Source organism: Streptomyces sp. NPDC059008 (genome assembly GCF_042749045.1).
Lineage (GTDB): Bacteria > Actinomycetota > Actinomycetes > Streptomycetales > Streptomycetaceae > Streptomyces.
In genome coordinates, this window is record NZ_JBHYJC010000054.1 from 1 (window position 1) to 46,681 (window position 46,681).

41 protein-coding genes and 1 riboswitch are annotated in these 46,681 nt (G+C 72.2%); of the genes, 26 read left to right on the top strand and 15 right to left on the bottom strand.

Annotation, left to right across the window (positions count from 1 at the left end; all coding sequences use genetic code 11):
* The first annotated feature begins 152 nt into the window (after nt 1–152).
* Complete coding sequence (locus ACFWZH_RS34790) at nt 153–440, top strand: bacterioferritin-associated ferredoxin (RefSeq protein ID WP_384440748.1); 288 nt, start codon at nt 153–155, stop codon at nt 438–440.
* A gap of 40 nt (nt 441–480) precedes the next feature.
* Here the strand turns inward: ACFWZH_RS34790 and bfr are convergent, their stop codons facing one another.
* Complete coding sequence (gene bfr, locus ACFWZH_RS34795; RefSeq protein WP_384440751.1) at nt 481–957, bottom strand: bacterioferritin; 477 nt, start codon at nt 955–957, stop codon at nt 481–483.
* A gap of 155 nt (nt 958–1,112) precedes the next feature.
* Between bfr and ACFWZH_RS34800 the strand changes: the two genes are divergently transcribed.
* Nucleotides 1,113–1,736, top strand: a complete 624-nt coding sequence (locus tag ACFWZH_RS34800) for a sulfite oxidase-like oxidoreductase (protein WP_384440754.1) — start codon at nt 1,113–1,115, stop codon at nt 1,734–1,736.
* Nucleotides 1,737–1,758: 22 nt separating this feature from the next.
* Here ACFWZH_RS34800 and ACFWZH_RS34805 read toward each other — a convergent pair whose 3' ends face one another.
* The 5 genes from ACFWZH_RS34805 to thiO all read right to left on the bottom strand — a co-directional run bounded on the left by ACFWZH_RS34805 (nt 1,759) and on the right by thiO (nt 7,413).
* Nucleotides 1,759–2,658 (bottom strand): deoxyribonuclease IV, encoded by a 900-nt coding sequence (locus tag ACFWZH_RS34805; protein ID WP_384440757.1) that lies wholly within the window; start codon nt 2,656–2,658, stop codon nt 1,759–1,761.
* A gap of 51 nt (nt 2,659–2,709) precedes the next feature.
* Nucleotides 2,710–4,683, bottom strand: a complete 1,974-nt coding sequence (pknB, locus tag ACFWZH_RS34810) for a Stk1 family PASTA domain-containing Ser/Thr kinase (RefSeq protein ID WP_384440760.1) — start codon at nt 4,681–4,683, stop codon at nt 2,710–2,712.
* A gap of 427 nt (nt 4,684–5,110) precedes the next feature.
* Nucleotides 5,111–5,851, bottom strand: coding sequence for a thiazole synthase (locus ACFWZH_RS34815; protein ID WP_384440861.1), 741 nt, complete (start codon nt 5,849–5,851; stop codon nt 5,111–5,113).
* 111 nt (nt 5,852–5,962) lie between these two features.
* Nucleotides 5,963–6,178, bottom strand: a complete 216-nt coding sequence (gene thiS, locus ACFWZH_RS34820; protein ID WP_384440763.1) for a sulfur carrier protein ThiS — start codon at nt 6,176–6,178, stop codon at nt 5,963–5,965.
* The gene (gene thiO / locus ACFWZH_RS34825; protein WP_384440766.1) at nt 6,175–7,413 is read right to left on the bottom strand and encodes a glycine oxidase ThiO; all 1,239 of its coding nucleotides are present in this window, start codon (nt 7,411–7,413) and stop codon (nt 6,175–6,177) included. The genes thiS and thiO overlap by 4 nt, the downstream gene beginning before the upstream one ends.
* A riboswitch (TPP riboswitch) is annotated at nt 7,411–7,523 on the bottom strand. Its footprint overlaps the gene before it by 3 nt.
* A gap of 224 nt (nt 7,524–7,747) precedes the next feature.
* On the opposite strand from thiO, the gene ACFWZH_RS34830 reads away from it, so the two are divergent.
* The 5 genes from ACFWZH_RS34830 (at nt 7,748) to ACFWZH_RS34850 (ending at nt 12,634) form a co-directional block, all read left to right on the top strand.
* On the top strand, nt 7,748–8,989 hold the full coding sequence (locus tag ACFWZH_RS34830; protein WP_384440769.1) for an NAD(P)/FAD-dependent oxidoreductase: 1,242 nt from the start codon (nt 7,748–7,750) through the stop codon (nt 8,987–8,989).
* A 182-nt stretch (nt 8,990–9,171) separates the two neighbouring features.
* The gene (locus ACFWZH_RS34835; RefSeq protein ID WP_384440771.1) at nt 9,172–9,537 is read left to right on the top strand and encodes an Rv2175c family DNA-binding protein; all 366 of its coding nucleotides are present in this window, start codon (nt 9,172–9,174) and stop codon (nt 9,535–9,537) included.
* Between the two features lie 109 nt (nt 9,538–9,646).
* Nucleotides 9,647–10,294: a thiamine phosphate synthase gene (gene thiE / locus ACFWZH_RS34840; RefSeq protein ID WP_384440774.1), complete on the top strand. Its 648-nt coding sequence runs from the start codon at nt 9,647–9,649 to the stop codon at nt 10,292–10,294.
* A gap of 222 nt (nt 10,295–10,516) precedes the next feature.
* Complete coding sequence (gene metF / locus ACFWZH_RS34845) at nt 10,517–11,434, top strand: methylenetetrahydrofolate reductase [NAD(P)H] (RefSeq protein ID WP_384440777.1); 918 nt, start codon at nt 10,517–10,519, stop codon at nt 11,432–11,434.
* Nucleotides 11,435–11,470: 36 nt separating this feature from the next.
* A complete protein-coding gene (locus ACFWZH_RS34850) occupies nt 11,471–12,634 on the top strand; it encodes a hypothetical protein (RefSeq protein ID WP_384440780.1) in 1,164 nt (387 codons plus the stop codon).
* 140 nt (nt 12,635–12,774) lie between these two features.
* On the opposite strand, the gene ACFWZH_RS34855 is transcribed toward ACFWZH_RS34850, so the two are convergent.
* The 5 genes from ACFWZH_RS34855 to ACFWZH_RS34875 all read right to left on the bottom strand — a co-directional run bounded on the left by ACFWZH_RS34855 (nt 12,775) and on the right by ACFWZH_RS34875 (nt 19,122).
* A complete protein-coding gene (locus tag ACFWZH_RS34855; RefSeq protein ID WP_384440783.1) occupies nt 12,775–14,292 on the bottom strand; it encodes a phytoene desaturase family protein in 1,518 nt (505 codons plus the stop codon).
* Between the two features lie 76 nt (nt 14,293–14,368).
* Nucleotides 14,369–14,989 carry a DUF4126 domain-containing protein gene (locus tag ACFWZH_RS34860; protein ID WP_384440786.1) on the bottom strand — a complete coding sequence of 207 codons (621 nt, stop codon included), beginning with the start codon at nt 14,987–14,989 and terminating at the stop codon, nt 14,369–14,371.
* A gap of 416 nt (nt 14,990–15,405) precedes the next feature.
* Nucleotides 15,406–16,020 carry a TetR/AcrR family transcriptional regulator gene (locus ACFWZH_RS34865; RefSeq protein WP_384440789.1) on the bottom strand — a complete coding sequence of 205 codons (615 nt, stop codon included), beginning with the start codon at nt 16,018–16,020 and terminating at the stop codon, nt 15,406–15,408.
* Between the two features lie 107 nt (nt 16,021–16,127).
* On the bottom strand, nt 16,128–18,335 hold the full coding sequence (locus ACFWZH_RS34870) for a YhgE/Pip family protein (RefSeq protein WP_384440792.1): 2,208 nt from the start codon (nt 18,333–18,335) through the stop codon (nt 16,128–16,130).
* Nucleotides 18,307–19,122 (bottom strand): ATP-binding cassette domain-containing protein, encoded by an 816-nt coding sequence (locus ACFWZH_RS34875; RefSeq protein WP_384440795.1) that lies wholly within the window; start codon nt 19,120–19,122, stop codon nt 18,307–18,309. The genes ACFWZH_RS34870 and ACFWZH_RS34875 overlap by 29 nt, the downstream gene beginning before the upstream one ends.
* Before the next feature lie 431 nt (nt 19,123–19,553).
* On the opposite strand from ACFWZH_RS34875, the gene ACFWZH_RS34880 reads away from it, so the two are divergent.
* From ACFWZH_RS34880 to ACFWZH_RS34890, 3 genes are all read left to right on the top strand, one after another.
* On the top strand, nt 19,554–20,039 hold the full coding sequence (locus ACFWZH_RS34880; protein ID WP_384440798.1) for an SAV_6107 family HEPN domain-containing protein: 486 nt from the start codon (nt 19,554–19,556) through the stop codon (nt 20,037–20,039).
* A 502-nt stretch (nt 20,040–20,541) separates the two neighbouring features.
* The gene (locus ACFWZH_RS34885) at nt 20,542–21,297 is read left to right on the top strand and encodes a methyltransferase (RefSeq protein ID WP_384440801.1); all 756 of its coding nucleotides are present in this window, start codon (nt 20,542–20,544) and stop codon (nt 21,295–21,297) included.
* A gap of 259 nt (nt 21,298–21,556) precedes the next feature.
* The gene (locus ACFWZH_RS34890) at nt 21,557–21,970 is read left to right on the top strand and encodes a DUF3040 domain-containing protein (protein ID WP_384440804.1); all 414 of its coding nucleotides are present in this window, start codon (nt 21,557–21,559) and stop codon (nt 21,968–21,970) included.
* A gap of 301 nt (nt 21,971–22,271) precedes the next feature.
* Here the strand turns inward: ACFWZH_RS34890 and ACFWZH_RS34895 are convergent, their stop codons facing one another.
* The 4 genes from ACFWZH_RS34895 to ACFWZH_RS34910 all read right to left on the bottom strand — a co-directional run bounded on the left by ACFWZH_RS34895 (nt 22,272) and on the right by ACFWZH_RS34910 (nt 28,030).
* Entirely contained in the window at nt 22,272–24,713 is a 2,442-nt protein-coding gene (locus ACFWZH_RS34895; protein ID WP_384440807.1) for a transglutaminaseTgpA domain-containing protein, read from the bottom strand.
* Nucleotides 24,714–24,783: 70 nt separating this feature from the next.
* Entirely contained in the window at nt 24,784–26,181 is a 1,398-nt protein-coding gene (locus ACFWZH_RS34900) for a DUF58 domain-containing protein (protein ID WP_384440810.1), read from the bottom strand.
* Nucleotides 26,181–27,236, bottom strand: coding sequence for an AAA family ATPase (locus ACFWZH_RS34905; protein WP_384440813.1), 1,056 nt, complete (start codon nt 27,234–27,236; stop codon nt 26,181–26,183). Before ACFWZH_RS34905 ends, ACFWZH_RS34900 begins: the two co-directional genes overlap by 1 nt.
* Nucleotides 27,237–27,469: 233 nt before the next feature.
* Nucleotides 27,470–28,030, bottom strand: coding sequence for a beta-class carbonic anhydrase (locus tag ACFWZH_RS34910; protein WP_384440816.1), 561 nt, complete (start codon nt 28,028–28,030; stop codon nt 27,470–27,472).
* A gap of 424 nt (nt 28,031–28,454) precedes the next feature.
* On the opposite strand from ACFWZH_RS34910, the gene rsmH reads away from it, so the two are divergent.
* The 16 genes from rsmH to ACFWZH_RS34990 all read left to right on the top strand — a co-directional run bounded on the left by rsmH (nt 28,455) and on the right by ACFWZH_RS34990 (nt 46,627).
* Nucleotides 28,455–29,423, top strand: a complete 969-nt coding sequence (gene rsmH / locus ACFWZH_RS34915) for a 16S rRNA (cytosine(1402)-N(4))-methyltransferase RsmH (RefSeq protein WP_384440819.1) — start codon at nt 28,455–28,457, stop codon at nt 29,421–29,423.
* The gene (locus tag ACFWZH_RS34920; protein ID WP_384440822.1) at nt 29,420–30,154 is read left to right on the top strand and encodes a septum formation initiator family protein; all 735 of its coding nucleotides are present in this window, start codon (nt 29,420–29,422) and stop codon (nt 30,152–30,154) included. Before rsmH ends, ACFWZH_RS34920 begins: the two co-directional genes overlap by 4 nt.
* Before the next feature lie 7 nt (nt 30,155–30,161).
* Complete coding sequence (locus ACFWZH_RS34925) at nt 30,162–32,186, top strand: peptidoglycan D,D-transpeptidase FtsI family protein (RefSeq protein ID WP_384440825.1); 2,025 nt, start codon at nt 30,162–30,164, stop codon at nt 32,184–32,186.
* An 18-nt stretch (nt 32,187–32,204) separates the two neighbouring features.
* Nucleotides 32,205–33,965, top strand: a complete 1,761-nt coding sequence (locus ACFWZH_RS34930; protein ID WP_384440828.1) for a UDP-N-acetylmuramoyl-L-alanyl-D-glutamate--2,6-diaminopimelate ligase — start codon at nt 32,205–32,207, stop codon at nt 33,963–33,965.
* 62 nt (nt 33,966–34,027) lie between these two features.
* A complete protein-coding gene (gene murF / locus ACFWZH_RS34935) occupies nt 34,028–35,500 on the top strand; it encodes a UDP-N-acetylmuramoyl-tripeptide--D-alanyl-D-alanine ligase (RefSeq protein WP_384440831.1) in 1,473 nt (490 codons plus the stop codon).
* 5 nt (nt 35,501–35,505) lie between these two features.
* Nucleotides 35,506–36,570, top strand: a complete 1,065-nt coding sequence (mraY, locus tag ACFWZH_RS34940) for a phospho-N-acetylmuramoyl-pentapeptide-transferase (protein WP_384440864.1) — start codon at nt 35,506–35,508, stop codon at nt 36,568–36,570.
* Complete coding sequence (gene murD, locus ACFWZH_RS34945; protein WP_384440834.1) at nt 36,567–38,021, top strand: UDP-N-acetylmuramoyl-L-alanine--D-glutamate ligase; 1,455 nt, start codon at nt 36,567–36,569, stop codon at nt 38,019–38,021. The genes mraY and murD overlap by 4 nt, the downstream gene beginning before the upstream one ends.
* Before the next feature lie 58 nt (nt 38,022–38,079).
* Nucleotides 38,080–39,420: a putative lipid II flippase FtsW gene (gene ftsW, locus ACFWZH_RS34950; protein WP_384440837.1), complete on the top strand. Its 1,341-nt coding sequence runs from the start codon at nt 38,080–38,082 to the stop codon at nt 39,418–39,420.
* 6 nt (nt 39,421–39,426) lie between these two features.
* The gene (gene murG / locus ACFWZH_RS34955; RefSeq protein ID WP_384440840.1) at nt 39,427–40,518 is read left to right on the top strand and encodes an undecaprenyldiphospho-muramoylpentapeptide beta-N-acetylglucosaminyltransferase; all 1,092 of its coding nucleotides are present in this window, start codon (nt 39,427–39,429) and stop codon (nt 40,516–40,518) included.
* 22 nt (nt 40,519–40,540) lie between these two features.
* A complete protein-coding gene (locus ACFWZH_RS34960) occupies nt 40,541–41,356 on the top strand; it encodes a cell division protein FtsQ/DivIB (RefSeq protein WP_384440843.1) in 816 nt (271 codons plus the stop codon).
* Nucleotides 41,357–41,639: 283 nt separating this feature from the next.
* The gene (gene ftsZ, locus ACFWZH_RS34965) at nt 41,640–42,875 is read left to right on the top strand and encodes a cell division protein FtsZ (protein WP_384440846.1); all 1,236 of its coding nucleotides are present in this window, start codon (nt 41,640–41,642) and stop codon (nt 42,873–42,875) included.
* Between the two features lie 14 nt (nt 42,876–42,889).
* Nucleotides 42,890–43,654: a peptidoglycan editing factor PgeF gene (gene pgeF, locus ACFWZH_RS34970; RefSeq protein ID WP_384440849.1), complete on the top strand. Its 765-nt coding sequence runs from the start codon at nt 42,890–42,892 to the stop codon at nt 43,652–43,654.
* A complete protein-coding gene (locus ACFWZH_RS34975; RefSeq protein WP_384440852.1) occupies nt 43,651–44,373 on the top strand; it encodes a YggS family pyridoxal phosphate-dependent enzyme in 723 nt (240 codons plus the stop codon). Before pgeF ends, ACFWZH_RS34975 begins: the two co-directional genes overlap by 4 nt.
* Nucleotides 44,374–44,496: 123 nt before the next feature.
* Nucleotides 44,497–45,117, top strand: coding sequence for a cell division protein SepF (locus ACFWZH_RS34980; protein WP_384440855.1), 621 nt, complete (start codon nt 44,497–44,499; stop codon nt 45,115–45,117).
* Nucleotides 45,118–45,189: 72 nt separating this feature from the next.
* A complete protein-coding gene (locus ACFWZH_RS34985) occupies nt 45,190–45,483 on the top strand; it encodes a YggT family protein (protein WP_360941721.1) in 294 nt (97 codons plus the stop codon).
* 49 nt (nt 45,484–45,532) lie between these two features.
* Complete coding sequence (locus tag ACFWZH_RS34990; protein ID WP_384440858.1) at nt 45,533–46,627, top strand: DivIVA domain-containing protein; 1,095 nt, start codon at nt 45,533–45,535, stop codon at nt 46,625–46,627.
* Nucleotides 46,628–46,681 lie beyond the last annotated feature (54 nt).

Genomic DNA, 46,681 nt, shown 5'->3' on the forward strand with positions numbered 1-46,681 from the left:
GGATCCTGTGATCCGCGCCCCACTGCGTCGTTCGGGCCCGGGGGGCCGTTGTGAAGCCCCAAGGGGGCGGGTAAGGTAAGGGTAACCTCACTCAAGATCAGCTGATCTGGTCGGTGAGTCTTCCCCGAGAGCCCCAACGGAGGTGAACCCGCGTGTACGTCTGCTCCTGCTTCGGGATCACCGAGCAGCAGGTTCGCGAGCACGCGGACACGGGCGCCTGCACGCCCCGCCAGATCGCCTCCGCCTGCAAGGCCGGCACCGACTGCGGCAGCTGCGTACGGCGCATCCAGGCCCTGCTCGGCAGGGGCGACTGCCCGCGCCGGGAACTCATCGACAGCGGCGCATCCGACCCGCTCGCCCCGGAGGACCGCACGCCCGGGCCGCAGCGGGGCGCGGAGGTGGGCGCAGTGGTGCCCGTGGCGCTCTCGGAGGCCGCGTAGTCCCCAGGGCCGTCCGGGCTCCCGCCATCGCGCCGCCCGCTCAGCTCGGCTGCTCGATCACCTGGGCGATGTAGAGCGCCTCCCCGAGCTTCTCGACGAGTTCCAGCTGTGTGTCGAGATAGTCGATGTGGTGCTCCTCGTCCGCGAGGATCTCCTCGAAGATGTTCGCCGAGGTGATGTCGCCCTTGTTGCGCATCAGCTCGATACCGCGCTTGAGCCGGTCGATCGCCTCGACCTCGATCTGCCGGTCGGCCTGGAACATCTCGGTGACCGACTGGCCGACCCGGACATGGAACAGCCGCTGGTAATTCGGCAGACCGTCGAGGAACAGAATCCGGTCGGTCAGCACCTCCGCGTGCTTCATCTCGTCGAAGGACTCGGAGCGGGTGTACTTCGCGAGCTTCGTCCAGCCGAAGTTCTCCTGCATCTTGGCGTGCAGGAAGTACTGGTTGATCGCGGTCAGCTCGGCGGTCAGCTGCTCGTTGAGGAATTCGATGACCTCGGGGTCGCCCTGCATGGCTGCGGGCTCCTTCCACGCGGGAACTGGGCAGGTGCCGCGCATCCTCGCACCGCACGGAGAGGGCGTCCAGTAAGTTCACGCTTAGTACGAGTTGCCCGAATCCCTCCGTCCCTGGTCATCGGCACCCCTTCCGGTCTGACAACATGGAGGGCATGGGTCAGCCGGAAAGCCGCGAAGAGGAGCATGCACAGCTGCCTCCGGGGCAGCGGCTGCAGAGGGGCTGGCCGGTGACGCACTACGGACCGGTCCCGAAGTTCCGCCCCGAACGCTGGGAGTTCCGGGCTTTCGGTGCCACCGCGGACGGCGCGAAGCACTGCTGGTCGCACGAGGAATTCACGGCGCTGCCCTACGCCACGGTCGTGGCCGATATGCACTGCGTGACGAAATTCAGCATGCTGGGAGCCGAATGGGGCGGCGTGCTCACGAAGACCGTTCTGGACCTTGCGCCGCCCGCGCCGGATGTCACCCATGTGATGGTGTGGGCCGAGTACGGCTTCAGCTCGAATCTGCGGCTGGAGGATTTCGCCGCGGAGAAGTGCATCTTCGCCACACACCGCTCCGGTGAACTGCTCACCGCCGAGCACGGCTTTCCGGTCCGCCTGATCGTTCCGCACCTCTACGCCTGGAAAGGCCCCAAGTGGGTCCGCGGCATCGAATACATGCGGGCCGACCGCCGCGGCTTCTGGGAGGAGCGCGGCTACCACAACCTGGGCGACCCCTGGCGCGAGCAGCGCTACTCGTACCAGGAAGAGCCCGGGGACGGGCCCGAGCTCTGACGCCCGGCGCCCCGGGCGCTGCCTAGTACGGCCGCAGCCCCTTGAGGCGGGCCACATCGGCCGCGTGCCCCTCCTTGCCGCCCGGGGTCTCCACGACCAGCGGCACCCCGGCGGTCGAGGGATGGGTGAACAGCTCGGCGAACGGCTCCGCGCCGATGTGACCTGTGCCGATGTTCTCGTGCCGGTCCTTGTGCGCGCCCACCACGTCCTTGGAGTCATTGGCGTGGATCAGCTTCAGCCGGCCCTCGCCGGTGACCTCCACCAGCTCGTCCAGCAGCGCCTTCATCCCGCCCGGCGCCGCCATGTCGTGCCCGGCCGCGAAGGCATGGCAGGTGTCCAGGCAGACGCCCAGCTTCGGGTGCCGGTCCAGCGCGTCGAAGTACGGCCCGAGGTCCTCGGCCCGGGAGCACAGCGAGGCGCCCTGCCCCGCCGTGGGCTCCAACAGCAGCCACGGGTCGTCGGGGTGCGTCAGCTCGTCGAGCAACGGCCGCATCCGCTCCCTGACCTGCGCCATCGCCGCCTCGCGGGGCCGCCCGCCGGTCGCCGAGCCGGTGTGCACGACCACGCCCAGCGCGCCGATCTCCCGGCCGCGGCGCAGCGAATGGCGCAGCGACGCCACGGACCGCTCGACCGTCGCCTCGGTGTGCGAACCGAAGTTGATCAGATACGGCGCATGCACGTACACCGGCATCCCCTGCAGCGCGCAGGCCGCACGGAACGCCTCGTCCTGTTCGGGACTGCCGGGCAGCGTCGCCCAGCCGCGCGGATTGGCCACGAAGACCTGCACGACCTCGTCACCCATCTCACGGGCGTACGGAATGCCGGTCTTGGCCAGGCCGCCGGCCACCGGCACATGGCCGCCGACCGGATTACGGGCACGGGCGCGCTGCTCGGCGCCCTCGGGGGAGGGGGATTGGCTCACCCTCCCAGGGTGCCAGGTGCCCCGCGGCCGCCCGGCCGCGGATCCCCGCCGCTACAGCGCACCCTTCAGCTTGATGGTGATCGTGCCGCCCTTCGGAGCCTTCTCGCCGGGCTCGACGGACTGGGTGTCGACCTCGTCCTGCGGGAACAGGAACGGCTTCTTCACCTCGACCCGGAAGCCGTGTGAGGTCAGCTCCTTCTTGGCGTCCGCCTCGCTCATGCCGGTGACATCCGGGACGGCGATCATCTCGGGGCCCTTGGAGAGCGTGAGGGTGACCGTCTCGCCCTTGCCGAGCGGTTCGCCCGGATTCGGCGTCTGCCGGGCGACGGCCCCCTTGTCCTGCGGGGAGAACACCCGCTCCTCGGCGATGCGCACCCGCAGGCCCGCCGCGCGCAGCGTGGCCTCGGCCTCCGCGCGGTCGCTGCCGATCACACCGGGCACATCGACCTGGGCGCCCCGGCTGACGGTCAGCGCCACCGCCGTGTCGGGCCGCCGCTTGGTGCCCGCGGCCGGGTCCGTGCGGATCACCGACCCCGGGGCGACGTCCTTGTCGAAGTCACGGGTCACGGTGCTCGGGATCAGACCGAGGTCGCGCAGCTTGCGCTTGGCGTCCGCGACCGGGGTCCCCGACAGATCCGGGATCGTGACGATCTCCGGTCCGCGGGAGACGGTGATCGTGACCGTGCCCGTGCCGCGGATCTGCTTGCCGTTCGCCGGGTCCGTCTTCATGACATGGCCGCGCTCCACGTTGGAGCTGAAGCCGCGGACGACCTTGACCCCCAGCCCCGCGTCCCGCAGCGTCTCGACGGCCTTGTCCTGCGGCATGTCCAGCACCGCGGGGACGGTGGTGAACTGGCCCGAGTTGATGTACCAGACGCCGGTGCCGACCCCGAGGAGCAGCAGCACGGCCGCGATGACGGTGACGAGCCGCCGCCGCTGCATCAGCCCGCCGCCGGGCGCCGCAGGGGCGGCCGGCACCGGCCGCAGCCTGGTCGTCTGCTCCGCCGGCGGCACCTCCAGGCGGCTGGTGCGGTTCAACTGGGCCTGGTCCGTCCCGGGCGGCAGCTGCACACCGCCGGGCCGCGGCAGCACGTCCGTACGCTCCGTACCGTCGCCCGCCCCGGCGCCGCCCTCGGGCACCTCCTTGGCCTGCGGCGGAACGACGTCCAGCTGCTCGTCGGTCAGCCCCGCCCGGGTCTCCCGCGCCTGCGACAGCAGCGCCACCGCGTCCTGCGCCCGCTGCTGCGGATCGCGGGCGCAGGCCAGCGCGACCAGCTCGTCCAGCCGCGGGGCGAGCCCGGGGACCAGCTCGGACGGCGGCAGTACGTCCTCGTGCAGATGCTGGTAGAGCACCTGCGCCACCGAGCCGCCGGTGTGCGGCTTGCCGCCGGTCAGCATCTCGTAGAGCACCACGCCGCAGGCGTAGACGTCGACCCGGGCGTCCGCGGTGCCGTGCTCCAGCTGCTCGGGCGCCAGATACGACACGGTCCCCAGGAGCGACCCCGTCGAGGCGGTGGTGTTGGTGTCCACCGCCCGCACCAGACCGAAGTCGGCGACCTTGACCCGGCCGTCGTCGCCGATCAGGACGTTCTCCGGCTTCATGTCGCGGTGCACCAGCCCGGCGCGATGCGCGGCCCCCAGGGCGGCCAGCATGGGCTCCAGGATGTCCAGCGCGGCCCGCGGCTGCAGGGCGCCGCGCTCGCGCAGCACATCGCGCAGGGTGCAGCCGGCGACGTACTCCATGGCCAGATAGACGTACGTACCGTCGGTGCCCTGGTCGAAGACGCCCACCACATTCGGGTGCGACAGCCGGGCCACCGACTTCGCCTCACGGATGAAGCGCTCCACGAACGCTCCGTCGGCGGCGAGGCTCGGATGCATCACCTTCAGCGCGAGCACCCGGTCGAGGCGGGTGTCCACCGCCTTGTAGACCGTGGCCATACCGCCGGCGGCGATGCGTGCCTGGACGCGGTAGCGGCCGTCGAGCAGCTGGCCCACGAGCGGGTCTTGGAGCGTCGTATCCACGGCAGACGAGTCTACGGGTCCGCTGCGCTTGGCTTGCTTCCCACGTTGTCGGCTTTCCCGCCGTGGTGGTTTCGCTTGTTTTCGCCTGCGGCGGGCTGGGTGCCGCTGCGCGGGGCGTTTTCGGCAGCGGGTGCGGCCCTCCGGACTCCGTCCTGCGGTCCGCCCCCTCCCGTGGGTGGGGGAGAGGAGACCGGTGGGGGTCCCCGTATGCCCTCGTGTGCCGGTAGTCGACGGACGGGGCTCGCCCCCACCGACCGCTCTTTCCACCCACCCACGGGAGGGGACAGACCGTAGGACGGAGTCCGTAGGGCTGTCACCGCACCCGACACACAACCGCCCGCCGCAGGCGCAACGGCGAAAACCCCCACGGCGGGAAAGCCGACAACGTGGGAAGCCAGCCAAGCGCAGCGGACAGGCAGCGGAGGGGCTAAAACGCCGGTCGTTCCGGATCCAGTTCCGCCACGCCCCCCGTAGGGGAGGACGCCAGTGCGAAGTGCCGGCGCGGGATCCGGCCCGCCCTGTAGGCCAGCCGGCCCGAGGCCACCGCGTGGCGCATCGCCTCGGCCATCAGCTCCGGCTCCTGGGCGCGGGTCACCGCGGAGGCCAGCATCACCGCCGCGCAGCCCAGCTCCATGGCGAGGGCGGCATCCGAGGCGGTGCCCGCGCCGGCGTCAAGGATCACCGGGACGCCGGCGCGTTCGGTGATCAGCTGGAAGTTGTGCGGGTTGCGGATGCCCAGGCCGGAGCCGATCGGCGAGCCCAGCGGCATGATCGCGGCGCAGCCCACGTCCTCCAGTTTGCGGGCCAGGACCGGATCGTCGTTCGTATAGGGCAGCACGGTGAAACCGTCGTCCACCAGGGTCTCGGCGGCGTCCAGCAGCTCGATCGGGTCGGGCAGCAGGGTGCGCTCGTCGGCGACGACCTCCAGCTTGACCCAGTCGGTACCGAGCGCCTCCCGGGCGAGCCGGGCGGTGAGCACCGCCTCGCCCGCGGTGAAGCAGCCCGCCGTATTGGGCAGCACCCGGATCCGGTGCCGTTCCAGCACGGACAGCACCGAGCCCTGCACGGTCGGGTCCAGCCGCCGCATGGCGACCGTCGTCAGCTCTGTACCGGAGGCGAGCAGCGCGCGCTCCAGGACGTCGAGGCTGGGCACCCCGCCGGTCCCCATGATCAGGCGGGACCGGAAGGTGGTGCCGGCGATGGTGAGGGGGTCGGGGCCGGCGGCGGACGGGGCGGGGGCCGCCCCTCGGGACACCTCGGTATCGGTCATGTCTGCGGATCAGCCTCCCTGGACCGCGGTGAGCACCTCGACGCGGTCACCTTCGGCGAGCGGGGTGGTGGGCCACTGGGTGCGCGGCACCACGACTTCGTTGAGCGCCGCGGCCACCCCGGTGGGCGCCGCGGACAGGGTCGCGACGAGCCGGTCGAGGGTGAGTCCGCCGGGGATCTCGCGGGCCTCGCCGTTGACCGACACGGAAACACTGGCGCTGCTCATACGGGCTGCTCCTCCAGGAAGCGGGCGCGCGCGGCCCCCGGGGCGGCGGTGAGGGTCCCGCCACGGGAGAAGCGCGCGGGGGTGAAGGGAAGGGCCTCGTCGGGGACGTTCCCGGTGGCCAGCACCTCGGCCATCACGTCACCGGTGACCGGCGTCAGCAGGACCCCGTTGCGGAAGTGCCCGGTGGCCAGGTGGAGGCCGGGCAGAGCGGTCGGCCCGAGGAGCGGCGCGTTGTCGGGGGAGGTGGGGCGCAGCCCGGCGCTGGTCTCCACCAGCGGCAGCTCGGTGATGCCGGGGACCAGCTCGTGGGCGTCCCGCAGCAGCTCGTAGACCCCGCCCGCGGTGACGGTGGTGTCCCAGCCCAGCTCCTCCATGGTGGCGCCGACGACCAGCTCGCCGTTCTCCCGCGGCACCAGGTAGAGGGGGTTGCCGCGCACGACCGCCCGTACGGTGCGCGACAGGAAGGCCGGGGACCCGGCGGGCACGTCCGGCAGCCGCAGCCGCAGCACCTGTCCCTTGACCGGCCGGACGGGCGGCAGCACCTCGTCGGGGACGCCGGTCAGGCGACCGATGTGGCTGCCCGCCGCGAGCACGGTCTGCCCGGCCGACAGCCGTGTGCCGTCGGCGAGTTCGGCGCCCGAGGCGCGGCCGCCGTCGAAGGTCAGCCGCTCGACCCGGCTCCGGTGGAGGACCACCCCGGCCCGTTCGCAGGCCACCAGCAGGGCGCTCGCCAGCCGCCGCGGGTCGACCTGGTGGTCGCCGTCGACCCGCAGGCCGCCGCGTACGCCGGGGGCCAGCATCGGCTCCAGGCGGCGGCACTCGCGGCCCGTGAGCCACTGTGAGTCCAGGCCCGAGCGGATCTGCAGGGCGTGCAGTTCGCGCAGGTGGGCGCGGTCGTCGGCGTCCAGCGCGACGGCCAGGGTGCCGCACCGCCGGTAGCCGATCGACGTCCCGGCCGCCTCCTCCAGCTCCTCGGTGAACCGCGGGTAGCGCCGCGCCGAGTCGAGATTGAGGGCCAGCAGGGTCTGCTCGCCGTAGTGGAGCTCGGTGACCGCGGCCAGCATTCCGGCCGCGACGCGGGCCGCGCCGCCACCGGGCGCCGGGTCGGCCACCGTGACGGTCAGCCCGCGGCCGGCCGCCCGCCAGGCGGTGACCAGGCCGATGACGCCGCCCCCGATGACGAGCACATCAGGGTGCCCGGTGACTGGTTTCGATGGTGTGGCAGATGGATGCATGGGCGTCCAGCCCCTCCCTTCGCCGGCATGACCCGGATCAGGTTCGTACGGTCGGAGGCCGGCCAGCCTCCCTCTCAGCCCGGTGCGTCCGGGCTCCCGCGAGTGCGTGTAGCCGTCACCCTAATACGGGGCGCGAGCCGGGGTAAGGGAACGGTCGGCGTACACGGGGGCCGCGGCTGTCGGGGGAGCGGCACCGGTGGCGCGTGCGTGGCCGTGCCGTCCCCGGAGCCCGCGGGGCGGGGCACGGGCCCCTGGAGCGCGGTCATGACGCTGTGTCAGAGATCTCGTCGCGCGGTGCTGCGAGCGGCGTCGCACACCGTCCTAGAGTGATCGGGTGAGCGAGCAGAGCACATCCTCCCAGTCTCCCGGCCACCCGCCGCGCGTCGTGATCGTCGGCGCCGGAATCGCGGGCGTGCAGACCGCGGTCGCCCTGCGTGAACAGGGGTGGCGCGGCGCGATCACGCTGCTCGGTGACGAGCCCCACCAGCCCTACGACCGCCCCCCGCTGTCCAAGGCGGTGCTGCTGGGCAAGGCGGACGGCTCCGCCTTCGACGTGGACTTCGCCGCGCTCGACATCGAGCTCCACCTCGACCGCCGGGTCACCGCCCTGGTGCCGGACGCCCACCGGGTCGAGACGGTCCGGGGCCCGGTCTCCTACGACTACGCGGTGATCGCGACCGGCGCCGCCCCGATCACGCTGCCCGGGAGCGAGGGCCTGCCCGGCGTCCACCTGCTGCGCACCCTCGACGACGCCGAGCGGCTGCGCCCGGTGCTCGCCGCCCAGCACGAGATCGTGGTCGTCGGGGCGGGCTGGATCGGCGCCGAGTTCGCCACCGCGGCGCGCGAGGCGGGCTGCGCGGTCACCGTCGTCGAGGCCGCCGACCGCCCACTGGCCGGGGCACTGCCCGCCGAGGTCGCCGCCCATATGGCCGGCTGGTACGCGGACGCCGGCGCCGAGCTGCGTACCGGCGCCCGGGTCGCGGCCGTCACCGCCGGCCTGGTCACCCTCGAGGACGGCGCCACGCTGCCCGCCGACGCCGTGGTCGTCGGGATCGGGGCCCGGCCCGCCACCGCCTGGCTGGCCGGCTCGGGCGTCGAGGTGTCCTCCGAGGACGGCTCGGTGCTGGCCGACGACCGGCTGCGCACCTCCGTGCCCGATGTGTACGCGGTCGGCGACTGCGCCTCCTTCCCGTCCGCCCGTTACGGCAGCCGTCTGCTGATCCACCACTGGGACAACGCCCTCCAGGGCCCCCGTACGGTCGCCGAGAACATCGCCCGCGGGGAGGCGGAGGGGATGGTCTACGACCCCGTCCCGTACTTCTGGTCCGAGCAGTTCGGCCGGTTCGTGCAGTACGCGGGCCATCACGGGGACGCCGACGAGCTGGTCTGGCGCGGTGACCCGGCCCAGGCCGCCTGGTCGGTGATCTGGCTGCGGGGCGGACGGCTCGTCGCGTTGCTGGCCGTGGGGCGGCCGAGGGACCTCGCCCAGGGGCGCAAGCTCATCGAGCGGGGTGTGACCCTCGACCGGGACCGGGCCGCGAACGCCGCCGTGCCGCTGAAGGCCGCGGTGCAGTAGGGCGGACCCGGGTGCCGGACTGCCGGGCGGGCGCGGCGGGCGTGGAGGCGCGCCGGACCTGTCCGTCGGCAGGTGTGCCGACGGCCGTGTCGACAGGCGTGTCGTCACCCTCCGGTGTGCCGGAGGCCCCTGATGGCGATGCCCGGCTACCGACTGTCAGTGCGAGGTGGCAGGCTTGTCCTGTGACCGAGATTGACGCAAACATCGATGGACTCGTCCCCGCCTGGCTCACCCTCCCCGACATCGCCGAAAAGCTCGGCGTCGAGGTGACCCGTGTCCGGCAGCTGGTCAAGGAGGGCCAGCTGATCGCGGTGCGCCGCGGCGAGAACAGGGTGCTGCAGGTACCCGCCGATTTCATCAAGGACGACAAGGTGGTCAAGGGCCTCGTCGGCACGCTCACGCTCCTCAAGGACGACGGCTTCACCGACGAGGAGATGCTGGAGTGGCTGTTCACCGCGGATGAGACCCTCCCCGGAACCCCGGCGCAGGCGCTGCGCGAGAATCGCGGCACGGAGGTGAAGCGCCGGGCCCAGGCGCTCGCCGTCTGACGCGCCCGGCGCTCGTCAGCAACCGCACCAGCATCCGTAACCACAACTACGGGGTGTACGGTCCGGAAGGTCCGGCCCGTACACCCCCGACCTGGGGGGAAGCCGCCCGATGACCACCGCACGACAGGCCCTGTCCGACGCCCGGCTCTACCTCTGCACGGACGCCCGCAGGGCCCAGGGCGACCTCCCCCGGTTCCTGGACGCGGTGCTCGCCTCCGGCGTCGACATCGTCCAGCTGCGCGACAAGGGCATGGAGGCCGGCGAGGAGCTCCGCCATCTGGAGGTCTTCGCGGACGCCTGCCGCCGGCACGGAAAGCTGCTCGCGGTCAACGACCGCGCGGACGTCGCCCATGCGATCGGCAGCGATGTGCTGCATCTCGGGCAGGGCGATCTGCCGGTCCCGGCCGCCCGCGCCGTCCTCGGCGCGGACATCCTCATAGGCCGCTCCACCCATGCCGAGGCCGAGGTGGACGCCGCGATCGCCGAGCCCGGCGTGGACTACTTCTGCACGGGCCCGTGCTGGCCGACGCCCACGAAGCCGGGCCGCCACGCCCCCGGCCTCGACCTGGTCCGCTACACCGCGGCGCGCGCTCCGCAGCGCCCCTGGTTCGCGATCGGCGGGATCGACGCCGGCAATCTGGACGAGGTGCTCCGGGCGGGCGCCCGCCGGGTCGTGGTGGTCCGCGCCATCACGGAGGCCGACGACCCGGGCGCGGCGGCCGCAGCGCTGGCCAAGCGCGTCCGCGGCTGGGACTAGGCCTGTCCGACGGGTCATGGCGGGGTCCGACGGGTCGTCGTGGCCGGGCCCGGGAGACACCCCCGCTCGTGCTCCGGAGAGCCGGGGCGCGAGGGGCGACGGGGGCGGGAATCGGACGCCCAGGCGGCCGGAAAATGTCCAATCAGTGGACACGAAGCCGACCAACCAGGCAAAACGTCGATGACGGTTGGTGTGTGCCCGGCCCGTGGTTAACCTGCCGGTATGGCCCTAGGTACAGCTTCCACCAGGACTGATCGCGCACGCACCGTGCGCGAACTGCTGGCTTCCGGCAAGCAGTCATACTCGTTCGAGTTCGCCGCCCCGAAGACCGAGAAGGGTGAGCGGACCCTGTGGAACGCCATTCGTCGGATCGAGGCCGTCGCCCCGACGTTCGTCTCGGTGACATACGGCGCCGGCGGCACCTCCCGTGACGGAACGGTGCGCGCCACCGAGCGCATCGCCACCGACACCACCCTCACCCCGGTCGCCCATCTGACCGCGGTCAACCACTCGACGGCGGACCTCCGCAACATCATCGGCCAGTACGCCGACGCCGGGATCCGCAATATGCTCGCGCTGCGCGGCGACCCGCCCGGCGACCCGATGGGGGAGTGGGTCAGGCACCCCGACGGCCTCGCCTACGCCGCCGACCTGGTCCGGCTGATCAAGGAGTCCGGCGACTTCTGTGTCGGCGTCGCCGCCTTCCCCGAGATGCACCCGCGCTCGACGGACTGGGACACCGATGTCGCCCACTTCGTCGACAAGTGCCGGGCCGGCGCGGACTTCGCCATCACCCAGATGTTCTTCTACCCTGAGGACTACCTCCGGCTGCGCGACCGGGTCGCCGCGGCGGGTTGCTCGACGCCCATCATTCCGGAGATCATGCCGGTCACGAACGTCCGCCAGATCGAGCGGTTCGCCCAGCTCAGCAATGCCGCATTCCCGCCCGAGCTGGCCGAGCGCATCCTCGCCGTCAAGGACGACCCGGCGGCGGTACGCTCCATCGGGATCGAGTACGCGACGGATCTGTGTGCGCGCTTGATGGCCGAGGGCGTTCCCGGGTTGCACTTCATTACCCTGAACCACTCCACGGCGACCCTGGAAATCTACGAGAATCTGGGGCTGCACCAGCAGTCCTGATCACGGTGGCCGGCCAACGGCGGAAGTAGGGCGTATATGGGCTGGACGGTCCTCTATATCGCGTTCGGCCTGGTCGCCCTGTGGCTGCTGGGTGAGGTACTGCTCCAGTACAAGGCCCGGCTGCGCTGGCGGCTGCTCGCCTTCACCGGCTTCCTCGGCGTGGTCGTGGGCGTGATCATCCCCTCGGTGATCGTGATCGGGGTGGGCCTGGGCGCGTTCGCCGTCGGCCAGGTCAATGTGACGCTCTCCTTCAAGCGCGGCTTCACCACCGGCTGGGCGCTGGGCGGCAAGCCCGGCGCCAGCCGTCGCCGTCGGGGCCGTGCGGCGGGTGCCCCCGCCGCCGAACCGACCCTGCAGATCTCCGACTTGGAGGCCGCGACGCCCACCGACGGCCCCGGCGGGGGCGCCGACGGCGGCCCGGACACCTTCGAGAGCACCGGCGGATTCCGGAGCACGGGCGGCTTCCAGAGCCAGGACACCTACGCCGGGCAGGGCTCGTACGACTACCAGGCCGACGGCTACCCGGCCGACGGCGGCTACCGCGGCCAGGACCCCTACCAGGACCCGCAGGACCAGAGCGTCTTCGCCACGCAGGCCTTCCCCGCGCCGTCCTACGACGGCCCGTCCTACGGCGCCCAGCAGTACGACGGACAGGGCGACTACGCGCGGGCCGACGCCGGCACCGTCTACGCCCCGCAGCCGATGCCCGACGAGACCGGCCAGTACGGCATCTACAGCCCCGACGCCCGCACCCCGCAGCCCGGCTACAGCGGCTACGACGCCTACGGCACCACCGCCGACAGCGGGAACAACGACGGCAACGGCTATGCGTACGGCGGCGGTTACGGTCAGACCGCGGCCGGCCAGGACGCCTACGCCGACCCCTACGCGGCCTACGGAGACGGCTCGGGCCAGGGCCAGGCGCCCTACTCCGACCCCTACACCGGCGCCCAGCAGTACTCCGGCGGCTCCTACGACCCCTACGAGCAGCAGGACCCGTACGCCCAGCCGTCCTACGGCGCGCAGCAGTACGACGGGCAGGGCGGGCAGTCCGGCCAGAACGCGGACCAGGGCTACGGCGGAACGCCGCCCGGCGGGGCGTGGGTCCCGCAGCAGCGCGACAGCGAACTCCCGCCCGAGCAGCCGCCCTACCCGCCGTACCAGCAGCAGGGGTACGACGGGCAGCAGTACCGCTACTGAACCGCACGGGCCGCAACGGCCAGCAGTACCGCTGATCCGCACGGGGCGCGACGACAGCCCCTGCCGGCCACGGCCCGCCGCCGGGCTCGTACCCGGCCGCCGTCAGGCCCGCACCGTTCGCCTCGCCGCCGGCACCCCGCTCAGGTGGAGCCGTGCCAGTCGTCGCCGTTCACGATCAGGCCCGCGACCAGCGCGCCGGACATCCCGGAGTGCGCCAGCCCGCCGCCCGGGTGCGACCAGCCGCCAACCACGTAGAGCCCCGGTATCCGGGTGCGGTTGCCGGGCCGCAGAAAGCGCCCGTCCCGGCCGGCCAGCGCCGGGCCCGGCACCAGCGCGTCCGCCGCCGGCGGCAGCACCTCGCGCCACAGCACCCGCTCCCGCAGCCCCGGCACCGCCGCCTCGGCGACCTCCGTCAGCCGGTCCGCGGCCGCCTCGACGGCCGCCCCCTCAAGCCGGCCGTCCGGGCCGGGCGGCGCGACGGTCGCGGCCAGCGTCACGGCCTCATGGCCGTCGTCGGGCCGGGTGGCAGCATCGTCCGGGCGCAGCACGGTCACCGTCGGCCGCGCGCACGACGGCCGCGGACCGTCGCCGTCGCCGAACACACCCGCCAGCTCCGCCGCGCGGTCCACGGCGTGCACCACGGTCCGATGGACGGCACCCGCCTCGCGTGCTCCGCGCAGCGCCAGACAGACCGTGAGCCGCCCCGTCGCGCGGTCACCGGGGCCGGCCTGCGGCCGCACGTCGTCCGGCCCGTACGGCTCGCGCCCGTCGAGGAGCGCCGGCAGCCGGGCCGGATCGATGCCGGCGACCACGAACTCGGCCGGCGCGGTCTGCCCGTCGGCCAGCTCGACACCCGTCGCTCCGCCGTCCTTCTCGACGATCCGGGTCACCTCCGCGCCGAAGGCGAACTCCACCTTGCGCGCCAGGCAGCGTGCGTACAGCGCGTCGGCCAGCGCCCGCATGCCGCCGCGCGCGTACCAGCTCCCGAAGGTCTGCTCCATGTACGGCAGCACGGCGGCGCTCGCCGGGGCGCTGCGCGGGTCGAAACCGTAGGCCAGCGCATGGCTCTCCAGCAGCGCGATCAGCCGGGGGTCGGCCAGCTCGCGGCGGGCGACCTCGGCGAGCGTGGCCGTCGTGGGGCCCTTGCCGCGCCCGAACAGCCCGCGCCTGCGCACCGCCGGATACGGATCGCGGCCCAGCACCCGCCAGTCCTGCCACAGCGGCTCCTCCAGGAGCGGCCGCCGGGTGGCGTCCCAGGCCTCGCGGGCGCGGCCCACCAGCGCGCTCCAGCGCTCACCGGCGCCCGCGCCCAGCGCCTCGTCCAGAGCCGCCAGGACGCCGGCCCGCGAGGCGTTGGGCAGCGACACGGCCGTGCCGTCGGCGAAGACATGGCGGCTCGCGGGGTCGACCTGGGACAGCTCGACGCAGCTCTCCAGCGGCTCACGACCGGTCTTGAGGAACAGGTCGCGGTAGACGGCCGGCAGATGCAGCAGGCCCGGCCCCGTATCGAAGGAGAAGCCGTCCCGCTCCAGTCGCCGTACCGCGCCGCCGTGCGTCGCGCCGCGCTCGAACACCGCCACCTGGTGGCCCGCGACGGCCAGCCGGGCGGCGGCTGCCATCGCGCCCATCCCGGCGCCGATCACCGCAATCCGTGCCATGCCTGCGACTTTATCCGGCGCCACTGACAACGCCCGCGGCGCCGGTGCGCAGGCGGTCCGGCCCGGGGCGGGGCGCTCAGCCGGCCGGTGGCACCACCCCGCCCGCCGCGGCCAGGCGCTTCTCCTCGCGTCGGGCACGCCGGCGCCGCAGGAACCGGCGGATCCGCGACCAGAGCAGGACCACCATCGCGATGCCCGCGGCCAGCAGCACCGCCGCGATGACCGCCGCGGCCACCGGATAGAAGACCGCGAACGCGATGAGCCCGGCGACGCCGAGATCCTCCAGCAGGCTCAGCACGATGTTGCTGGCCGGCTCCGGCGAGGTGTTGACCGCGATCCGCGCGCCCGCCTTGACCAGATGGCTCAGCAGCGCCGTGGTGCCGCCCACCGCACCCGCCGCCAGCTCGGGCAGGGAACCGTCGTGCCCGGCCAGCAGGGCCGCCACCACGCCGCCGGAGATCGGCCGGATCACCGTGTGCACGGCGTCCCAGACCGAGTCCACGTACGGGACCTTGTCGGCGACGGCCTCGCACACGAAGAGCACCCCGGCCACGATCAGCACATCGGGGCGCTGCAGCGCCGCGGGCACCTCATCGGTGACGCCGGCCGTGCCGAGCAGGCCGAAGAGCAGGACGACGGCGTAGGCGTTGATCCCGCTCGCCCAGCCACTGGTGAAAACCAAGGGAAGTACGGACACGCCGGAGATCGTAGGCCCCCACTGGGGGCCGGTGCTCAGCTTTGAGTATCCGTACTCAGACGCCCAGATGAGTAGGTACGCGGATGGGCCGGAACCCGCCAAGACGGAAGAGTATGCGCCACGGAAGGGAAGCGGCGCCGCACCGCCGACACGGGGCGGCGGAGCGGCGCGGCTCCCGGACGTGACGGGGGACACGGGGGAAGTACGGGGGCACGGGGGCTCCACGGGGGAGCACGGGGGAAGCGCTGTCCTGGTCGGATCGGCGGGGGAACGATTCGTGCCAGGGCAGCGCACTCTTTTGCGCGGGCCCACGGGGGAGAAAGGGTGCGCGCCGTTCCTGACCACGACGGCGCGCACTTCTCACCCGGCGCCCGGGGGGGCGCCGACCACCCAGGGGCACGGCCTGCCGGCGGCCTCTACGTGGGAGGGCCGCTGACCCGCCCCTGGAGCAGCCGCGACAGCGCGGCGTGCACCTCGTCGATCGACCGGTCCGGCTGGTAGGACTGCCAGTCCAGGGCGGCCACCAGGACCATCCCGAACAACGCCGAGGCCGTCAGCGGGATGTCGATCTCCTCGCTCAGCTCCTCGTTGGCCACCGCCTCCCGCAGCACGTCCTCCACCACCGTGATGGCCCGTTCACGCACCACCATCAGCGTCGACTGCCACGCCCGGTTGGTGCGCCACAGCTCGGCGACGTAGAGCTGGGTGAGCGCCGGGTAGCGGGAGATGAAGTCCAGCCCGGCCCGGATCATCGCGTCCAGCGCGTCGATCCGGGTGCCGCCCCGGTCCGCCACCTCCTCGGCGGCCGCCTGCAGGGAGGTCGCCAGCAGCTCGATGCCGTGCCGCAGCAGCTCCTCGAAGAGAACGTTCTTGCTCGCGAAGTTGTAGTAGACCGTGCCCTTCGCGACGCCCGCCCGCTCGGCGATCTCGTCCACCGTGGTGGAGGAGAAGCCCTGTTCGGCGATGAGCGTGACCGCGGCCTCGAAGAGTTTGCGCCGAGTGGCGTCGCGGCGTGTAGTGGAGCTGTCCATGGAGGCGATTGTGCCGTTCCCCGGGAATTGCTGCCCGCCGCGGTGGGGGTACCCCCGGACGGAGCCCGGGGGAGGCTCCGGCAGCGCGGCGGGCGGCAGGTGGGAGCTCACAGGCTCAGCTCCGGGTGCAGGTCCTTCATCCGCACCACCTGGCGGCCGCGTGCCGTCAGGGACGTCAGCACCAGTGCCCCGGCGGTGAACGCCAGCAGCACCGCACTGCCCTGCCATACGGGCCCGAGATCACCGCCCGTGATCAGCCGGCGCAGGCCCTGCACGATGTAGCTCATCGGCAGATACGGGTGGAGGGCGCCGAAGAAGCCGGGGCTGGTCTGCACCGGGTACGTGCCGCCCGCCGAGGTCAGCTGGAGCATCAGCAGCGCCAGCACCAGGATCCGGCCGGCCGGCCCGAACTGCGCGTTGAGCCACTGCACGATCGCCGAGAAACAGGCCGTGACCAGCACCAGGAAGCCGATCGTGCCGGCCGCCCGCGCCATCTCCAGGCCCAGCGCGAAGTGCAGTACGGCCATCAGGGCCGCGGTCTGCAGCACCCCCACGCCGACCACCGGCAGCCAGCCGGAGACCGCCACCCGCCAGGAGGACGCGCCCATCGCCAGCGCCCGCCGGTTGAGCGGCTGGATCAGCATGTACGCCACCATGGCGCCCACCCACAGCGACAGCGGGATGAAGTACGGGGCGAACCCGGTGCCGTAGTTCGGCGCCTTGTGGGCGGAGTCCGAGGCGAGCTGCACCGGGTCGGACATGACCAGGGTGCGTGCGTCGCGGTCCTTCTTGCCGTAGTCGGGGATCTGCTTCACCCCGTCGTGCAGCCCGCCGGCCAGCTTCCGCGAGCCGTCGGAGAGCTTGAACAGCCCGCCGTCCAGGGTGTGCGCGCCGCTCTTCAGCCTGCCCACGCCCGCGTCCAGGTCGCCCATACCGGAGGCGGCCCGGCCCGTGCCGTCGTGCAGTTGGTGGGCCCCCTCGTCGAGCTTGCCCGCGCCGGCCGCCAGTCGGGCGTTCCCGGCGGCCAGCCGGTGGGCGCCCGTGGCCACCTTGTGCGCGCCGTCGTTCAGATCGTTGATCTTCTTGACCGCGGCGTCCATGTCGGCGCCGAGCGTCGGCCCGTGCTCGGCCAGCTCGCTCGCCAGATCGTGCAGGGCGGCCAGGTCCCGGTCCAGCCGGTCCAGGTTCTTCTGGTCGTGCACGTACCCGCTGATCTCCTCGGCCTTGTCCGCCGCGGCGGCCGCGTCGTCCCTGAGCTGCTTCAGCTCGTCGCAGGAGGTCTCCAGGGTGAGGCCGCTCTCACAGCGCGAGTGGTAGTACCTCGCCAGGTGGTCGGAGATCCCCCGGGAGAGCTTCGCCCCTGTGGAGGCCGCCGCCGGGAGCGCGCCCAGGTGGTCGCGGACCGCCTGCGAACCGTCCGCGACGAGCTGCGCCGCCTCGCCGATCTCCTTGCCGTGCGCCCGGACGAACGGCCCCACCTTGCGGTCGATGCGGTTGACGGTGTCGGCCAGCCGCTGGGTGCCGTCGGCCACCTGCCGGGAGCCGTCGGCCAGTTGGCGCGACCCGTCGGCCGCCGTACCGGCTCCCCGCGCCAGGTCGGAGCTGCCCTGGGAGAGCCGTCCGGCGCCCGCGTCGAGGTCGCCCAGGCCGGTGACGAGTCGGCCGCTGCCGTTCTTCGCGGTGCCCAGCCCGTCGGCCAGTTTGCCCGCGCCGTCCTTGGCCTGCCCGATGCCGTCCCGGAGGCGGCCGGCGCCGTTCGCGGCCTCCTGGGTCTTGTCGTGCAGGGTCGAGAACGAGACGAAGATCTTGTCGAAGAAGGTGCGCGACGCCTTCTTCGAGGCCGCCGCACGCACCTCGGAGAACACCGTCCGGGAGATCTGCCCGACGATGTAGTTGTTCGCGTCGTTCGTCCGCACCTTGAGGGCGCCGGTCTCCGGGTGGTCACCGGAACTGGAGGCGATCCGCCGGCTGAAGTCCTCCGGGATCGACAGCGACAGGTAGTACGTGCCGTCCTCGACGCCCTTGGCGGCCTCCTCGGCGTCCACCGGGCGCCAGTCGAAGGTGTGGCTGTCGGCCAGTCCGTCGACGATGCCGTCGCCGGCCGAGATCCGCTTCCCGCCGACGTCCGCGCCCTTGTCCGCGTTGACCAGCGCGACCGGTATCTTGTCCAGCCGCCCGTACGGGTCCCAGAAGGACCACAGGTACAGCGCGCCGTACAGGAGCGGCAGCAGCAGGAGCGCGGCCAGCGCGGCGCGCGGCAGCTTCCCCCTCCCGAACCGCTTCAGCTCAAGCGCGGCCAGCTTCGGCGAGCGCATCGGCCGCCCCCTCCTCGTCGTCGTGCTTGTCCTGTGCGGGGTGCTCGTCGTGGCCGTCCTCAGGGGCGGCCTGCTCCGGGCGGCCGCCCGTACCCACCAGCACCACACCCTCGCCGCCCTCGGGGGGCTCGCTGCACACCGCGAGGACCGTCGTGCCGGCCGCCGCCAGGCCGCGCAGCATCGTCCAGGCCGCCGCACGCTCCTCGTCGGACAGCTTCAGATCGGTGTCGTCGACGGCGAGCAGCCGCGGGCCGCCGATCAGCGCCAGCGCCACGGACAGCCGCAGCGCCTCCAGCCGCTCCAGGTCGCGCACGGAGGTACGGATCCCCTTGGGCAGCGTCTCCAGATCGAGGCCGGCCGCCTTGAGCGCACCGTCCACCAGCGCGCGGGCCTCGGCCCTGCGCTCCCGTCGGGGCCGCAGCAGCGCACGCAGCGAACCGCCGAACCGGCCCTGCAACAGGGCGCGTTCGCGCAGATGCTCGCCTACAGTGAGAGAGGGATCAAGCTCGGCGACGCCCGGCACATGGGCGAGCGCGGACACGGACCGGACCGCGGCCATCTTCTTCGGCAACGGCAGCCCGCCGACCTCGGCGGTGCCCGCGGCCGGCTTCATCCGCCCGGTGAGCGCGAGCAGCAGACACGTACGGCCCGAGCCCGAAGGGCCCTGCACGGCGATCAGCGAGCCGGGCCCGGCAGTGATGTCGATGTCCCTGAACGCCCAGCCGCGGGGGCCTTCGACCCCGAATCCCGCGGCCGTGACCGCCGCCCCGTGCGGGGTGCTGTCCACGATCCCTCCCTTGAACTGACCAGTCAGTTCAAAACACTATGCAGCATTCCACCCCCCGTTCCGCAAGGGGGTGTTGGGAATCCGCCGGTAATCCGTCGGGATTCCGGGGGATTCCACCGGGATGCGTCAACGTGCCCGGACGGACTTCCGGACGGACTTCCGGACGGACTTCTCGTGGCGAGTCGGACAGGGGGGTGATGGGCTGGGCATTCCGGTCGGGAGTCGTGCCGGGGTTCCGGGGTTCCGGGGTCCCGGACGTGCGTGTGCGCGGTGTGCGGCGTGCGGCGTGCGGCGTGCGGCGTGCGAAAACCTTCCCGTTTCCAACGAAAGGGCAGGTCAGGGGCGATTGTCAGTGGTGTACCTCACGATGGGGTCATACGGTCCGAATCAGCATTCGGTCCCAACCGGCATGCGACGACAGGAGGTTCGTCATGGCAGCTCGTCCCAACAGGGGCAGCTCCGCTGCGTACGGTCCCCCGAGCGATGTCCACCCCGTCCTGCGGCGGACCACCGCACCACCCGCCGCCCTCGACCTGCTCACCCAGGCCCAGCACGGCCTCGACGAAGCCCAGACCCTGGAAACTCCCAACGAGCGGTTCGCCACGGCCCATCTGGCCGCGCTGCGCACCGCGGCCGCGGTCCTCGCCGTCCGCGGGCGTCCGGAGACCACGGTACGGCGCAGGCAGCGTATCCGTAGCGCCTGGGAGGTGCTGCCCGAGGTCGCCCCCGAACTCGCGGAGTGGAGCGCCCTGTTCGCCGCCGGAGCCGCCCGCCGGGCCAAGGCCGAGGCCGGCATAGCCGGCGCGGCCAGCCGCCGCGACGCCGACGATCTCCTGCGCGATGCCGCGATGTTCCTGCGCCTGGTGGAGCGCATGCTGCTCCTCCAGCCGTCCCTGCCGCCCCAGCGGGCGGGGTAAGGGGGAGGGAGGGGAGGCAGAGCAGGACAGGACCGGGGAGCTGAGATCTCCGGGAGAGGCGGGGAGGGGTGGGGCGGGGCGGGGGGAGGGGCCCCGGGGGAGAGGGGGGAAAGGGAACGTGGGCCGCCATCCTGCCCACACCCTCTGCGGCCCCCTGCGCGCCCCCCCCGCGGCACCCTCGGGGCAGCTCCCCGAGGCGTCCCCGCGCCACCCGCGGCGCCGACCATCCCCATGCGACGGCGCCCCCGTGGCGGTGCCGTACCTCCCCCCCCATGCGACGGCGCCCCCCCCGTGGCGGTGCCGTGCCTCCCACCACGCGACGCCGTCTCCCCCCGATCCCCCTGTGCGATCGTCCCCGCGTGGCCGCCCCATCAGCGGTCACGCCCCGCACAACGATCACGCCGCGCGCAATCCGTTCGGCTCTGCAATCGGCGGATGGCGTGGGACGGAATAGGGTGGTGGACGCCTAGATGTTCATGCCCCCGCCGAGGAGCCACCCGCCGTGTCTGACCCGCTGCGCCCGCGCGCATCCCTTCGTACCGCCGTGGTCTGGGACGTCCTCAAGGACGCCCTGGAGCGCCGGGTCAAGGCCGCCGGGCGCGACGCCCTGGACGTCCTCGACACCGGTGGCGGCTCCGGCAACTTCGCCGTGCCGGTCGCCCGCCTCGGCCACCGCGTCACCGTCGTCGACCCCAGCCCCAACGCCCTCTTCGCCCTGGAGCGCCGCGCCGCGGAGGCGGGCGTGGCGGACCGGGTACGCGCCGTACAGGGCGACGCCCACGGCCTGTTCGACGTCGTCGAGCGCGGCGGCTACGACGCCGTGCTCTGCCACGGCGTCCTGGAGTACGTCGACGACCCGGTCGAGGGCATCCGCAACGTCGTCGACGCGCTGCGCCCGGCCGGCACCCTCAGCCTGCTCGCGGCCGGTCTGGGCGGCGCCGTCCTCGCCCGCGCCCTCGCCGGCCACTTCACCGAAGCCCACCAGGCCCTCACCGACCCCGCCGGCCGCTGGGGCGAGGGCGACCCGATGCCCCGCCGGTTCACCGCCGACCAGCTCACCGAACTGATCGCCGCCACGGGCCTGGAGGTCGGCGCGGTGCACGGCGTGCGGGTCTTCGCCGACCTGGTCCCCGGGGTGCTGGTCGACACCGAGCCGGGCGCCATGGACGCGTTGCTGAAGCTGGAGGCGGCCGCCGCCGAGCAGCCCGCGTTCCACTCCGTGGCCACGCAGCTGCACGTCCTCGCGGAACGCGACTGACCCGCACGCTACGGCCGGCTACCGCGTGCAGTCGGCCACAGGCCACCCGATCAGCCCCTTCGCCCCGTATGATCGGGGTACGACGTTCCGGCATGACGGACAGGCGGGTGGGGAATGCAGGCAGCATCACCACCGGCCGCTGCGGCGGCCCGGACAGTGAATTGGCGTCGAGGGGCGGGTTTCACGGGGGCGAATCCCTGCCTATCCTGAAAGGGTCGCACCCCGGTCGCCCCCCGCGACCGACGAGTAGGAGGACTCCGTGCCGCTCTCGGAGCACGAGCAGCGCATGCTCGAGCAAATGGAGCGAGCGCTGTACGCCGAAGATCCCAAGTTCGCGACAGCGCTTGAGGGAAGCGGGCTGCGTACGTACACCCGGCGACGGGTCTACCAAGCGGTCGCGGGCTTCCTGGTGGGTATCGCCCTGCTCATGGCCGGCATGGTCGCGCAGCAGATCTGGATCAGCGTGGTGGGCTTCCTCGTCATGCTCGGCTGTGCGGTGCTGGCGGTCACCGGATGGCGCAAGGCTCCCAAGCCCGGTGAGCAGCAGGCCGGTGCGGGTGCCGGTGGCGGCGCAGGTGCAGCGGCACGCCGTCAGTCCAGGCAGCGGCGCTCGATGATGAACCGCATCGAGGACCGCTGGCAGCGGCGCCGGGACGAGCAACAAGGTCACTGACGCCCCGAGGTCCGGCAGCCCGACCGGCCTGGATCTCGCCTTCTTCGTAGCGCTGTTTTTCTTTGTGGTGCTGTGGTTCTTCCGTTCTTCCTGATGCTGTGGCCGCCCGGCGGGACCGGGCGGCCACAGCGCTTTGTGTGTTGCTCAAGCCCCCTGAACTCGGCCTCACCTGTCTGAGCGGCCTCGTCTGCCTGAGTCGCCTTCCCTGCCCGAGTGGCCTCGTCCGCCTGTGCGGCTTTCCCTGCCTGCGTGGCCTCGTCTGTCTGGGCGCGCCCTTCTGATCACGCTCGCCGCTCCTGTGTCACGCCCGCCGCCGGCGTCCCGGTCGTAGGGCGGCCAGCGCGCGCCGCGTCGAGGTGACCGGGCGGCTGGTGCGGCACCGGAGCATCAGGGACGCCCAGCGGGCGGCGCAGGCCCACCGGAGACGGGCCGCGGAGCGCGGGGCGAGCCGGGCGCGCAGCCGTATGCCACGCGTCGCGCCGGCCTGCAACCCGGCCCGCACCTGTTGTACGTCCGAGGCGAGGCCGGATGCCGGCTGGGGTCGCGGGGCGTACAGGACCTGCTCGACGGCGGCCGCGACGCGATGTGCGGCCGCGGCAGGCTCCGGTTGCAGTTCCCCGACGCGAATGATCCGCGCGGCGGCCTTGCGCGGCGTCAGCGACTCGTCCGGCAGGATGCCGAAGTCCCAGGCGGTGTCGAGCAGCTCCTGCCAGGCGGCGAGAACGCTCGCCGTACCGTCCCGGCCGGGGGCGCCGCCCGCCAGCCGCCCGGAGCGGATCCGTAGCCGCCACAGCAGCGGGATCGCGGGCAGCACCAGGACGAGCAGCACGGCCAGCGCGATGCCGGCCACCGCCCAGAGGGAGAGGCCGTCGTCGGACGGGCGGGCGCCGGACTCCGCGGGCAGTGCCGCGCATCCCGATCCCGCACCGGACGGCTGCTCGCCGGGGCCGCAGGAGGGCTCCGCCGACGGGGTGTCAGGGGAGGCCTCGGGCCTGGAGGGCGCGGGCGCCGGGTTGGCGGGGTCGGCCGTGCCCGGGGTGTCGGGGTAGGCGTAGTCCGGGATGGTGCCCCGGCTCGGTGTCGGCTCGAAGCGGGTCCAGCCGATGCCCTGGAAGTACAGCTCGGGCCAGGCGTGCGCGTCCTTGAGGCTGACCGATGTCGTGCCGTCGGGCTGTTTGGTGCCCGGGGTGAATCCGACCGCGACCCGGGAGGGGATGCCCAGCGTGCGGGCCATCGCCGCCATCGAGAACGAGAAGTGGACGCAGAAGCCTTCCTTGTCCCGCAGGAAGCGCGCTATGGCCTGGGAGCCGCTGCCGGCCCGGACGTCGGTGTTGTAGCTGAACCCGCCGTAGAGCGCGAACCAGTCCTGGAGCTTGACGGCCCTGGCGTACGCGGTCGGTGCGCCCTTGGTGACCTGACGGGCGGTGGTCCGTACGACCTCGGGGAGGGAGTCCGGGATCTTGGTGTACTCGCGCAGCAGGTCCGCGGGCGGCGCCGGGGCGCCGGCCAGCTGACGGGACGTGGGCCGCACCTGAAGGCTCTCGACCTGGTACTGCAGGCCGCGGGTGTTCTGCCCGCGGTCCCCGACGAGCGTGCGGCCCTGGGGTTCGTAGCGCCAGCGGCCGGAGATGTCCACCTTGGAGGCGGGGAAGGGGAGCGGTAGCCAGTTCTGGGCGTACCACTGCGCGGTGGAGATGGAGGTGTTGATCCGGTTCAGGTCGACGGCGGGGCTGAGGCCGGTCGGCTGCGGGAGCCGCTCGGGGACGTCGGTGACCGTCCGCTCGGACGGTTTCCAGGTCGTGCCGTCGAACTGGTCGAGGGCGACGATCCGCAGATACAGATCGCGGGTGTCGGCCGCGGTGGTGCGGTAGTTGAGGACCTCTTTGTCCTCGGGTTGGTTGAGGCTGTCCTGCAGCGACACCAGTGGGTTCACCGCGGAGATCGTGCCGCCACCGCCGCCGGGGCCGGCGCCGCTGCCGGTACGGTCGAGCAGCCCGCCGCCGAGGGAGGGCAGCACGGCGGGCACCACCAGCGCGATGCCCAGTACCAGGGCGCCGATCCGGTGGCCCGTACGGACCGGGGCCAGGACGGACCGGCCCACCCCCGCGGCGAAGCCCCGGCCGCCCGGCCGGTCCGCTCCGGCAGCCGGGCCGCCGAACACCCGGCCCCACTGGGAGAGCCGGTCGCGGCCCTCGGCCAGCAGGAGCAGCAGATAGCCGGCCGCCGCGAGCAGGAACCACAGCCAGCCCGCGCCGCCCTGGGTCAGCCCGGCCGCGACCGAGTACAGCGCGAGCAGCGGCAGCCCGGCGGGTGCGGCGCTGCGGTAGGTGACCGCCAGCGCGTCGACGATCAGGCCGATCACCAGGACACCGGCGATCAGCAGCAGCCGGATGCCGGGGGTGACGGGGGCGGGGATGGCGTACCGGCCGACGTCCTGGACGCCGTTGCGCAGCAGCCGGCCGAACTCCGCGAGCGCGTCCGGGCCCGGCAGCAGCCCGAGGATCGCCTCGCTCGGGGCGAAGAGGAAGGTCAGCAGCAGGACGGTCACCAGGGCCTGGAGGCCGATGGTCAGCGGCCTGGCGAGGGGGACCCGGCGGGCCGCCGCCCCTGTGCCGATGACGAACGCCAGCAGCAACGCCGCCTGGAACATCCAGCCGACCGGTTCGACCAGTGGCAGCAGCGCGCAGGCGGCGCACAGGGTGGCTACCGCCGCGGTCAGCGCCAGCCGCGCCCGGCCGCTCATGCCCGCACCCCGCATCGTCCGGGGCGGCCTTCGTGCGCCCCGCGGTCGTGCGCCAACGCCCAGCTCCCCCTCATGTCCGTCCCCCCGCCACCGTCGCCGAGCCGTGGCCCGTCTCTCCGCCCACGTCAGCCGCCCGTTCGGACATCGTCCCCGCACGGTCCGCCGCCGCCCGCCACAGATCGGGCAGGGAGTCGCCGGGCGTCACCGGCAGCGCCGTCCAGCCCGCCCGCCGCAGCAGCCGCAGCCGCTCGGCCATCGGGACCTGACCGGTGGAGAACCTGATGCCGCCGGGGCCCCGGGTCCAGGCGTCACCGTCCAGGACGAAGGCGATCGCGGCGCCGCTGCGCCGGCGCATCTGCCCGGCGACCGCGGCCTGTTCGTCGTCCAGATCGCCGAAGAAGGCGACCAGCAGTCCTTCGCTGCCGCCGCGCAGCACCTCGTACGCCGCCGAGAGCCCCTCCTGCTCGGAGTGCTCCACGACGGCGAGGGAGTCCAGCAGCAGGCCCGCGGCGTCGGCGGACGCCGTGCCGCCCGCGAAGCCGCCGTGGCCGTCGGGGCCGGGCACGGACGTTCCGGTGTCCGTCAGCAGCCGGACCGAGAAGCCGCGCTCCAGCAGATGCACCGCGGTCGACGCGGCCGCCGTCACCGCCCACTCGAAGGCCGAGTCGGGGCCGCCTCCCGGATGGGCGAGCTCGCGGGTGTCGAGCAGGACCGTGCAGCGCGCCTTCTGCGGCTGCTCCTCCCTGCGCACCATCAGCTCGCCGCGGCGCGCCGTGGACCGCCAGTGGATCCGGCGCCGGTCGTCGCCGTGCCGATAGTCGCGCGGAATGATGTCGTCGTCGCCGGCCAGCGCCAGCGAGCGCTGCAGTCCCTCGCCGTACCCGGCCACCTCGCCGGCCAGCCGGACCGCGGGCAGCGGCTCGGTCCGGGGGACCACCGTCAGCGTGTCGGAGGCGCTGAAGGAGCGGGTCAGCTCGCACATGCCGAACGGGTCGGACAGGCGCAGCTGCAGCGGTCCCAGCGGATAGCGGCCGCGCAGGTCGGAGCGGACGCGGTAGGAGACCTCGCGGCGGCCGCCGGCCTCGACGCGGTCCAGGATGAAGCGCGGCCGGGGCCCGAGGACGTAGGGCACCCGGTCCTGGAGCATCAGTACGCCCGTGGGCAGCCGGGAGATGTTCTCCATCCGCAGCCGGACCCGGGATTCGGAGGCCGCGGGCACCCGGGCGGGGGAGAGCGTGCGGTTGCCGGCGACGCGGTAGCGGGTGCGGTGCAGCACCAGGACGCAGACCAGCGGCAGGGCCGCGAGCAGCAGCCCGACGCGCAGCAGATCCGCCTGCCCCAGGAGGTAGGAGCACACCGCGGCGGCGACCCCGGCGGCCAGGAACGACCTGCCTCGTGTCGTCAGCCCCCCGAGGGCCGTCCGCAGCCCGCCCCGCTCGGGCGTCCCCTCGATCCCCCCCTCTGCCATCACAAGCCCCGTACGCCGGGCGGCTGCCGGCCGTGGCTCCGCCACGGCTGCGCGGAGGGGTCGGGGACCGGGACGCGCTGCAGGATCTCCAGGACGAGCTGTTCGGCCGAGCGGCGGTTCAACTGGGCCTGGGCGGTGGGCAGCAGGCGATGGGCGAGTACCGGCACCGCCAGGGACTGCACATCGTCCGGCAGGGCGTAGTCCCGCCCCTGGAGCGCGGCGGAGGCCTTGGCGGCGCGCACCAGATGCAGTGTGGCCCGGGGCGAGGCGCCGAGCCGGAGCTCGGGGTGGCTGCGGGTGGCCACCACCAGGTCCACGGCGTATCGGCGGACGGTCTCGGCGACGTGGATCTCGCGCACCGTGTCGATCAGCTTCAGGATCTCGTGGGCGTGCGCCACCGGCTGGAGGTCGTCGAGCGGGGAGGCGCCGCCGTGCACGTCGAGCATCCGCAGCTCGGCCGACGGGCTGGGATAGCCGATCGACACCCGCGCCATGAAGCGGTCCCGCTGCGCCTCGGGGAGCGGGTAGGTGCCTTCCATCTCCACCGGGTTCTGGGTGGCGACGACCATGAACGGGCTGGGCAGTTCGTAGGTCTGCCCGTCCATCGTGACCTGGCGCTCCTCCATGGACTCCAGAAGCGCGGACTGCGTCTTGGGAGAGGCGCGGTTGATCTCGTCGCCGATCACGATCTGGGAGAAGATCGCGCCGGGCTTGAACTCGAAGTCGCGGTGCTGCTGGTCGAAGATGCTGACGCCCGTGATGTCGGAGGGCAGCAGGTCGGGCGTGAACTGGATGCGCCGCACCGAGCAGTCGATGGAGCGGGCCAGGGCCTTGGCGAGCATGGTCTTGCCGACGCCGGGAACGTCCTCGATCAGCAGATGGCCCTCGGCGAGAAGCACGGTCAGCGCGAGCCGTACGACCTCCGGCTTGCCTTCGATGACGCTCTCCACCGACCGGTGAACGCGCTCCGCGGTGGCGGTCAGATCTCCCCCGGCGCTCGGCTTCCCCCGCACGGGCGGACCCTCAAGGCTCGCTCGTTCGTCATACGTCGTCACTCGGCCCTCCTCGGCCCTGTACTGCGGGCCGACGCCCCCTCTGCGGACCCGGCCCCTCCCCGAACACGCGCGTCCCGACCGGCCACCGCCGGCGCGACGTCACCTACGCATTCTTGCTGCCCGCGCGGCTCCGCGTCATGGCCTGTGGATAACTCACCACGCGATATCGGTACCTTCCCGGCGAACCGGGCCTTCCGGCTCGTTCCGCGGGTCCGCCGGGAAGGTCGCGCAGGTCAGGCGCGCGGCTCGATTTCCCGCAGCAGACCCGTTGTCACGTCGAACACAAAGCCGCGGACGTCGTCGGTGTGCGGGAGGAAGGGGGAGGTGCGCACCCGCTCCATGGACTGCCGGACGTCTTCGTCGAGGTCCTTGAACGCCTCGACGGCCCAGGTGGGGCGCTGCCCGACCTCGTCCGCCAGCTCATGGCGGAAGTCCTCGGTCAGGCTGAGCAGACCGCAGCCGGTGTGGTGGATGAGGACGACGGAGCGGGTGCCGAGGGCCCGCTGGCTGATCGTCAGGGAGCGGATGATGTCGTCGGTCACCACACCGCCCGCGTTGCGGATGGTGTGGCAGTCGCCGAGTTCGAGGCCGAGGGCGGCGTGCAGGTCGAGACGGGCGTCCATGCAGGCCACCACGGCGACCTTGAGGACCGGCCGGGCGTCCATTCCGGGGTCGGTGAAGGCGGCGGCATAGCGCTGGTTGGCCTCGACGAGACGGTCGGTGACCGTGCCACCGCTACGGGCGGTGGCGTCGTCGGCGGACTGGGGCAGCGGCTTCGACGCAGGTATGGGCATGGATTCACGGTAATGGCCACAGGCCGTTCCGGCTGCATGAGAGGCCGGGCATAGCGGGCAACGTCACTCCTTGTGAGGTATGGCACAGGTCCGCCCGCGCGCCCGCCATCCGGGTGAGAGGCCGTCGCGAGGCCCGCGGAAAGCCGTCGCGGGACGCGCGGAACCGGTTGATTGACCGGGACAGCCGGTGGACTAAAGTGGCGCGAAGTGGGAGGCGTGACGCTCTCCTTGGATACCGAATTCCTCGCGTGCGCGAATCGTACGTACGGCTCGGCCTCCTCCCGCTCCCATGGTCTTCCGACGTCACTTCCCCGTCGCCGGAGGGCCACTTCCCCTTCAGAGCGGGCGGGGACCAAGCGGTACGTGCGGCATCCCCCAGCCAGCGGCCGGGGGACCCACCTGCCGCCCGGCCATCGGAAGGCGCATGAGCAGCAATACTCGCCACGTACCCGTCATGCTCCAGCGTTGCCTGGACATGCTCGCCCCCGCGCTCGCCGAGCCCGGTGCGGTCGTCGTCGACTGCACGCTCGGCCTCGGAGGGCACAGCGAGGCGCTGCTCACCGCCTTCCCGGCGGCCCGCCTCATCGCCCTCGACCGCGACCCGGCCGCCCTGAAGCTCGCCGGTGAGCGGCTGGCCCCCTACGGCGAGCGCGCCACCCTGGTGCACGCCGTCTACGACGAGCTCCCCGAGGTCCTCGACCGGCTCGGGACCCCGCGCGTCCAGGGCGTGCTGTTCGACCTCGGTGTCTCCTCCATGCAGCTCGACGAGGCCGACCGCGGCTTCGCGTACGCGCAGGACGCCCCGCTGGACATGCGGATGGACCAGACGACCGGCATCAGCGCCGCCGAGGTCCTCAACACCTACGCCCCCGGTGAGCTGGTGCGGATCCTGCGCACCTACGGAGAGGAGAAGCAGGCCAAGCGGATCGTCGCGGCCGTCGTGCGCGAGCGCGAGAAGGAGCCGTTCACCAACAGCGCGCGGCTGGTCGAGCTGATCCGCGACGCGCTGCCGCAGGCCGCCAAGCGCACCGGCGGCAACCCCGCCAAGCGCACGTTCCAGGCGCTGCGCATCGAGGTCAACGGGGAGCTGGCGAGTGTGGAGCGGGCCGTCCCGGCCGCGGTGAAGGCGCTCGCGGTCGGCGGCCGGATCGCCGTCCTGTCGTACCACTCGCTGGAGGACCGGCTGGTCAAGCACGTCTTCGCCGCCGGTGCGAGCAGCACCGCGCCGCCCGGACTGCCGGTCGTCCCCGAGCGCTACCAGCCCCGCCTGAAGCTGCTGACCCGCGGCGCCGAGCTTCCCACGGAGGAGGAGATCGCCGAGAACCGCCGCGCCGCCCCCGCCCGGCTGCGCGGCGCGGAGCGGATCCGCGAGAACGTCGAGGACACCGCGTGAGAGGCCAGGGGCGGCCGCGGAGACAGAAACGGCTCTCCGCGCTGTTCCCCTCCTCCGCCGCCCCGCGCGGCACCGCGGCACGCACGCCCTTCGTACTCCTGATCGTCGTCCTGCTCGGCTCCGGACTGATCACGCTGCTGCTGCTGAACTCCGCGCTCAACCAAGGGTCGTTCGAGCTCGACAAGCTGGAGCGCGAGACCGGTGAACTGACCGACGAGCAGCAGGCGCTGCAGCAGGAGGTGGACGCCTCCTCCGCCCCGGACGCGCTGGAGCGCCGCGCCCGAGAGCTGGGGATGGTGCCCGGCGGCTCCCCGGTGTTCCTGCTCCCGGACGGCAGGGTGCTCGGCAGACCGCACCCGGCCACGTCCCAGGGGGCACCGCTGAGCAGTTCCGCCAAGCCCTCGGCGGCCGCGCTCCTGAGAGCGGCCGCACTGACCGCCCCGTCCGCCTCGTCCGCCCCCTCCGCCCTGTCCGCCCCGGCGGCGCCGCCGGTCGCGGCGCCCTCGGTCGAGCCGCCGGTCCCGGTCGGCTCCGTCACGCTGGCCCCGGAGAGCACCCCACCGGCGGCGGGCGCCCACGCCACCCCGGCCTCCGCAGCACCCCCGGCCCCCGAGGCCGCCCCCGCATCCCCGGCCTCCGCCACCCCTCGCATCCCGTTCGGCATCGGCGCCCCCACCGCCCCCGTATGGGGGTCGGCGCCCGCCCCCTCCCCGACGACCTCCGGCAGGTGAACGCGGCATGACCGAGCCCAGGGAACCCCGCCGGGTACCGCGCCCGGCCCAGCGCGGCGGTCAGGCCGGGAACCGCGCCGGCCGCCCGCCCGCCGCCGGGCGCCCACGCCCCAAGCCCGGCGCGCCCCGGCAGAGCACCCCCAGGGCCGGCGCCGGCCGCCCCGCCACCCGGCCGGCGCGTCCCCGCTCCGGACCGCCGCCGCTGCGGCTGGCCAGCCCGCGCCCCCGACTGCGGCTGGTCGCCCTCGGCCTGACGCTGATCATGCTGGTCTTCGTCGTACGGCTCTTCCAGGTGCAGGCCGTGGACGCCGGGGCGTACGCCGCCAAGGCCAACGAGAACCGCTATGTGCCGGTCAAGCTGGCCGCCGAGCGCGGGGCGATCACCGACCGCAACGGCGTGAACCTGGCCACCACCGTGGACGCGTACGACATCACCGCCGACCCGAGCCTGCTGGCGTCCGACAAGACCAAGATCGACGACGCCCCGCGGCGGGCCGCCGCGCTGCTGGCACCGCTCCTGGGCGAGGACGAGGCCACCCTCACCCGCAAGCTCGACCAGCCCAAGGTCCGCTACGTCCTGCTCGCCCGGCAGCGGACCCCGCAGGTCTGGAAGCGGATCAAGGACCTCCGCAAGGACCTCGACGCCAAGGCGGCCGCCGCCCCCAAGCGCGCGCCCCGTCCCAACGTGCTCGTCGGGATCTTCGCCGACAAGCACTCCAAGCGCCTCTACCCCAACAAGGACCTCGCCTCCGGCGTCCTCGGCTTCGTCAACAGCGCGGGCAAGGGCGGCGGCGGCCTGGAGGCGCGCCTGGACCAGCAGCTGGCGGGCAAGGACGGCAAGTTCGTCTACGCCCAGTCCGGCGGCCGCCGGGTGCCCACCGCCGACACCCACGAGATCCCCGCCGTCCCGGGTACCGACGTCGAGCTGACCTTGGACCGCGACATCCAGTGGGCGGCCCAGAAGGCCATCGCCAAGCAGGTCGCCAGGTCCGGGGCCGACCGGGGCTACGTCGTCGTCCAGGACACCCGCACCGGCGAGATCCTGGCGCTGGCCAATTCCCCCGCGTTCGACCCCAACGACATCTCCCGGGCCGACCCGGAGGCGCTGGGCAACGCCGCGCTCTCCGACGCGTTCGAACCGGGGTCCACCAGCAAGCTGATGTCGATGGCCGCCGTACTGGAGGAGGGCGTCGCCACCCCCTCCACCCGGGTCACCGTGCCCAACCGGCTGCACCGCGGCGACCGGCTCTTCGCCGACGACGTCGACCACAAGACCTGGCATCTGACGCTCAACGGCGTGCTCGCCAAGTCCAGCAACATCGGCACGATCCTGGCGACCGGCCAGCTCGGGAGGAACCAGCCCGAGGCCAACCGGGTCCTCTACTCGTACCTGCGCAAATTCGGCATCGGCAAGCCGACCGGGCTGGGCTTCCCCGGGGAGACCGCCGGCATCCTGGCCAAGCCGCAGGACTGGAACACCTCCCAGCAGTACACGATCCCCTTCGGCCAGGGACTGTCGCTCAACGCCCTGCAGGCCGCCTCCGTCTACTCCACGATCGCCAACGGCGGCGAGCGCATCGCCCCCACGCTTGTCCGCGGCAGCACCGGACCCGACGGCCACTACGTCCGGGCGCCCCAGCCCGCCAAGAACCGCGTGGTCAGCAAGGAGACGGCGCGCACGCTGGCCACCATGCTGGAGTCGGTGGTGGACGACGAGGAAGGCACCGGCTCGAAGGCGAAGATCGACGGCTACCGGGTCGGCGGCAAGACCGGCACGTCCAACCGGGTGGACCCCAAGACGGGCCGGTACCACGGCTACACCGCCTCCTTCGCCGGCTTCGCGCCTGCCGACAAGCCCCGGATCACGGTCTACTGCGCCGTGCAGAACCCCACCAGAGGCAGCTATTTCGGCGGCCAGGTCTGTGGTCCGATCTACCAGCAGGTCATGGCGTTCGCGCTGAAAACCCTCCAGGTCCCGCCGACCGGCGCCAAGCCCCCGCGGCTGCCGGTCACCTTCACGCCAGGCCAATGAAATCGAGGCAATTCCGCCGTGACGACCATCACCCCCGCCGGGTCCCCCGAACCCCGAAGCCGCACCTCCACACAACCCTCACTTCGCCCCGGGCCCGATCGGCCCGGTACGCTCACCGCCGTGTCACACGCTGATCAGTCCCCGAAAGCCCCGCACGCCGAGAAGGGCGGCCCCGGCACATATCCGGGAGCACCGCGCCCTGAACAGGTCCGCCCCACCCCCCTGGCGGACCTCGCCGAGCAGCTGGGCACCCCGGTCTCCGCCGCGGGCCACGCCGGTGCCGACGCCGCGCAGTCCGTCGCCGTCACCGGGATCACCCACGACTCCCGGGCGGTCCGCCCCGGTGACGTCTACGCCGCGCTGCCCGGCGCCCGGCTGCACGGTGCCGACTTCGTCGCCCAGGCCGCCGACCTCGGAGCCGCGGCGATCCTGACCGACCCGACGGGCGCCGAGCGCGCCGCCGCGACCGGCCTGCCGGTCCTGGTCGTCGACAACCCGCGCGCGCGGATGGGTGCCCTGGCCGTCTCGATCTACGGGGCGCCGGGCGAGGACCTGCTCCAGATCGGCATCACCGGCACCTCCGGCAAGACCACCACCGCCTACCTCATCGAGGGCGGGCTGCGGGCCGCGGCCGCCGGGCGCCCCGACGGGGGCCTGACGGGCCTGATCGGCACGGTGGAGACCCGTATCGGCGACGAGCGCATCAAGTCCGAGCGCACCACGCCCGAGGCCACCGACCTGCAGGCGCTGTTCGCGGTCATGCGCGAGCGCGGCGTCCGCGCCCTGGCCATGGAGGTCTCCAGCCACGCGCTGGTCCTGGGGCGGGTCGACGGCTGCGTCTTCGACGTCGCGATCTTCAACAACCTCAGCCCGGAGCACATGGAGTTCCACTCCGGCATGGAGGACTACTTCCAGGCCAAGGCCCAGCTGTTCACCAAGGCCCGCAGCCGCGCCGGGGTCGTGAACCTCGACGACGAGTACGGCAGGCGGCTGGCCGAGGGCGAGTCCGAGGTCCCGGTCACCACCTTCTCCGCCGAGGGCCACCCGGACGCGGACTGGCGGGCCTCCGACGTCGAGGTCGGCGCGCTCGGCTCGACCTTCACGGTGCACGGCCCCGATGGGCAGACGGTGCGGGCCGCGTCCCCGATCGCCGGCCCGTTCAACGTCGCCAACGCGCTCGCTGCGATCGTCTCGCTGGTCGTCGCCGGCATCGACCCGCAGACCGCGGCCGACGGCGTCGCGGCGGTGCCCGGCGTCCCCGGCCGCCTGGAGCGCGTCGACGCCGGCCAGTCGTATCTGGCGGTGGTCGACTACGCGCACAAGACCGACGCCGTCGAATCGGTCCTGCGCGCGCTGCGCAAGGTCACCGACGGCAAGCTGCACGCCGTGCTCGGCTGCGGCGGCGACCGTGACCCGCACAAGCGCGCCCCCATGGGCGCCGCGGTGGCCCGCCTCGCCGACACGGCCATCCTGACCTCCGACAACCCCCGCAACGAGGACCCGCTCGCGATCCTCGCCACCATGCTCGCGGGCGCCGCCGAGGTGCCGGTCCACGAACGCGGCACGGTGCTGGTCGAGGAGGAGCGGGCCGCCGCCATCGCCGCCGCCGTCGCCCGCGCCGAGCCCGGCGACACCGTGATCGTCGCGGGCAAGGGCCATGAGCAGGGCCAGGACATCGCCGGAGTGGTCCGCTCCTTCGACGACCGTCAGGTGCTGCGCCAGGCCATCGAGGCAGCACTGAAGTCGCAGCAGTCACCGCAGCCGAACCACCGGGGATGACACACCGCCATGCGCGCACAACCCTTCCGCCGTCACCGCCCGCCCCGCACCGGGGGTGACCTGTGATCTCCTTGTCGCTCGCCGAGATCGCGAGCATCGTCGGCGGACAGCAGCACGACATACCGGACCCCGGCCTCCAGGTCACCGGGCCCGTCGTCACCGACTCCCGCGCGGTACGCCCCGGCGGTCTGTTCGTGGCCTTCGCCGGAGAGCGCGTCGACGGCCATGACTTCGCGCAGGGCGCCGTCGAGGCGGGCGCGGTGGCCGTCCTGGCCGCCCGCCCCGTCGGCGTCCCCGCGATCGTCGTCGACGACGTGGTCGCCGCGCTCGGCGCGCTCGCCCGCGCCGTCGTCGACCGGCTGGGCACCACCGTCGTCGGCCTCACCGGCTCGGCCGGCAAGACCAGCACCAAGGACCTGATCGCCCAGCTGCTGCAGCGGCACGGCCCGACGGTGTGGCCCGAGGGCAACCTCAACAACGAGATCGGGCTGCCGCTGACCGCGCTGCGCGCCGATGCCACCACCCGGCACCTCGTCCTGGAGATGGGCGCCCGCGGTGTCGGCCACATCCGCTACCTCGCCGAGCTGACCCCGCCGAGGATCGGTGTGGTGCTCAACGTCGGCAGCGCGCACATCGGCGAGTTCGGCGGCCGCGAGAAGATCGCCGAGGCGAAGGGCGAACTCGTCGAGGCGCTGCCGGCGGCCGGTGCGGGGACCGAAGGGGCACAGGCCGGCGGGATCGCGGTGCTCAACGCCGACGATCCGTACGTCCGCGCCATGGCCGCGCGTACGAAGGCCCGTACGGTCCTGTTCGGTGAGGCCGAGGACGCCGACGTACGTGCCGAGAATGTCCGGCTCACGGAGCTCGGACAGCCCGCCTTCACGCTTCACACACCCTCCGGGTGCAGTGATGTGACCATGCGGCTGTACGGTGAGCACCACGTGTCGAACGCGCTCGCCGCGGCCGCCGTCGCCCATGAGTTGGGCATGCCCGTAGACGAGATCGCCACCGCGCTCTCCGAAGCCGGCACGCTCTCCCGCTGGCGTATGGAGGTCACCGAGCGCGCGGACGGCGTGACGGTCGTCAACGACGCCTACAACGCGAACCCGGAGTCCATGCGAGCGGCGCTGCGAGCGCTGGTCGCGATGGGCGCAGCCGCAAAGGCGAAGGGGGGTCGTACGTGGGCGGTGCTCGGTGAGATGGCCGAGCTCGGTGAGGAGTCACTCGCCGAACACGACGCGGTCGGGCGGCTGGTCGTCCGGCTCAACGTCAGCAAGCTCGTGGCAGTCGGCGGCAGGGAAGCGGCCTGGCTCGACATGGGCGCCAAGAACGAGGGTTCGTGGGGTGAGGAGTCGGTGCACGTGTCCGACGCGCGGGCGGCGGTCGACCTGTTGCGCAGCGAGCTGCGGCCGGGAGACGTCGTGCTGGTGAAGGCGTCCAGGTCGGTGGGGCTGGAGCGGGTCGCCGCAGCTTTGCTGGACGACCAGGGCATGGTGGGCGCCGCGGGCGCTGAGGGTGGAGCCGCGACCCGATGAACTCGATGAAGCAGATCCTCTTCTCCGGAATGATCGGGCTCTTCCTGACCCTGATCGGCACCCCGCTGCTGATCAAGCTGCTGGCGAAGAAGGGGTACGGGCAGTTCATCCGCGATGACGGCCCCCGCACCCACGGCAGCAAGAAGGGCACGCCCACCATGGGCGGTATCTCCTTCATCCTGGCCACGATCATCGCCTACGCCCTGACGAAGGTGATCACCTCCAGCGATCCGACGTTCTCGGGTGTGCTGGTGCTCTTCCTCTTCGCGGGCATGGGCCTGGTCGGCTTCCTGGACGACTACATCAAGATCGTCAAGCAGCGTTCGCTGGGCCTGCGGGCCAAGGCGAAGATGGCCGGCCAGCTGATCGTCGGTATCGCCTTCGCGGTGCTCTCCCTGCAGTTCGCCGACATGCGCGGGCAGACCCCGGCCTCCGACCGGCTGTCCTTCACCCAGGACTTCGGCTGGCAGATCGGCCCGGTGATCTTCGTGATCTGGGCGCTGTTCATGATCCTGGCGATGTCCAACGGCGTGAACCTCACCGACGGCCTCGACGGCCTGGCCACCGGCGCCTCGGTGATGGTCTTCGGCGCGTACACCTTCATCGGCATCTGGCAGCACCAGGAGTCCTGCGCCAACCAGATCACCGCCGGACCGGGCTGCTACGAGGTGCGTGACCCCCTCGACCTCGCGGTCGTCGCGTCCGCGCTGATGGGCGCGTGCTTCGGCTTCCTGTGGTGGAACACCTCACCCGCCAAGATCTTCATGGGCGACACCGGCTCGCTGGCCCTGGGCGGCGCGCTGGCCGGCCTGGCGATCTGCTCCCGCACGGAGCTGCTGCTCGCCCTCCTCGGCGGTCTCTTCGTCCTGATCACGATGTCCGTGGTCATCCAGGTCGGCTCCTTCAAGCTGACCGGCAAGCGGGTCTTCCGGATGGCGCCACTGCAGCACCACTTCGAACTCAAGGGGTGGTCCGAAGTCCTTGTGGTGGTCAGGTTCTGGATCATCCAGGGCATGTGCGTCATCGTGGGACTCGGCATCTTCTACGGCGGCTGGCAGGCGGCGAAGTGACCACGCACGGTCCGACCGACCACCCCGCGGGGTTCTCCGGTCTGCACATCACCGTCGCCGGCCTGGGCGTGAGCGGCGTTCCCGCCGCCCGCGCGCTGGCCGGCCTCGGCGCCCGCGTCACCGTCGTCAACAGCAGCGACGGCGACCGTGAGCGCGCGCAGGCCGCCGAACTCCAGGAGCTGGGGGTCACCGTCCGCCTCGGCGACGGCGACACCCTCCCCGAGGGCACGGAACTGATCGTCACCACCCCGGGCTGGAAGCCGACCAGCCCGCTCTTCCTCGCGGCCGAGAAGGCCGGCATCGAGGTGTGGGGCGATGTCGAGCTCGCCTGGCGGCTGCGCGGCCCGGACGCCGCCCCGTGGCTGGCCGTCACCGGCACCAACGGCAAGACCACCACCGTCCAGATGCTGGCCTCGATCCTGGAGGCGGCCGGTCTGCGGACCGCCGCCGTCGGCAACATCGGGGTCCCGCTCGTCGACGTGGTGCTCGGCGAGGGAGCGCAGGAGGGCACGTCGTACGACGTGCTCGCCGTCGAGCTCTCCAGCTACCAGCTGCACTGGGCCCCCTCGGTACGGGCGCACTCCGCGGTCGTCCTCAACCTCGCCCCCGACCATCTGGACTGGCACGGCTCCATGGAGGCCTACGCCGCCGACAAGGGCCGGATCTACGAGGGCAACACCGTCGCCTGCGTCTACAACGTCGCCGACCCGGCGACCGAGGACCTGGTCCGGGCGGCCGACGTCGAGGAGGGCTGCCGTGCGATCGGCTTCACCCTCGGCACCCCCGGCCCCTCCCAACTCGGCGTCGTCGAGGGCATCCTCGTCGACCGCGCCTTCGTCGAGAACCGGCACAAGCAGGCCCAGGAGCTCGCCGAGGTCGCCGACGTCCGGCCCGCGGCGCCGCACAACATCGCCAACGCCCTCGCCGCGGCGGCGCTGGCCAGGGCCTTCGGCGTCGCCCCCGCCGCCGTACGCGACGGACTGCGCGCCTTTCACCCGGACGCGCACCGCATCGAGCACATCGCGGACGTCGACGGCGTCGCCTACATCGACGACTCCAAGGCCACCAACACCCACGCCGCCGAGGCGTCGTTGGCGGCGTACGAGCACATCGTGTGGATCGCCGGCGGGCTCGCCAAGGGCGCGACCTTCGACGAGCTGGTCCAGAAGTCCGCGGCCCGGCTGCGCGGGGTGGTGCTGATCGGCGCCGATCGGGCGCTGATTCGCGAAGCCCTGGCGCGACACGCCCCCGATGTCCCGGTGGTCGACCTCGACCGGACCGACACTGGGGCGATGCCTCAGGCGGTCCGGGAAGCGACCCGTCTGGCCGCGCCCGGCGACACCGTCCTGCTGGCTCCGGCCTGTGCCTCGATGGACATGTTCGTCAACTACAACAAGCGGGGCGAGGCCTTCGCCGAAGCGGTCCGCGAGCTGACCGCAGGGGACCGGTAGACCCTTTCTCCCCGCTGCCGCCGGTCCGGCGGCGAGCGCACCCGTGGAGGGGACGAGGATGACGGCCCGATCGGCGAAGGCGGCAGCGGCGCGCCGGCCCCGCCGGACCACGCCGGTGCGCCCGCCGCGGGGCGGCCGTCCGCCGGGCGGTCCGCGGGGGCTCCACACCCGGCTGAGACGGGCCTGGGACCGTCCGCTGACCGCGTACTACCTCATCCTCGGCGGCAGCCTGCTGATCACCGTCCTGGGACTGGTGATGGTCTACTCGGCGTCCCAGATCAAGGCGCTGCAGTCCGGCCTGGCCCCGACCTTCTTCTTCCGCAAACAACTGCTCGCGGCCGTCCTCGGCAGCGGGCTGCTGGTGCTCGCCGCCCGGCTCTCGGTACGGGTGCACCGCATGCTGGCCTATCCGCTGCTCGCCGGCTCGGTGTTCCTGATGTGCCTGGTGCAGATTCCGGACATAGGGGTCGCGGTCAACGGCAACCAGAACTGGATCAGCCTCGGCGGGCCTTTCCAGATGCAACCGAGCGAGTTCGGCAAGCTCGCGCTGGTCCTGTGGGGCGCCGATCTGCTCGCCCGCAAACAGGACCGGAGGCTGCTGACGCAGTGGAAGCACCTGCTGGTGCCGCTGATCCCGGTGACCTTCCTGGTGCTCGGGCTGATCATGCTCGGCGGCGACATGGGCACCGCGATCATTCTCACGGCGATCCTCTTCGGGCTGCTGTGGCTGGCCGGGGCGCCGACCCGGCTGTTCGTGGGGGTGCTGGGCGGCGCCGCGGTGATCGGTGCGCTGCTGATCATGACGAGCGCCAACCGGATGTCCCGGCTGGCCTGCATCGGAGCGACCGATCCGGGGCCCGGTGATCAGTGCTGGCAGGCCGTGCACGGGATCTACGCCCTCGCATCCGGCGGATTCTTCGGTTCCGGGCTCGGTGCGAGTATGGAAAAATGGGGTGAACTCCCTGAACCGCACACCGACTTCATCTTCGCCATCACCGGGGAGGAACTGGGTCTGGCGGGGACGCTGTCGGTGCTCGCCCTCTTCGCGGCTCTAGGCTATGCGGGTATCCGCGTGGCCGGACGCACGGAGGACCCCTTCGTACGGTACGCCGCGGGAGGCGTGACCACCTGGATCACGGCCCAGGCCGTGATCAACGTCGGTGCGGTGCTCGGCCTGCTGCCGATCGCCGGTGTCCCGCTCCCGCTGTTCTCCTACGGAGGCTCCGCCCTGCTGCCCACGATGTTCGCCATCGGGCTGCTGATCGCCTTCGCGCGTGACGAGCCCGCTGCACGGGCGGCGCTGGCCATGCGGCAGCCGGTCTTCGGCAGGAGACCGGCTGGGGTGAGATGGAAGACGATGAGACGGCGCGTCAAGAAGCGGCCGTCCGGAGAGCGGTGAATTTCGGTGCATGTCGTACTCGCCGGTGGGGGGACCGCCGGCCACATCGAGCCCGCGCTCGCCCTCGCGGACGCACTGCGGAGGCAGGACCCCACCGTGGGGATCACGGCACTCGGCACGGAGAAGGGGCTGGAGACCCGGCTCGTCCCGGAGCGCGGCTACGAGCTGGGCCTCATCCCGGCCGTACCGCTGCCGCGCAAACCCACCCCTGAGCTGATCACCGTCCCCGGGCGGCTGCGCGGCACGATCAAGGCCGCCGAGCAGATCCTGGAGCGCACGAAGGCGGACTGCGTGGTCGGCTTCGGCGGCTACGTGGCGCTGCCCGGCTATCTGGCCGCCAAGCGGCTCGGTGTGCCGATCATCGTCCACGAGGCCAACGCCCGCCCCGGCCTGGCCAACAAGATCGGCTCGCGGTACGCCAAGTTCGTCGCCGTCAGCACCCCGGACAGCAAGCTGCGCGGTGCCCGCTATGTCGGCATTCCGCTCCGCCGCACCATCGCCACCCTGGACCGCGCCGCGGTCCGCCCCGAGGCGCGGGCCGCCTTCGGCCTCGACCCCAACCTGCCGACGCTGCTGGTGTCGGGCGGATCCCAGGGCGCCCGCCGGCTGAACGAGGTCATCCAGGCCACCGTTCCGGCCCTGCAGCGCGCCGGTATCCAGGTCCTGCACGCGGTCGGCCCGAAGAACGAATTGCCGCATGTGGACAACATGCCCGGGATGCCGCCCTATGTCCCGGTACCGTACGTGGACCGGATGGATCTCGCGTACGCCGCGGCCGACATGATGCTCTGCCGCGCCGGCGCGATGACCGTCGCCGAGTTGTCCGCCGTCGGGCTCCCGGCCGCGTTCGTCCCGCTGCCCATCGGCAACGGCGAGCAGCGGCTCAACGCCCAGCCGCTGGTCAACGCCGGCGGGGGCCTGCTGGTCGACGACGCCCAGCTGACCCCGGACTGGGTGCAGAGCAGCGTGCTCCCGGTTCTGGCCGATCCGCACCGGCTGTACGAGATGTCCCGCGCGGCCTCCGAGTTCGGCCGCCGGGACGCCGACGAGCTGCTGGTCGGCATGGTCTACGAGGCGATCGCGCAGCACAACAAGTAGTGCACTAGGGAAGGCAGGGAGCGTGGCCGGACCGACAACCGCCCGGCGCGGCGAGAAGAAGTCACCGTCCGGCCCGCCCTCCGCCCCGGAGGCGCACGGACGCAGATTCCGTTGGGTGCGCGTCCCGTTTCGCGCGCCGGGGCGCCGCGGTCTGATCATCATCACGGTTCTCGCGGTGCTGCTCGGCGCGTTCGGCGTCTGGGCGCTCTACGCCTCGAGCTGGCTGCGGGTGGAGCGCGTGCGGGCCGCCGGCACCGCGGTCCTGACCCCGCGTGAGGTCGTCGCCGCGGCCCGCACTCCGATGAACACACCGCTGATTTCGGTGGATACGGACGCAATCGCCCGTCGACTGCGCGCACGGCTGCCGCGCATCAAGACGGTTGACGTCGAACGGTCCTGGCCGCACACGATCGGTCTGAAGGTGACGGAAAGGACGCCGGAACTGCTGATGCCGACGGGCGGAAAGTTTGCTGAAGTGGACGCCGAGGGCGTCCGGTTCGCCACCGTCGGCACGGCCCCCAAGGGCGTTCCGCTTCTGGAAATGGCCGCTTCCGACTCCCCGAGCCTGCGCCAGTTCGGAATCGACCGGTTGCGCCGTGCCGCGGTCGAGGTCGCTCAGGATCTGCCCCCGGCCGCGCGCAAGAACCTCCGCAAGGTTCGCGTACGGTCCTATGACGCCATCACCCTCCAACTCTCCGGTGACCGCACGGTCGCCTGGGGCAGCCGCGAACAGGGCGCCGAAAAGGCGAAGGTGCTGACCGCGCTGCTGAAAGCGGCACGTGACGCGCGCCACTTCGACGTCTCGGTTCCCAGCGCCCCTGCGGTATCGGGGAGTTGACGTACTCAGCCGCAGGCCAGCACCCTGGATGGCTACGACTATGGGTGATCACATAGGGTGAAAAGAAAAACGGGAGGTTCGGCGTGTTCGTTGAACGGGCGCGCCTTGTCGACTTAGTGTCTCGTTCCAAAGGGACTATGGAACCAAGGAACACAGGCACAGGTAACCCTAAACTTCAACGTTAGGGTTCGGGTCGGCGATACGAACCGCCCCAATCGGCATCAGTCGGCGTCCACACGCACGTGCGGCGACGACACGTAACTCGAGGCGAGAGGCCTTCGACGTGGCAGCACCGCAGAACTACCTCGCAGTCATCAAGGTCGTCGGCATCGGCGGCGGTGGCGTGAACGCCATCAACCGGATGATCGAGGTCGGGCTCAAGGGCGTCGAGTTCATCGCGATCAACACCGATGCGCAGGCGCTGCTGATGAGCGACGCCGACGTCAAGCTCGACGTCGGCCGCGAAATGACCCGCGGCCTCGGCGCCGGCGCCAACCCGGATGTGGGGCGCAAGGCGGCCGAGGACCACCGCGAGGAGATCGAGGAGGTCCTCAAGGGGGCCGACATGGTCTTCGTGACCGCGGGTGAGGGTGGTGGCACCGGCACCGGCGGCGCACCCGTCGTCGCCAACATCGCGCGCTCGCTGGGCGCCCTGACGATCGGTGTGGTCACCCGGCCGTTCACCTTCGAGGGCCGCCGTCGCGCCAACCAGGCCGAGGACGGCATCGCCCAGCTGCGCGAAGAGGTCGACACCCTCATCGTGATTCCCAATGACCGACTGCTGTCCATCTCGGACCGCCAGGTGAGCGTGCTCGACGCGTTCAAGTCCGCGGACCAGGTGCTGCTGTCGGGTGTCCAGGGCATCACCGACCTGATCACCACCCCGGGTCTGATCAACCTCGACTTCGCGGACGTCAAGTCCGTGATGTCCGAGGCCGGCTCGGCCCTCATGGGCATCGGCTCGGCGCGCGGCGACGACCGCGCGGTGGCCGCCGCGGAGATGGCGATCTCCTCGCCGCTCCTGGAGGCCTCCATCGACGGCGCCCGCGGGGTGCTGCTGTCCATCTCCGGCGGCTCCGACCTCGGTCTCTTCGAGATCAACGAGGCCGCGCAGCTGGTCAGCGAGGCGGCGCACCCGGAAGCCAACATCATCTTCGGTGCGGTCATCGACGACGCGCTGGGCGACGAGGTCCGGGTGACGGTCATCGCCGCGGGCTTCGACGGCGGTCAGCCGCCGGCCCGCCGCGATGCGCAGGCCGCCCTGTCGTCCCCGAAGCGCGAGGAGCCGGCCCCGGCCCCGAGCCGTCCGGCCACCCCGCCGGAGCCGCGTACGCCGTCGTCCTTCGGCGGTCTGGGTTCGGTGCCGGTACGGGACGAGGAGCCGGCGCCCGCCGAGTCCTCCTCCTCGCTGGGCGAGGTCTCCTCGCCCCCGGCGGGTGGCCCGCAGGTTCCCCCGGCTCGTCCGTCGTACTCCGACTCCGCGGCCGAGGAACTGGACGTTCCCGACTTTCTGAAGTGACGTAAAGCACCGAAGTGATAGGGCAACAGCACCACGAGAGCGGCGCGCACTTCGCCTTCACCGACAGGTGGGGCGGGGTGAGCGCCGCTCCGTATGAGCAGCTCAACCTGGGCGGCGCGGTCGGCGACGACCCGCAGGCCGTCCGCGCCAACCGTGCGCTCGTGGCACGGGAACTCGGCCTCGACCCGGCCGCGGTGGTCTGGATGAACCAGGTCCACGGCCGGGACGTCGCCGTCGTCGACGGACCCTGGCGCGAGGCCGACGTCCCGTGTGTGGACGCGGTGGTCACCACCCGCCGGGGTCTCGCGCTCGCCGTCCTGACCGCCGACTGCACCCCGGTGCTGCTGGCCGACCCGGTCGCCGGGATCGCGGGGGCCGCGCACGCCGGCCGGCCCGGCCTGGTGGCGGGGGTGGTCCCGGCGGTCGTCGGGGCGATGGTGGAACTGGGCGCGGCGCCGGAGCGGATCCTCGCCCGCACCGGACCCGCGATCTGCGGCCGGTGCTACGAGGTGCCCGCGGCGATGCGCTCCGAGGTCGCGGCGGTGGTGCCCCAGGCGCATGCGACGACCAGTTGGGGCACCCCCGCGGTGGATGTCACCGCGGGCGTGCGGGCCCAACTCGCCGCGGCGGGCGTGGAGGTGCGTGAGGATTCCCACATCTGCACGCGGGAGTCCGCGGACCACTTCTCTTATCGGCGCGACCGTACGACCGGGCGGCTCGCGAGCTATGTGTGGCTCGGGGAGATCCCCGGCCGGGGGCCGGGGGAGGCCGAGCAGTGACGGACGACCGGAAGACGCAACTGGCCGACAACCTGGCCCGGGTGGAAAATCGTATCTCCGCCGCCTGCGCCAAGGCCGGGCGGCCGCGCGACGAGGTGACCCTGATCGTGGTCACCAAGACCTATCCCGCGAGCGACGTCCGGCTGCTCGCGGAGCTGGGGGTGCGCCAGGTCGCGGAGAACCGCGATCAGGAGGCCGCGGGCAAAGCCGCCGAATGCAGTGATTTGCCCCTTACTTGGCACTTCGTGGGACAACTGCAGACCAACAAGGTGCGGTCTGTGGCTGGTTATGCCGGAATTGTTCAGTCGGTCGACCGGGCGCGACTGGTCACCGCGCTCTCCAAGGAAGCGGTCCGCGCCGAGCGCGAGCTGGGGTGCCTCGTCCAGGTGGCACTTGACGCGGAGTCGGGGGAGCGGGGCACCCGCGGCGGGGTGGCGCCGGACGGTGTGGCCGCGCTCGCGGAGGCGATCGCCGGGGCCCAAGGGCTCCGTCTGGACGGTGTGATGACCGTCGCGCCGCTGGCCGGGCCTTATGCCGGACGGCAACTCGCCGCATTCGAACGACTCATGGAAATCTCAACCGACCTGCGCGCCACCCATCCTGCTGCCAACATGGTGTCAGCAGGCATGAGCGCGGACCTTGAGGACGCCGTGGCGGCCGGAGCGACACATGTGCGCGTCGGCACTGCGGTACTCGGAGTCCGACCACGGCTCGGGTAACGTCGCCAAGCAAGTCGGACCACAGCACAAAATATGGTCATTCCCGCAGAAAGCGGGAGGCCCGCGTGGATCCAAGGCACCCGGTGACGGAGCCGATCCACCACAGAGCGGAGGACGCAGAGAATGGCCGGCGCGATGCGCAAGATGGCGGTCTACCTCGGCCTCGTGGAGGACGATGGGTACGACGGCCGGGGGTTCGACCCCGACGACGAGTTCGAGCCCGAGCTTGATCCGGAGCCTGATCGGGGGCGGCGTCAACAGCACCAAGTGCAGCCCGAAACGCGGCCGGAACGGGACGAACCCGTCCGTGCCGTGACGCCTCCGGCGCAACGCGAACCTACCCCGCTCGCCGCGGAAAGCGGACGACCCGCGCGAATCGCACCCGTGGCATCCATCACACCCGACCGCCCGAATCTGGAGAAGAACGCACCGGTGATCATGCCCAAGGTCGTGTCCGAGCGGGAGCCGTACCGCATCACCACACTCCACCCCCGGACCTACAACGAAGCCCGTACCATCGGGGAACACTTCCGCGAGGGCACTCCGGTGATCATGAATCTGACGGAGATGGACGATACTGATGCGAAGCGACTTGTCGACTTTGCGGCCGGTTTGGTGTTTGGTCTTCACGGGAGCATCGAGCGGGTGACGCAGAAGGTGTTCCTGTTGTCGCCTGCTAACGTCGATGTCACGGCGGAGGACAAGGCCCGTATCGCAGAGGGCGGGTTCTTCAACCAGAGCTGAGACGCAACACCGGGCACACCAGGGCCGTAAGGTCAACGCAGAGGCAAGAGCAAGGGGAGAGGGACGCGCGAGATGAGTGTCGCTGGTCAGGTGATCTATATCGCGCTGTACTGCTTCCTGATCGTGTTGATCTTCCGGCTGGTGATGGACTATGTCTTCCAGTTCGCCCGTTCATGGCAACCGGGCAAGGCGATGGTGGTCGTTCTTGAGGCCGCCTACACTGTCACTGATCCGCCACTCAAGCTTCTGCGGCGGGTAATTCCGCCGCTGCGTCTCGGGGGCGTGGCGCTCGACCTGTCCTTCTTCGTATTGATGATCATCGTGTACATCCTGATCACCGTCGTGAGGTCGGTGTTGTTGGTGTGAACGATACGGTCTTGCCGATTGCCGACGACTACGTTGAGGTGAAGTAGAGATGCCGTTGACCCCCGAGGACGTGCGGAACAAGCAGTTCACGACCGTCCGCCTCCGAGAAGGCTATGACGAGGACGAGGTCGATGCCTTCCTCGACGAGGTTGAAGCAGAACTGACCAGGCTGCTCCGGGAGAACGAGGACCTGCGCGCCAAGCTGGCCGCAGCCACCCGCGCCGCGGCGCAGAACCAGCAGCAGGGGCTGCGCAAGGGACCGGACCAGCAGCAGGAGCAGCAGCAGCGTCCCGGGGCTCCCGTGCCCGCCGCCATATCCGGTCCGCAGCCGGTCCCGCCGCAGCAGCAGGGGATGGGTGGCCCGCCCCAACTGCCCGGTGGTGCACCTCAGCTGCCGCCCGGTCCCGGTGGCCACGGCCCGCAGGGTCCGCACGGACCCGGCCCGATGGGCCCCGGTGGTCCCATGGGTGGCCCGATGGGCGGCCCTGGACCGCAGCTGCCGCAGGCCCAGCAGGGTGGCCCCGGCGGTGACAGCGCCGCGCGGGTGCTCTCGCTGGCGCAGCAGACCGCCGACCAGGCGATCGCGGAGGCCCGTTCCGAGGCCAACAAGATCGTCGGCGAGGCGCGCAGCCGCGCCGAGGGCCTGGAGCGGGACGCCCGCGCCAAGGCCGATGCGCTGGAGCGGGACGCGCAGGAGAAGCACCGCGTGGCGATGGGTTCGCTGGAGTCGGCCCGCGCGACGCTGGAGCGCAAGGTCGAGGACCTGCGCGGCTTCGAGCGTGAGTACCGTACGCGTCTGAAGTCCTACCTGGAGAGCCAGCTGCGTCAGCTGGAGAACCAGGCGGACGACTCGCTGGCTCCGCCGCGGACCCCGGCGGCCGCCTCGCTGCCGCCGTCGCCCTCGATGGCGTCGGCCGGTGCGGGCACCATGGGCGGCAACCACACCATGGGTGGCGGTCAGTCGATGGGCGGCAACCACTCCATGGCCGGGCAGTCCAGCGGCGGTCCGTCCTACGGCGGTCAGCAGCAGATGTCGCCGGCGATGACCCAGCCGATGGCTCCGGTGCGGCCGCAGAGCCCGCAGCCGATGCAGCAGACGCCGTCGCCGATGAGGGGTTTCCTCATCGACGAGGACGACAACTGACGCCCGCCTAGCGCGTAGCGTCGGCAATCAGGGCCGGGCCCCGAGTGATTCCCT

Excerpts from the sequence above, each read along its gene's own strand:
- bfr (WP_384440751.1), bottom strand. The coding sequence starts at position 957 with ATGCAGGGCGACCCCGAGGTCATCGAATTCCTCAACGAGCAGCTGACC.
- ACFWZH_RS34800 (WP_384440754.1), top strand. The coding sequence starts at position 1,113 with ATGGGTCAGCCGGAAAGCCGCGAAGAGGAGCATGCACAGCTGCCTCCG.
- ACFWZH_RS34815 (WP_384440861.1), bottom strand. The coding sequence starts at position 5,851 with ATGGGGACCGGCGGGGTGCCCAGCCTCGACGTCCTGGAGCGCGCGCTG.
- thiS (WP_384440763.1), bottom strand. The coding sequence starts at position 6,178 with ATGAGCAGCGCCAGTGTTTCCGTGTCGGTCAACGGCGAGGCCCGCGAG.
- thiO (WP_384440766.1), bottom strand. The coding sequence starts at position 7,413 with ATGCATCCATCTGCCACACCATCGAAACCAGTCACCGGGCACCCTGAT.
- thiE (WP_384440774.1), top strand. The coding sequence starts at position 9,647 with ATGACCACCGCACGACAGGCCCTGTCCGACGCCCGGCTCTACCTCTGC.
- metF (WP_384440777.1), top strand. The coding sequence starts at position 10,517 with ATGGCCCTAGGTACAGCTTCCACCAGGACTGATCGCGCACGCACCGTG.
- ACFWZH_RS34850 (WP_384440780.1), top strand. The coding sequence starts at position 11,471 with ATGGGCTGGACGGTCCTCTATATCGCGTTCGGCCTGGTCGCCCTGTGG.
- ACFWZH_RS34855 (WP_384440783.1), bottom strand. The coding sequence starts at position 14,292 with ATGGCACGGATTGCGGTGATCGGCGCCGGGATGGGCGCGATGGCAGCC.
- ACFWZH_RS34865 (WP_384440789.1), bottom strand. The coding sequence starts at position 16,020 with ATGGACAGCTCCACTACACGCCGCGACGCCACTCGGCGCAAACTCTTC.
- ACFWZH_RS34870 (WP_384440792.1), bottom strand. The coding sequence starts at position 18,335 with ATGCGCTCGCCGAAGCTGGCCGCGCTTGAGCTGAAGCGGTTCGGGAGG.
- ACFWZH_RS34880 (WP_384440798.1), top strand. The coding sequence starts at position 19,554 with ATGGCAGCTCGTCCCAACAGGGGCAGCTCCGCTGCGTACGGTCCCCCG.
- ACFWZH_RS34895 (WP_384440807.1), bottom strand. The coding sequence starts at position 24,713 with ATGAGCGGCCGGGCGCGGCTGGCGCTGACCGCGGCGGTAGCCACCCTG.
- ACFWZH_RS34900 (WP_384440810.1), bottom strand. The coding sequence starts at position 26,181 with ATGGCAGAGGGGGGGATCGAGGGGACGCCCGAGCGGGGCGGGCTGCGG.
- ACFWZH_RS34910 (WP_384440816.1), bottom strand. The coding sequence starts at position 28,030 with ATGCCCATACCTGCGTCGAAGCCGCTGCCCCAGTCCGCCGACGACGCC.
- rsmH (WP_384440819.1), top strand. The coding sequence starts at position 28,455 with ATGAGCAGCAATACTCGCCACGTACCCGTCATGCTCCAGCGTTGCCTG.
- ACFWZH_RS34925 (WP_384440825.1), top strand. The coding sequence starts at position 30,162 with ATGACCGAGCCCAGGGAACCCCGCCGGGTACCGCGCCCGGCCCAGCGC.
- mraY (WP_384440864.1), top strand. The coding sequence starts at position 35,506 with ATGAAGCAGATCCTCTTCTCCGGAATGATCGGGCTCTTCCTGACCCTG.
- ftsW (WP_384440837.1), top strand. The coding sequence starts at position 38,080 with ATGACGGCCCGATCGGCGAAGGCGGCAGCGGCGCGCCGGCCCCGCCGG.
- ACFWZH_RS34980 (WP_384440855.1), top strand. The coding sequence starts at position 44,497 with ATGGCCGGCGCGATGCGCAAGATGGCGGTCTACCTCGGCCTCGTGGAG.
- ACFWZH_RS34985 (WP_360941721.1), top strand. The coding sequence starts at position 45,190 with ATGAGTGTCGCTGGTCAGGTGATCTATATCGCGCTGTACTGCTTCCTG.
- ACFWZH_RS34990 (WP_384440858.1), top strand. The coding sequence starts at position 45,533 with ATGCCGTTGACCCCCGAGGACGTGCGGAACAAGCAGTTCACGACCGTC.